The organism is Ruegeria sp. H6 (assembly GCF_056532975.1).
On record NZ_JBQFOA010000005.1, the window covers coordinates 55700 to 112662 of the forward strand.

Below are 56963 nucleotides of genomic sequence, written 5' to 3' on the forward strand. Positions count from 1 at the left end.
AATCCTTGAAAGTGAACCGTTCGGTTTATAGGCTTGGGCCACAGGCACTACCAGGAGATGACATGACCCAAGCCGCAACCATTCTGCGCACTGGCCGGAAATTCGATCAGGTTCTGCAAGGCGCACGAGAGGTGTTCATGGCGGATGGGTTCGAAGGCGCCAGTGTCGATGACATCGCACGGGCCGCCGGAGTGTCGAAAGCTACGCTCTATAGTTATTTCCCCGACAAGCGCCTTTTGTTCATGGAGGTCGCCCAGACCGAGTGCAGCCGAATGGCCGATCATGTCATCTCGATGATTGATGAGACCAAACCTGCGCGCGAGGTTCTGACCATCGCAACCACGCAATTGACAGCTTTTCTGGTATCCGACTTTGCGCAACAGGTCTTTCGCATCTGCGTGGCCGAGCGTGAAAGGTTCCCCGAACTGGGTCACGCCTTTTATCAGGCCGGGCCAAAGAACGGCCAGCAGCACATGGCGGACTATCTGGAAAAAGCCGTCAGCAAGGGTGAGCTGGCCATTGACGACGTACAACTGGCCGCGGCGCAGCTTTCTGAACTGTGCAAGGTCCGCATCTGGAACCGTGCGGCGTTTGGCATTCAGAACACGTTCACGCAAGATGAAATAGACGATGTGGCCCGTCAGGCTGTGGACATGTTTCTGGCCCGATATGGGACATCGCAAAGCCACGCAGCCTCATCCGAGCTTTGACATTTTGCCCAAAAGGCGATGCTATCGGCCAAGCGGTCTAAACTGTCTTGAAGGGTAATTTTCAGTGACCAATCGTAAAGGTATCATTCTTGCCGGCGGATCAGGGACCCGTCTTTTTCCGATTACCGAGGGCGTGTCAAAACAGCTTCTGCCGATTTATGACAAGCCGATGATATATTATCCGCTGAGCGTTCTGATGCTTGGCGGCATTCGCGATATCTGCATCATCACAACGCCGCAGGATCAAGCACAGTTTCAACGCACGCTAGGCGATGGCAGCCAGTGGGGCCTTTCCCTGACCTATCTGGTTCAGCCCAGCCCGGACGGTTTGGCACAGGCCTATATCATTGCCGAAGACTATCTGAATGGATCACCCAGCGCGATGGTGTTGGGAGACAACATCTTTTTCGGGCATGGCCTTCCCGAACTTTTGGATGCCGCGGACCAATCAAGCCAGGCCGCCACCGTTTTTGGCTATCACGTCAAAGACCCACAACGTTATGGGGTTGTGGATTTCGATGAGAAAGATCGCGTCCGTGCGATCATCGAAAAACCGCAGAACCCGCCGTCGAATTACGCTGTCACCGGCCTCTATTATCTGGATGGAACGGCGCCCGAACGGGCCCGGTCCGTCCGGCCTTCGGCCCGGGGTGAGCTTGAGATCACTAGCCTGCTGGAGCTTTACTTGGCCGAGGACCAATTGAACCTGATGCGGATGGGCAGGGGCTATGCATGGCTGGACACGGGCACCCACGGAAGCCTGCTTGATGCGGGCAACTTTGTGCGCACCCTGCAAGACCGACAGGGTCTGCAAACCGGATGCCTGGAAGAGATCGGATTTCAGAACGGCTGGATCTCGCGCGAGGATCTAAATGACCGCGCCCGGGCATTGTCCAAAAACGGGTACGGGGAATATTTGTCGAATCTTACCCGTCAATAAGGCGCAAAATCGGTTCGAATTTCCACGCTGTGTGACACAGATCACTGCTTTGGTCGGCCTGATTCACCACTATTAATCAGGCCAATGCTGCAATTTCGGGCAGCGTTGAACTAGTATTGGAAACAATTCATCGGGCAACTTCAATTTTGTCCAAAATGTGACCAAAAACGTTCGGTCTTGTGGAACTGCTGTTTGTCGTAAGGGTTAAAATAGTGTAAACGTGAATCGAGAAAGAGGGGGGCCGACTTAGTCGGAAGATGGAATCTCTTTCCTGTTGTACCTATGTAAAGATATCGCCATTCAGGCGGTGTTTAGAAGTGAGTTAACGGTTAGGCCAATTGTTGGCTTTGGTTTGAAAGTAAAACAATGACGATTCAAGATACGAGTATCCCCGGTAAGGGAAGTCGGAGCGAAGTCGTTCCCAGAGTAGACAATTTCAAGTCAAAACCCGCCTGGATTTATCCCAAGCTGTTCAAACGTGTGACCGACATCGTTTTTGTCACATTGGCCCTGCCGATCGTGTTGCCCGTAGTGCTGATACTGGCTGCCGTGGTAGCAATGGACGGTTCTAACCCGTTCTATGGCCAGCGGCGGATCGGCAAAGGTGGCCGGGTGTTCACCATGTGGAAATTGCGCACGATGGTGCCCAATGCACACGATTTGCTGCAAGAGCATCTCAACCACAACATGTTGGCGCGACTGGAATGGGAAGCAACCCAGAAACTCAAGGATGATCCGCGTATCACCCCCTTTGGTCATTTTCTGCGCAAGACATCGCTGGATGAACTGCCGCAGCTGTGGAACGTCCTGATCGGAGAGATGAGCCTGGTTGGCCCTCGTCCGATGATGCCGGAACAACGTGACATGTACCCTGGAAACGCATGCTTTTCGCTGCGCCCGGGCATCACGGGATCCTGGCAGGTTTCCGAACGAAATGCCTCGACATTTGCAAGCCGGGCTGACTTTGACAACGCCTATGCCAAAGACCTGACCTTCCGCAACGATCTGGGCATCTTGTTTGCAACCGTTGGTGTCGTCGTAAAGGCCACCGGTTACTGAGCAATTCCTGACATCGGCGCCTTGCGCCGCAAAGGAACGCCATCACCAAATGAAACCGGCCCAGAGAAGCTCTGAGCCGGTTTGTTTTTCCATATGCTCTGCGAATGCAGAGCGTATCTTCAACCTTCTTTGTGGATTTCCACGGAGTGTGGGTACGGGATCGAGATACACTTGGCATCAAAGGCTTCTTTGATCGTTTTGGTTAGCTCGAATTTGACGTCCCAATAATCCGCCGCCGCGCACCACAGGCGTGCTGTCAGATCGACCGAGCTGTCACCCAGGTTTGTGACGCGCACCCAGGGTTCCGGGTCGCCGTGAATACGCGCATCGGCCTTGGCCACGTCCAGGATGACATTCATCGCGTCATCTGCACTGTCGCCATAATCGATGCCAAACACCAGATCGACACGGCGCGTGTCATGCGCGGAAAAGTTGGTGATCACAGACCCCCAAGCCTGACCGTTGGGCACGATGATCTGGACGTTGTCCGGGGTAACCAGCTCGGTCGTGAACAGGTTCAGGTCCTTCACGGTTCCAGCCGTTCCGCCGATATCCACATATTGACCCAGCTTGTAGGGGCGGAACACTACTAGCATCACACCGGCTGCCAAGTCGCTGAGCGTCCCCTGCAAAGCCAGACCGATCGCCAGAGACGCGGCACCCAGGATTGCAACGATGCTGGTCGCCTCGATCCCGAATATGCCCAGAACCGCCACAAAAACGATCGCCAAAAGCACCCATTTGACGAGGCTGGCAACGAAATTTCCCAATGTGGGATCGATATGTGGCGTGGCATTGATGCGGCGTCTGACCAGACCACTGATGGCCCCGGCAACAATCCACCCCAAAACCAGCACGATCAAGGCTTTGATCGCACTCATGATCAGCGGGGCAAATGCACCCACCTGCGTTGCAACTTCGTCCACGGGATTCTCCTTTACAGCAATGATACACCCACGGCCGTGGCGCGGGAATTGACCAAAGTGTGAGGCAAATCCGTGTTTCGGTCTAGGGGATTGATTCGCAGAGGTTTCCCCGCACCTGTTCCCAGGTAAACACCGGCTGACCGATCACGCACAGAATGAGACCTGACATCCGCGGATCAAATCGCCAAATTACACACAGATATCCGAAAACGGAGCTTACGATGCTGGACACGAACTCTTTCCCGATCATGGCCAAGTGGCCGCCACAGTCGCCTGATCTGCTGCAACTGTATTCTTTTCCCACACCAAATGGTGTCAAAGTTTCGATCATGCTGGAAGAAACCGGCCTGCCCTATGAGGCGCACAAAGTCACTCTGGCAGATGCCGATGTCAAAAGCCCCGAATTTCTTACCTTGAACCCGAACAACAAAATTCCCGCGATCATCGATCCGGATGGCCCCGGCGGACAACCGCTCACACTGTTCGAAAGCGGCGCGATCCTTCTTTATCTGGGTGAAAAGACCGGACAGTTCATTGGTCAGTCGCAGGCTGACAAATACCGCATCCTACAATGGGTGATGTTCCAGATGGGAGGCCTTGGACCGATGCTGGGGCAGCTGGGGTTCTTCCACAAATTCGCAGGCCGTGAGATCGAAGACCCCCGTCCGCGCCAGCGCTATGTCGACGAGGCCAAACGCCTGTTGAATGTGATCAACACGCAGCTCGATGGCCAGGATTGGATCGCAGGCGAGTATTCGATTGCCGACATGGCCATCGCACCCTGGCTGAACGCGCTGGATTTTTACGAAACCCGGGACGTTGTCGACTGGCACGAATTCTCGAACCTGGTCGCCTATCTCGACCGGTTCATGGATCGCCCGGCCGTGCAGCGCGGCAAACTCATCCCGCCACGCGACTGACGTACACTCAGCCCGGCAACGCGCTGGTCAGAACATAGCGCAGGATGTCCACAACCTGCGCCGGTTCTTCCGCCACGGCCAGCGCCGCGGCATCAACCTCTTTCAGCGCATGCTGGTGATCGGGGCCGTGCAACACGATGATGGATTTGCCCAAAGCCGCCGCATAACCCGCGTCAAAAGCCGCGTTCCACTGCTTGTATTTGTCGCCAAAGCGCACAACGACAACGTCGGCATCCGAGATGCCTTTCCGCGTTCGGATCGCATTGACCATCGCACCCTTGTGGTCGTGCCAGTATTTGTTCGGCTCGGCGCCCAAAATGGCCACACCACAATCATCGCTGGCGCCGTGATCGGTTACAGGGCTGTCGAATGTCACATTCAATCCTTGCGCGCCCTCGATGATCTGCTCGCGCCAATCCGTGTGAATCTCACCAGACAGATAAACTTTCAGCATGCCTATTGCTCCCATATGTAAAAGGGGCGCACTCGCCCCCTTCATCTTTTCCCAAATACTCCCGCCGGAGGCGGATGCAATCTTAGCCCCGCAGTGTGCCACCCGTGGCCTTGGCGACCTTCTCGACAATCTTGGCGCTGACTGCCTCGATGTCTTTCTCTTTCAGGGTCGCATCTGTGGGCTGCAAACGCACGGTGATGGCCAAAGATTTCTTGCCCTCTCCCACGCTGCCGCCGATGAATTCATCAAAAACACGCACACCTTCGATCAACGCTTTGTCGGCACCAGCTGCCGCGTTCACCAGCGTCAGAGCCTCGACGCTTTCGTCCACGACAAAGGCAAAATCCCGTTCGACCGCCTGCAGATCGCGCAACTCCAGCGCCGAACGGGTCGCGCCCGATTTACGTGGCATCGGAACTTCTTCCGGCCAGATCGTGAATGCCATCGCCGGTCCCTTGATATCCAAGGCCTGCAAGACACGCGGATGCAGCTCCCCAAACACGCCCAGCACCTTTTTGGGGCCCAAACAGATTTTGCCGTGACGGCCCGGATGCCACCAGGCCTCCCCATCGCGCATAATCTGAACCTTGGCAGGCGCGCCGATTGCGGCCAGCACCGCCTCGGCATCGGCCTTCGCATCGAACACGTCTACGGCACGGGACGCACCGTGGACGTCCTTTGGACCGCTCCGACCCACCAGCAGGCCGGTGATTTGAGTTTTCTGATCTCCGGGCTCTCCGTCATGGAACACCGGGCCAACCTCGAACAGGGCGACATCGGCAAATCCGCGCGCCTGATTGCGCGCGGCCGCTTGCAGCAAGCCGGGCAACAGATCGGGGCGCATATGGCTCATCTCGGACGAGATCGGATTTTCCAGTTGGGTCGCCTCATCCCCTCCCCCAAACAGAGCGGCCGAGGCCTGATCGATGAAGGTATAAGATACGCATTCATTGTATCCCAGCGCCGCACAGGTCCGGCGCGCCATCGACTGACGACGCTGCGCCGCGGTCATCACCGGTTTCGGGATACCAACCGTCACGCGTGGCAGAGGCTTACCCTGGAGTTTGGTCAGTGACGCGATCCGAGCCACCTCTTCCACCAGATCAGCCTCGCCCATGATATCGGGGCGCCAGCTGGGGACGTGGGCCATCTCCCCTTCCAGACGGAAACCAAGGCGCGTCAGGGTCTGGCGCTGCTCGCTTTCCGGGATGTCCATTCCAACCAACGACTGAACGCGCTCAGCATCCAGCTTATAGGCCCGCGCATGTTTCGGCGCTTTGCCGGCCTCAACCACAGTCGAGGCTTCGCCGCCGCAAATATCCAGGATCATTTGCGTCGCGTGTTCCAGTCCTTCCAGCGTGTATTCCGGGTCAACGCCCCGCTCGAACCGGTACCGCGCATCCGAGTTGATCTTGAGCGCGCGCCCGGTCAGAGCGATCTGAACATGATCCCAGAACGCGCTTTCGAGAAAGACGTTCACTGTCTCTTCGGTGCAGCCCGTTTCTTCGCCCCCCATGATCCCGGCGATCGACTCAGGGCCATTGTCGTCCGAGATCACCATCATGCCGGGCTGCAGCGTGTATTCTTTTTCGTCCAGCGCCACCAGCTTTTCGCCACCTTCGGCACGATGCACCCGCAGATTGCCCTGCATCTTGTCGGCATCGAACACGTGCAGCGGACGGTTGTGGTCAAAGGTCATGTAGTTGGTGATATCCACGAGGGCCGAGATCGGGCGCAGGCCGATGGCCTTCAATTGATCCTGCAACCATTGCGGACTGGGGCCATTCTTGACGCCCCGGATCAAACGCCCGGTAAAATGCGGCGCACCGTCCAGCGTGTCTTCGTCAATCGTCACCTTGATCGGGCTGTCGAAATCACCCGGCACAGGCACATAGTCCCGAACCTTCAGCTTGCCCAAGCCCCGCGCCGCCAGATCGCGCGCGATACCCGCCACGCCCAGCGCATCGGGGCGGTTTGGCGTGATGGCTATCTCGATCATCGGATCAACCTTCGAGGGGTCATTCTCTGCCAGCCAGTCCACGAACTGATCGCCCACAGCACCTGAAGGCAGTTCGATAATGCCGTCATGCTCGTCCGACAGCTCAAGCTCGCGCTCGGACGCCATCATGCCAAAGCTTTCGACACCCCGGATCTTGCCCACATTAATGGTGATATCCAGGCCGGGAATGTACATGCCCGGCTTGCAGACCACGACGGTGATGCCTTCGCGCGCGTTCGGTGCGCCGCAGATGATCTGCAAGTCGCCCTCATCGGTTTCCACCGTGCAAACCCGCAGCTTGTCGGCGTCAGGATGCTTTTCCGCGTGTTTCACATGGCCCAGCGTAAAGCCCGCCAACCGGTCCGCAGGGTTTACGATCTCTTCGACCTCAAGCCCAAGATCGGTCAGCGCCTCGGCGATCTCATCAACCGACGCATCCGTATCGAGGTGGTCTTTCAGCCAGGACAGAGTGAATTTCATTGCTCGGGGCCTTTTTTGGCAAATATCCGTTGGGCACAGGCAATGGCAAAGATTGCGCCAAGGTGCAAGCGCCGCGCGTCACGGATAGGTGGGGGTGCGGCCCAAAAGCTCGTCCAACTGCCGCCCGATCCATCCATGGGGGATGAAATGCCCACCCGGATGGGTGTCCAGCACCACCTGCCCCTGCGCGCAATCGGTCCATTCCACGCGGCTGAGGGTCAGGAACGGCTCAACGCTCCACTCCCCGCGCGGGGTCGCGCCGTTGCAGCGGTACTTCTGACGCCACAGCGACACCGGATACGTAGTGTCGCCGCCGGGACCAAAGGGAAAGTCCATCACCGTATCGTCCAGCCCATGCACATGGCGCACCTCGCGTGGGGCCTCGGGGCAGTCCTCGGTCTGGCGAATGCTGCCCGCGACGGCCAGCAACGCGGCGACATCATTGCCCGACTGGCAGACATAGCGCCACGCCATCGCACCGCCGAAGGAATAGCCCGAGACATAAATGCGTTCCGAGTCAACCGGATAGCGCTTGGCCACGTCTTCCAGCACCGTATCGGCAAAGGGCACGTCCCGCGTATCCGCGCGCCAAAAATCCCAACTTTTGCCCAACCCGTTTGGCGCCACCAGCAGCACTCCGCGCAGCTTGGTCGCCCCGGCAATACGCGGATGGTTCACCACCACAGTCCCCTGCCGCGCCCAGCCGTGGAAATGCAGCAGCACCGGCAGAGGCGTTTCGCCATCCCAGCCCTCGGGCTCCAACACATGGTACGAGCGGTCGCCGACCTCACAGGCCGTATCGCCATGGCAGTCGGATTTCCAAGGCCCCATGGCCAAGGCCGGGGTTGCAGTCAGCAGCAAAAGAAGCAGTCGATATATCATGCGCCCGACCGTAGCGAGACTTTCCGCGCTGTCACATAACATATCAGTGTAGGATGGGGTTCCACGCCACCTTTCTTCACCACACAAACGTAGGCCGGGCTTCAGCCCGGCAACCGAGGCATGGTGGGGTGAAACCCCACCCTACATCAGATCAATGCGCAAAGCCGCGCTATCGGCCTTTGCTCCGCACATTCTATTTCCGGAAATCTTTTAACAACCTTTTGGTTCTTTGCACCTGTTCCATTTGATTTTGGCGAAGTGCTGTTTGCTTCACCCATACTCTTCCAGCAATGCACACAAAGTGGAACGCAGGAAGAAACACAAATGCAACAAAGACAAGAACAACCAATTCAGAACCTGTAGACGCGGCCAGAAAAAAACCCGCAACAGACCCAAGGAAAATCCCAAAGATTTGCCATAGTCGAACGTTTTTGCAGCGCGTTTCACACCACTCAACATATTGATTCAAGTTGGCGATCACACCGAACACCTACCGGCTCAAACCACCATGCAGGTTCGGCATATCCAGCGCCGCAAACCCGTAGTGCCGCAGCCAGCGCAGGTCGGAATCAAAGAACGCCCGCAAATCCGGGATGCCGTATTTCAACATCGCCAGACGGTCGATGCCGATCCCGAACGCAAAGCCCTGATAGACCTCTGGATCAATACCACCAGCGGCGATCACCTTGGGGTGGACCATGCCGGACCCCAGAATCTCCATCCAGTCGTCGCCCTCGCCGATCTTCAGCTGACCGTTGTCCCAGGAACAGCGGATATCGACCTCGGCGGACGGTTCAGTGAAGGGGAAGTGCGAGGCGCGGAAGCGCAGTTCGACGTCGTCGACCTCGAAAAACGCCTTCACGAATTCTTCCAGAACCCATTTCAGGTTCGCCATCGAGATGTTCTTGTCGATGGCCAGCCCCTCGACCTGATGGAACATCGGCGTGTGGGTCTGGTCATAATCGGCACGGTACACACCGCCCGGACAGATCACGCGGATCGGAGCGCCCTGTTTCTCCATCGACCGGATTTGCACCGGAGAGGTATGGGTCCGCAGCACATGGGGCGGACGGTTATCGCCCTCGGCGCGGTGCATGTAGAACGTATCCATCTCTGCCCGCGCGGGGTGGTGGCCGGGGATGTTCAGGGCGTCAAAGTTATACCAGTCGGTCTCGACCCGCGGCCCTTCGGCCACGGAAAAGCCCAGTTCGGCAAAGATCGCCGTCAATTCCTCAGTCGCCTGGCTGACGGGGTGGATCGAGCCTTGGCGGCGCGGGCGGGTCGGCAAGGTAACATCCAGCCATTCGGTGCGCAGACGCTCATCCAGCGCGGCATTGGCCAGCGCGGATTTCTTGGCGGCCAGCGCCACGTTGATCTCGTCCTTCAGGGCATTCAGCGCAGGGCCAGCGACCTGGCGTTCCTCGGGCGTCATCTTGCCCAGCTCGCGCATCTTCAGCGCGACCTCGCCTTTTTTGCCCACAGCCGCAACACGGATCGCCTCAAGCGCGTTCTCGTCACCGGCCTCGGCGATTTGGCCCAGATATTTTGCCTTAAGATCGTCCATGACGCCCTCTGAATTTGGTCGCCAACCTGCTATCGGCCCCGCCCCGCGAATGCAAGCGGGACGGCTGCGATCAATAGCTGTATTCGGGGAAAACCCGCGTCAGGTCACCATTCCAGTCGCCATTGTAGTGTTCCAGCAACTCATCCGCCGGAACCGCGCCCGTTTCGATACTGTCCTTGAGCGCGTTCAGGAAGTGCGTCTCATCCTGTACCAGACCACCTGCGCCCGGACGCGCGCGTGCGGCAAGACCGGCCTCGGCAATGGACACCACCTCGCGCGCCAGATCGTGCATGTTGATGTGACCCACCTGCGCTTGCAGACCATCTTTGGCGGCTTCAACCCGCAGCGCCTCGCGCGTTTCGGCATCCCAGCCTTTGACCAGATCCCATGCCGCATCCAGCGCGGTCTGATCATAGGTCAGGCCCACCCAGAACGCAGGCAGAGCGCACAGACGCCGCCACGGGCCGCCATCGGCGCCGCGCATCTCCATGAACTTCTTGATGCGAGCTTCGGGGAAGGCGGTGGTCAGGTGGTCGGCCCAATCGGACAGGGTGGGCGTTTCACCGGGCAGCGCGGGCAGCTTGCCCTGCAGGAAATCGCGGAAGGACATGCCCAAAGCGTTGATATATTGGCCGTCGCGATAGACGAAATACATCGGCACATCGAGCGCGTATTGCACGTAACGCTCAAAACCAAAGCCGTCTTCGAACACAAAGGGCAGCATGCCCGTTCGCGCGTCGTCCAGATGCCGCCAGATATAGCTGCGCCAGCTTTTCTGGCCATTGGGCTTACCCTCAAAGAACGGAGAGTTCGCGAACAGGGCCGTCGCCACCGGCTGCAAAGCCAGCGCCACGCGCAGTTTCTGCACCATGTCGGCCTCGGACCCGAAGTCGATGTTGACCTGAACGGTACATGTGCGCCGCATCATGGCGCGGCCCATGGTGCCGACTTCTTCCATGTAGTCGTTCATCAGCCGGTAGCGCCCTTTGGGCATCAACGGCATCTCGTCATGGGTCCAGATCGGGGCCGCGCCCAGTCCGATGAAACCCACGCCGATCTCATCGGCGATGTCCTTCACCTCGCGCAGATGGGTGTTCACCTCGTCGCAGGTCTCATGGATCGTCTCAAGCGGAGCGCCCGACAGTTCCAGCGCGCCGCCGGGTTCAAGACTGACATTTGCACCGTCTTTCTCAAGCCCGATCAGGTGACCCGCTTCGCGCACCTCGGCCCAGCCGTGGCGATCGCGCAGGCCTTCGAGCACAGCGACGATCGAGCGTTTGCCTTCAAACGGCAACGGCTTGAGCGTGTCCTTGCAATAGCCGAACTTTTCATGCTCGGTCCCGATACGCCAATCATCCTTGGGCTTGCAGCCCGATTCCAGATACTCGGCAAGTTGTTCGTGGCGTTCGATCGGTCCGCCGCCGGACTGGGGGATGGACATGTGACCCGTGCTCCGATCCTGATGTGTCTCTCGATTGGCCAGTGGTGGTCGCAAATGCGCCCGGTGTCAATGCAGCCTGAGATTGGCAGGCCGCGAGGGGTGACGCTCCCAAATGACAACCGGAAGGACCGCGCCACCGTTTAATTCCGTCAACATTTGCTCGGTTTTCAGGCCGGGCAGGCTGGAGAACACGTCAAACAGCGCCTCGGCCCCTTCTGCGTTCACCGGAATGTGAAGCGTCGGCTGCCCTGGCTGGTCCAACACCCAGTGCGCCGGGTTCGATGTCGGGTCCAGCGCCAGACGTTCGATTTCGCGCGTCGCAACAATTCCACCATCCAACGGCCCCAGATAGGTGATCTGGCCTTCGTCCACGGTCACGACGCCGGGACCACCCGCGCCCAGACGAAACCGGGCGCGCTGAACGCCAACCACCGCCAGGGCCATCGCAATCGCGACCAGCACATATCCCAACCAACCCAGCAATCCGCCCGGCCCGCTGATCCAGCTGAGCCCCAAAAGCAGAACAAAGCCCGCCGCCAGCACCTCGCGCCAGCGCCAAAGCGCCAGTTTGGCTTCGGGTCGAATGAAACTCATGCCGGATCCTCCGGGTTCTTGAACAGTATCAACGAGAACTGACCCGCAGGTCGGAACCCGATTCCGATATAGGCACGCGCTGCCGCATCAGAAGCGGCAAAGAGAACAGATTGTGAAACCCCAGCCGCTTTGGCCTGCATCAGGTGCATGGCAACCGCCAGCCTTCCATAGCCGCGTCCGCGCAATTCCGGCAGAGTATAGACGCCGCCAACCTGCACGATCCCGGGCAGGCGCGCGTTGAAGCCGGTCATGGCCACGGGCTGACCGTTCAGCACCAGCGCCCGGTGCGAGTCGCGCTTGATATAAGCCACAATGTCATCGGCGGCCTGCCCGCGGGCCCGGTCGGGATCAAAATCCATGGCCTCAACCAGATACCGCTGCCGCCACTCTTCAGAGATTTTCCGGTCAAGATCACACAGTGGCACAAGCGTGGCCCCGGTTGTGTCTGTAACAATTAGGTCGTCAAGGTTCAGCTTGAAACCGGGCTCATCACTGTTGAGCGTTGCGGGTCGATCCTCCCACCCGGCCAGATGCATGATGCGGCGGGCTTGCCCGGCCTCGGCCGCGATACCAAACAGCTTGTGCCCGCGGATCAGGTCGATGACGGCGGTCAGCTCGGCATCCATACAATCCGGGCATTGCGGCAAAACCATACCTTCGTTGGTCATGGCGAACACCGCCCGCAGGTCATCGCCCAGGACCCAGACGTTCAGAGATCGGTGATGCGGGCCGTGCAAGCCAAAATCGCGCAGGTTGGCGAGCGGGAACATCGAACTCTGCACGTGCCGGTACAGGAACGCTTCAATCTGCGGTACGTCACTTTCACAGGCGAAACGCCACATCAGACCCAATCCCCAAGCGCCTGCTGCCACAGCGTCATGGCCGCCACCGCAGCTGTGTCGGCCCGCAGAATGCGAGGGCCAAGACTGACCACATGGGCATAGGGCAACGCGCTGAGCCGTGCGCGTTCGCGGTCAGAAAATCCGCCTTCCGGGCCGATCAGAATAGCCCATGGCTGACCTTTTTCAGTCGCGGCAAGGCGCAAGGCCGATCCAACCTCGGCCTCATCACAAAACATCAACTGGCGACCGTCGGGCCAGTCATCCAGTATCCGATCCAACCGTTGAAGATCGGCGACCTCGGGCACATAGGTGCCGCCGCATTGTTCCGCCGCATCTACCGCATGCGCCTGCAGACGGTCCTGCCGGATACGTTCGGAATTGGTGAATTCGGTCTGAACCGGCAGGATACGGGCCGCGCCCATTTCTGTCGCCTTTTCAACGATGAAATCCGTGCGCGCCTTTTTGATCGGCGCAAAAAGCAGCCAAAGATCAGGCGGCAGCTGCAACACTTTGGTCTGCGCGACGCAAGCCAGCGTGCCGCCCCGCTTGGAAGCCGCCACAACCTCGGCTAGCCATTCGCCGTCCTGCCCGTTGAACAGGGCAACATGCCCACCCGTGCTCAGCCGCATGACGCCGAACAGGTAATGGGCCTGATCGCGCGTCAATTCTACCGATTGCCCCGGACCCAAAGGGTGCTCTACATACAGTCTGATCTTTGCACTCATGAGACCTTACATATGCAAGGCAATGCCCCAACACCAGACGGTCAGGTCGCCGATGCGGTCACCGGAAACTGGGTCGACACATACGCCCCGGCCTTTGCCCGCCCTTATCTGAGGCTCAGCCGGGCCGACAGGCCCATCGGAACATGGCTTTTGCTGCTCCCCTGCTGGTGGGGGCTGGCGCTAGCGATCTTCAGCGGGGGCGATCCGCGCTGGGGCGATCTGTGGATTGCCGTCGGCTGCGCCATTGGCGCGTTTCTGATGCGTGGCGCAGGGTGTACGTGGAATGACATCACCGACCGTGACTATGACGGAAAGGTCGAGCGCACGCGATCCCGCCCGATTCCATCTGGCCAGGTCAGCGTGCGTCAGGCTGCGATCTGGATGATCCTGCAATGTCTGCTGGCGCTTGCGATTCTCTTGACATTCAATCGCGCGGCAATCGCGATGGGTGTCCTGTCATTGTTGCCGGTAACCATCTATCCCTATGCCAAGCGCTTTACCTGGTGGCCGCAGGCGTTTCTGGGTTTGGCGTTTAACTGGGGTGCATTGCTGGCCTGGGCCGCGCATAGCGGCACGGTTGGATGGCCCGCAATCACGCTCTACCTGTCGGGCATCGCCTGGACCCTGTTCTATGACACGATCTATGCCCATCAAGACGCCGAGGATGACGAGCTGATCGGCGTCAAATCCACCGCGCGCCTCTTTGGCAAGGACACCGCCCGGTGGCTTAAATACTTCCTTGTGGGCACGGTTGCCCTGATGGGGCTGGCCATCATTGACGCCGGCATACCCAATGCCTCGTTCCTGGCCTTGCCCGTGGCGCTTGTGGGGCCGTGGGCGATGGGGTGGCACATGGCCTGGCAATTGCGCGGGCTAGACACGGAAGATAACGCCAAGCTGTTGCAACTGTTCCGGGCGAACCGGGACACCGGCCTTATTCCGCTCATCTTCCTCTGCGTCGCGCTGCTGCTCTGATTGCACCCGCGCGCGCGGCGCTATATGCATTCGGCTCAACCGCCTGAGGAGACTCGGTTCAACCCATGCGACTGCCTTACTCCATCGCTGTCATCGTGATCTTTGCAGTGTCGATTGCCCTGTCACTGGTCGGGGCCGGATTCGCAGTCACCAAGATCGAGGAAGCCTCGGAAACGGCAGTGCGCCGGGCGCTGAACCTGGCAGGCCATGACTGGGCCGAGGTTCAATCCGACGGATTGCGCGTGGTTCTGACCGGGACAGCCCCGGATGAAGCAACGCGCTTTAACGCCCTGACCGCCGCAGGCACCGAGGTCGACACATCCCGAGTGATCGACGAAATGCAGGTCGCGCCCTCGGAAATCCTGACCGCGCCCAAGTTTTCGGCCGAGATCTTGCGAAACGACAGCGGCATCTCGGTCATCGGGTTGATCCCCAGCAGCGCGGATCGCGACGCCTTGATGGCGCGCCTGCAACGGCTGGACTCGGATTCGCCGGTTTCCGACCTGATGGAAAGCTCGGACTATCCCAAACCGGAAGGATGGGATGAGGCGATGGATTATGCGATTACCGCACTGTCCGACCTGCCCCGCGCCAAGATCTCGGCCAGCCCGGGTTTGGTGCGGATCACTGCCATCGCGGACAGCCAGCAGGAAAAGGACCGGCTGGAACAGAACCTGACGCGTGCAGCCCCACCGAATCTGCGCATCGGATTGGCCATCTCGGCACCGCGCCCGGTGATCACGCCCTTTACCCTACGGTTTTTGATTGAGGACGGCGTTGGCACCTTCGACGCCTGTTCGGCACAGGATGAAGAGGCGCGCGATGCCATCGTCGCCGCCGCGCAAACGGCCGGGCTGACCGGTCCTTACACCTGCACCATCGGCTTAGGCGTGCCCTCGCCGCGATGGGCCGCGGCCGCAGAGGAAAGCATCGCTGCCCTGGCTGAACTGGGGCAAGGCTCTATCACGTTGTCAGACGCGGATATCACGCTGGTCGCCGGACAAGGCACCAACCCGACCCTGTTTGACCGGGTTGTGGGTGAGTTGGAGAACGCCCTGCCCGACGTCTTCGCCCTACACGCTGTGCTGCCGGAACCCGAAGCCGAAGATCCAAGCGGCCCGATTGAGTTCACTGCAACGCTCAGCCCCGAAGGCCTGGCGCAATTGCGCGGTCGCGTGGGCGATGAAACCCTGCGCGAAATGTCCGACAGCTTTGCCCGCGCCGCCTTTGGCTCGGACCGGGTCTATACGGCCACGCGCATTGCGCCGGACCTGCCCGCGGATTGGCCCATCCGTGTTCTTGCGGGGCTTGAGGCGCTGTCGGTGCTGCACAATGGCGTGCTGACCGTTACGCCCGACACGGTCGAGCTGTCGGGTATAAGCCATGATGAACGGGCCCGCCCGTTTATCGCAGGGCTGCTATCGGAAAAACTGGGCGATGCGCAGGACTTTACCTTGTCGATCACCTATCAGGAGCCACCCGAACCCGAAGACGCCCTGCCCGACCCGGAACAATGCGAAGCACAGATCGCCGAAATTCAGGCCCGCAGCAAAATCGCGTTCGAGCCGGGCTCGGCCACGATTGCGGCGGATTCGCGGGACATAGTGAACCAGATAGCCGATATCTTGCGCGACTGCGGCCCAATCCGCCTTGAGATTCAGGGCCACACCGACAGCCAGGGCCGCGAAGAGATGAACCAACAGCTGAGCCAGGCGCGGGCGCAATCGATTCTGAACGAACTGCGCGGTCGGCGCATTCCGACCTCTAGCTATGCCGCGGTCGGGTACGGAGAAACGCAACCCATCGCCGACAACGATACCGAGGAAGGCCGTGAGGCGAACCGTCGGATCGAGTTTCGCCTGATCAGGCCAGAACCGATTGAGGCCACCGAAACAGCGCTTGAAGCGCTAGAGGCTTCGTCTGAAGGCGAAGAGGCCGAACCAACGGACGAGGCCGCGCCGGACGCGGAAGCAGAGGACCAGTGAGTTGAACAGAACAGAATTCATCATCGCGACAGCCGTCATCCTGTTCGGGGCCTTCTGCATGGGCTGGTTCGCCAACTGGCTGGCCCATCGCCTGTCCCGCGTCCGCCAAAGCGACGTGGCCGATCTGGACCGCATGAGCCAGGAGTTGCACGAAGCCGAGGAAACCCGCGATCAGGCGATCACCTATCTGCAACAGCGCGAAGCGGAACTGACCAACCAACTGACGCAGACCGAGGCTGAACTGAACGCTGCCATGGACGGTTTGCGCGCAGCCCGGCAAGAGGCCGAAGAACTGCGCGGTCGGATCAACAACGCGGACTAAACCCGTTACCAACGGGTCAGCGCGTCTTCGTCTTCATCCTTGGCCGCGACCCATTCCGCACCGGAATGCGTGATCTCTTTTTTCCAAAACGGCGCGCGGGATTTCAGGTAATCCATCAGGTATTCCGCCGCCTCGAACGCATCCTTGCGATGTGGGGCAGCGGTGGCAACCATCATGATCCGGTCCCCCGGCGCAAGACGCCCGTGGCGGTGGATCACCAATACATCACCTAGCGACCAACGTTCCTGCGCCTCTTGCGCGATCTTGGTCAGCGCGCGTTCGGTCATGCCCGGGTAATGCTCGATCTCCATCACGTCCAGATCGCCCGAGGCCAGATCGCGCACGACGCCGGTGAAGGTCACAATCGCCCCATTGGCCTCATCCCCGGCGGCAAAGGCATTGGCCTCGGCCCCCAGATCAAAGGCATCTTCCTGAACGACAATGCGCATCTTAGCCGCCTGTCATGGGCGGGAAAAAGGCCACCTCGCGCACGCCCGTCAGCGGGGCGTCGAAATCCGAAAGCTCTTGATCAAGCGCCACGCGCAGTGCCGACAAATCGGCAAACGCCGCGGCATAGCGATCTTCGCGCGCGCTGAGCTCGGCCACCAGATCATTGACTGTGGCGGCCTGGGTTTCGACCTTTTCTTTCGGCAGGCCGATCCGTTCGCGCACCCAGGCGAAATACAGGACATCCATCGCTCAGCTCTCCTTCAGGTGGGGCATGGCTTTACGTAGGTAGTCGTAGCCCGTGATCAATGTCAGCGTGGCCGCAATCCACAGCAACCACAAGCCAATGTGACCGGCCCAATACATACCCCGCAAATGCCAGAGCAGATGGTTCACATCCTCGACCTCTCCGGTGATGACCTGTTGGACCAAAGCCTCATCCATTCCGAATGTGGACATCACCGCGTAATGTTCGAAAATCCCCTGCGAGAAAAGGACCGCAATCGCAACCATCTGCGCGGTCGTTTTCCACTTGGCCAGCTTGGTAACCTTCAACGTCCCCGCCGTGTCGCCCAGATACTCGCGCAGGCCCGAGACAAAAACCTCACGGAACAGGATAACCGTCGCCGGCAGCACCAGCCAGGGCGTCCAACTGTCCTGTGAGTAACCCACAAGGATCATCAGCGCGATCACCACCATCGCCTTGTCGGCGATCGGGTCCAGCATGGCGCCGATTTTGGTTTCCTGCTTCCAGGCGCGCGCCAGGTAGCCGTCAAACCAATCGGTAATCGCGGCAGAGAGGAACAGGATCAGGGCGAACCAGTCCGCATAGGGCCGGGTGAAATACAGGAACATCACGGCCAGACCGGGGGCGGCCAGCAAGCGCAATACAGTCAGGATATTGGGCAAGTTCCACTTCATTGTCTGGACATTACAGCGACGGTTCCGGACATAAAAGATGGCGCGGCAATTTTCTGGCCCGATCACAGATGCTTGCACCGAGGAACGTCAAAGCGTCGCAAGCAACGGTATCTGTGCGATACCCCCTTGGCGGCCAGGGTCTTTGCGGTCAGATTGCCGCCAGATTTCCAAACCGGCGAAACCATGACAGCCCATATTCAAACCGATCCCCGGTCAAACCTGATCGGCAGTGCCTGGATGATTTCGGCCATGGCGCTGTTCGCGCTTGAAGATGCGCTGTTGAAAGGGGCATCCGCGACCCTGCCGATCTGGCAGATACTGCTGCTGTTTGGCACCGGCGGATCGGTGGTCTTTGCAGCAGTCGCAATGATACGCGGCACGCCCTTGTTCCAACCGGACGTCCTGTCCCGCCCGATGAAAATACGGGTCCTGTTCGAAATCCTCGGGCGGCTGTTCTATGTACTGGCGATCACGCTGACGCCTCTATCCGCAGCCACCGTGATTTTGCAGGCCACCCCGTTGGTCGTTGTGGCCGGTGCGGCGTTGGTATTCGGAGAAACCGTGGGCTGGCGGCGTTGGAGCGCCATTCTGATCGGCCTCATCGGCGTTGTGATCATCATCCAACCGACCGGAGACAACTTCTCGGTCCTCTCACTGCTGGCTGTGTTGGGAATGCTGGGATTCGCTGGCCGCGATCTGGCCAGCCGCGCCGCGCCTGCGACGCTGGGAACCGAAGTGCTGGGATTTTATGGCTTTGTTTGCATCATCGTCGCCGCCCTCGCCTACCGGTTCTGGGAGGGAGTGCCCCTTGCCCCCGTTGATCCCTACGCAGCGCTGCACGTGACAGGGGCGATCCTGATGGGTACCGCCGCCTACGCATCGCTGATGAAAGCCATGCGCACGGGCCAAGTGTCTGCCGTCACGCCGTTTCGGTATTCCCGCCTGCTGTTTGGCATCGGCTTGGGCGTCGTCTTTTTCGGTGAACAGCTTGACCGGACCATGTGGATCGGCAGCGCGCTGATTGTGGCTTCGGGTCTCTATATCCTGTGGCGCGGGCGAAAGGCCTAGCCCTTGTCGTGAAAGAAATCATAAACCTTCTGCGCCAGCCCGGCCGAGATCCCCTCTACCGCTTTCAAATCCGCCAGATTGGCCCGGCTGACTGCTTTGGCTGACCCGAAATGCGCCAGAAGAGCGCGTTTGCGCGCCGCCCCGACGCCTGGGATCTCGTCGAGCGGTGTCGCCCCCACAGCCTTGGCGCGTTTGGCTCGGTGCGTGCCGATGGCGAACCTGTGCGCCTCATCCCGCAGGCGCTGAATGAAATACAGCACCGGGTCATTGCGTTTCAGCGCAAAGGCGCGCTGGCCCATGCGGTGGAACTCTTCCTTGCCGTGGTCGCGATCAACACCTTTGGCGACGCCCACCATGGGAATATCTTCCACACCGTGCTGGGCCATGATCTCGTGCACCGCACTGACCTGCCCCGCACCGCCATCGATCAGCAACAGGTCAGGCCAGAGGCCCTTGTCGCGGTCGGGGTCCTCTTTCTGGAGGCGGGTGAAACGGCGGTTCAGCACCTCTTTCATCATCCCGAAATCGTCGCCGGGCGTCAGGTCGTCGCCGCGAATGTTGAACTTGCGATAGGCGTTTTTCATATACCCTTCGGGGCCCGCCACGATCATGCCACCCACCGCATTGGTGCCCTGGATGTGCGAGTTGTCGTAGACCTCGATCCGCTGGGGCGGGCCATCGAGATCAAATGCCTCGGCCACCCCACGCAACAGCTTGGCCTGTGTTGCGCTTTCCGACATCCGCCGCGCCAGCGACTCGCGGGCATTGCGCAGGGCACCGGCCACAAGCTCTTGCTTTTCGCCACGCTGCGGCACGAGAAGCTCTACCTTGCGGCCCGCCTTTTCGCTCAGCGCCTGTTCCATCAGATCGGCGTTTTCGATCCCATCAGACAGGATCAATTGCCGGGGCGGTTCCTTGTTGTCGTAGAACTGGCCAAGAAACGCCTCCATCACTTCGGCGGGCGACACATCAGGACCGACCCGAGGGTAGAAGTCCTTGTTCCCCCAATTCTGGTTGGCGCGGATAAAGAACACCTGAACACAGGCCTGACCGCTGTCCATATAAAGGCCGATCACATCCGCCTCGGCCACGCCGCGCGGGTTGATACCTTGGGACGTCTGCACTTGCGTCAGCGCCCGGATACGGTCGCGCAGTCCGGCGGCCCGTTCGAACTCCATCGCCTTAGACGCGGCCATCATCTGTTCGGCCAGATCCTCTTGCACCTTGGTCGAGCGGCCCGACAGGAACCGTTCGGCGTCGCGCACGCTTTCGCTGTAGGCCTCTTCGGAAATCAGCCCAACGCAGGGTCCCGAACAGCGCTTGATCTGATAGAGCAGACAGGGTCGCGTCCGGCTGTCGAACATGGAATCCGAGCAGTTGCGCAGCAGGAAAGCCTTTTGCAACTGGTTCAGGGTCCGGTTCACCGCACCCGCACTGGCGAAGGGGCCAAAATAAGCGCCCTTTTCCTTCTTGGCCCCGCGGTGCTTTTTGATCTGCGGAAAGGCATGATCCTTGGCCACCAGAATATTCGGAAAGCTTTTGTCGTCGCGCAGCAGCACGTTGTACTTGGGCTTGAGCTGCTTGATCAGGTTCTGCTCCAGCAGCAGCGCTTCGGTCTCGGTCCGCGTGGTCAGGAACATCATCGACGCGGTCAGGGCGATCATCTTTTCGATCCGGCCGGAATGACCCGGCCTGGTGTAGTTCGAGACCCGCGCCTTGAGATTTCGCGCCTTGCCTACGTAAAGAACACGGCTGTCCGCATCCAGCATTCGGTACACGCCGGGCGAACTGTCCAGCGTTTTGACATATCGCTGAATACACGCGTAACCGGTGTTTTCAGATCGAGGGGCAGATTCGGTGTCCGAGGTCATGAACCAGAGATATGATTCTCTGGCGTCGGCTGCAATCTTGTGCGTCCCAGATCAAGAGGAAACAAATCCACGGAAACTGTGGATAACTATGCAGATAAGTTTTGGGGACTTTGAAATTTCCTTTGAATCCTTGCCCATTCGCTGATTTGCACAAAAAATAGGCAGTTTTTTAAGGTGTTGTTATTATTAAGTAAATTTTTATCACACAACCAAGTGCATGAAAAATAAGACATTTTTGTAACGTATTGGTAACGGAAATGCGAGCGGTGCAAAACTTGCGGCAAAGATACTTATTCTACCCCGATGACATCCGGTGTTTGCCACCCCAAATGCTGGCCCCCGTCAACGCATAGCAATTGGCCTGTCACCGCATGCGCGTCCAGAAAATACCCCAGCGCGGCAGTGATATCAGACGGGTTTGCACCGCGTTCCAGAACCGTGTTTTCGCGCTGCGCCTTGAAGTGACTCTCGCTTTGGCGATGCCCCTGCAGGGTTGGGCCCGGTCCGATTGCGTTGACGCGAATGGCTGGGGTCAAAGCCTGCGCCGCTGTCCGGGTCAGCGCCCACAATCCCATCTTTGCAATCGTGTAGGTCATGAATTCGGGTGTCAGTTTTCGCACCCGCATGTCGACCATGTTGACGATCAGGCCTGTTGCGACCGGTTCGCCCTGTGCGTCGGTTTCAGGTTCCAAACCCTGCGCCGCCATGGCTTGCGTCAGCACGAACGGGGCACGCAAATTGCTGTCGAAATGGCGATCCCAACTTTGCCGTGTGGCCGTCTGGATGTTGTCGTATTCGAAAATGGAAGCGTTGTTCACAAGACAGGTGATCGGCCCGCCCAATGCCTCGGCCGCGCGGGGCAACAGGGTGTTGACCTGGCTTTCATCCAACAAGTCCGCCTGCAAAATGGCCGCTGCGCGGCCCTTTGCCTGAACCTCGGCCGCGGTCCGCTGCGCCGGTTCTTCGGATGTTGCATAGTGAATGGCCACGTCCATGCCGCGCTGCGCCAGATACAAGGCCATTTCCCGACCCAGCCGGATTCCTGCACCAGTGACCAGAGCTCGGGCCATGTGGCTTTTCCTTTCGAGAGATTATGTCAGCAGGCTTATGATATATACGCCATAAAGCACGGTCAGGATCATCCCCCAAACCCGCGTGATATCCTTTTTGAAGAACACAAACGGGATCAGCAAAAGCGACGCGCCCAGCATGACCCACAGATCGAAGCGCAGGAACTCGGGATCCACCGGAATGCGTCCGAACAGGGTGGCGATGCCGACAATGGCCAGCAGGTTGAACATGTTCGACCCGATCACATTGCCCAGCGCCACATCCGCCTGCCGACGCAGGGCGGCCATCACGGTCGTGGCCAGCTCGGGTAGCGATGTTCCGACTGCAATCAGCGTCAGGCCGATCACCGTTTCGCTGACGCCATAGGTGATGGCAATTTCGGTGGCGTTTTCCACCAGCAGATGCGCCCCCATCGGCAGACCGATCAGACCCAGGATCAGATAACCGGACACTTTCCAATAGGGCATATCGGGATCGGCCTCTTCCAGACCCTCCAGATCATCGTCGACGCAGGCTTCGCCACAGGCTTTGCGATGGGCTTTGGCCTCGCGAAAAGCGTTCCAAAGCATCAAGGCCAACCCGGTCAAAAGGATTGCACCGCTCAGCAGGGTAAAGACACCGCAGAAAGCCAAAGCGATGAACAATACCGAGGCCAGTAACATGAAAACATAGTTCTTGCGGCTGTCACATTCACTTGTATGCAGCGTTGCCAGAAGGGCAGGCAGGCCCAGAACCAGCAGGATGTTGGCCGTGTTTGATCCAACAACATTGCCCAGCGCGATGCCTGGTGCATGTTCCTTGACCGCACTGATCGCAATCAGCAATTCCGGCGCCGAGGTCCCAAAGGCCACAATCGTCAGGCTGACAATCAGCGCCGGCACGCCCAACCGCAGGCTGAGGTTCACCGCCCCGCGCACAAGCGCATCGCCGGCCAGCAACAGGATCACCAATCCCAGGGCGGAAAGCAGCCACGCCGTCATCCGCGGCCCCCCTTTTCACACGGGCACGGGCCCTTGCCAATTCGAAACCGCCCGCATTGTGCGCATTTGGCCGCGCTCAGCCTGCGCTGGCCCGGAAAGCGCAGCTTGCCGAACATGGCAAGCACGCACATACCGATCAGGAATAGGGTGACGGCCTTGATGATCACGTCACAACCCGAAACGCGCAAAGGCTGCACGCTCCTCCACTCCGGCGATTGCGTCTTCAGCCAAAGTGGCGCCAAAGCGGGACCAGATTGGTTTCTTCAGGCCATAGCGGCGGAACTTGACCTTGTCGCCAAAGCGTTCCTGCATCTTGGGCTTCAGATGGCCAATCCCGTCGATCAGCCCCAATTCCTGTGCGCGCCGCGCCAGCCAGACCTCGCCGGTGAACAGGTCCGCCTTGCTATCCAGCTTGCCTTCTCGACGCGCCTTTACATGGGTAATGAAATTCTCATGGATGTCTTCCAACAGCCCTTTCAGGCGCGCGACGTCCTCTTTCTTTTCCGGCGCAAACGGATCGAGCATCGATTTGGATTGACCCGCCGTGTGCACACGCCGCTCGAACCCTTGGCGTGCCAGAAAGACATGCGCTCCAAACCCTGCAGAGATCACACCGATCGACCCCAGGACCGAACTGTCATCGGCCCATATCTCATCCGCGGCCGCCGCCAGCCAATAGCCGCCCGATGCGGCGACGTCTTCGACAAATGCATAGACGGGGACATCCAGCTCTTGCGCCAGTCGCCTGATCCGCGCCCCGATCAATGAGCTTTGCACGGGCGAGCCGCCGGGAGAGTTGACCTCTAGCGCGACAGCCGCCGGTTTTCCTTTGCGAAATGCCCGTTCGATCACAGGCGCCAGCGAGGTATCATTCAACGATCCGCGCCCGGCCATTCCAATGGCACCGGACAGGCGAATGACGGCAACAACGGGTGGTTTGTTGACAAACGGCAGGCTGAACTTCATGGGTGCCGATGTAGAGTGCGCCCAACCCTTAAACAAGGGAACCTTCGGGCCATAAACGTGACGTGAACCAAAATAACACCCCCGGTCGGCAAAAATGCAACGCCTCAACTGCGGATGCGCCAGCCAGTTTTGAAGATCCAGCCAATGATCCCAAGGCATATTCCGGTGAAGGCAACGATGGCCAAAAGGCTTAACCCGATGGGCACATCCGCCAATCCATAGAACGACCAGCGAAACCCTGAAATCAGATATACTACCGGGTTAAACAGCGTGATCGTCTGCCACACCGGCGGCAACATCGAGATCGAATAGAAGGTTCCGCCCAGAAAGATCAAAGGCGTCACCACCAGCTGAGGCACCAGCGACATCTGTTCGAAATTGCTGGCCCAAATACCGATTATGAAGCCCAGCAAAGAAAAGCTGAGGCAGGACAGGATCAGAAAGGCCGCCATGGCGATCGGATGCTCGATCCGGATATCGACAAAGAAGGTTGCCGTGATCAGGATGACGACCCCCACGAACAGGGATTTCGTGGCCGCGGCCCCGACATATCCGATCACAATTTCGATGAAATTGACCGGGGCGGACAAAAGCTCGTAAATCGTGCCCAGAAACTTGGGGAAATATATCCCGAACGATGCGTTCGAAATGGCCAGCATCACCACCGACAACATGATCAGGCCGGGCACGATGAAGGCCCCGTAAGACACGCCCTCGACCTCTTGAATGCGGCTGCCGATGGCGGTGCCGAACACCACAAAGTAAAGCGAAGTCGACAGCACGGGCGAGATGAAACTCTGCGCCAGGGTGCGAAAGAACCGGGCCATTTCGAAACGGTAGATTGCTGCAATCGCGGACCAGTTCATGCGGGCTCTCCCGACACCAGATTGACAAAAATCTCTTCAAGGCTCGATTGCCGGGTCTGAACGTCCCGCAGCACCAGCCCGGCCTGCGCCACGTCGTTGAGCAAAGTGGTGATTCCCGTGCGTTCCGCATTGGTGTCATAGGTATAGATCAGCGCATCCCCGGCACCGTTCAACGCAAGCCCGTGTTCCGACAGGCTGTCAGGTATGGATGAGATCGCTTCGGCCAACGACACCTCAATCTGTTTCTTGCCCATCTGCGCCATCAACGTGTCCTTGTCCTGCACCAGCAGCAATTCACCCTTGTCGATGACGCCGACACGGTCGGCTATGGCCTCGGCCTCTTCGATGTAATGGGTGGTCAGAATGATCGTGACACCGGCCTGCTTCAGCTCGGCCACAATCTCCCACATGTCTTTGCGCAGTTCGACATCCACGCCCGCCGTAGGCTCATCCAGAAACAGAACCCGAGGCTCATGGGCCAAGGCCTTGGCGATCAGAACGCGCCGCTTCATGCCGCCCGAAAGCTCTTTGATCGCGCTGGCGCGTTTTTCCCATAAGGACAGCTTGCGCAGAATTTCTTCGATATACGCCTTGTCGGGGCCAAATCCAAAAAGGCCGCGTGAAAACCGCACCGTGTTCCAGACCTTCTCAAAAGGCTCCAGCGCGATTTCCTGCGGCACCAAACCGATCAGCTTGCGCGCGGCTCGAAAGTCGTCCTGAATGTCGTGCCCGCCTACAGTGACGGAACCAGAGGTTGGCGTAACGATGCCGCAAACCGTGGAGATCAGTGTGGTCTTTCCCGCACCGTTCGGGCCGAGCAGAGCCAGAATCTCACCTTCTTCAATGTCCAAAGACACGCCTTTCAGCGCCTCGAACCCGCCCGCGTAACTTTTCCGCAGGTCTTTTATCGACAAAATCGGTGTCATGACGTCCCTCGTTTCCCGGCAGACATTATCGCGCCGACGGAAAAGCGAACAGTTCAAAATCGCACAGGGCGCTGTGCGCTTGCATTTTACACAAGACACAGAAACCTTGTCGTTTGGGGGGGCTTCAAATGTTGAACGGAATGCGCGTCATTGAAATCGAAGGTCTGGGGCCTGGCCCCTTTGCAGCGATGATGCTGGCTGACCTTGGTGCCGATGTCATCACCATCCATCGCAAGGGCGGCGGTGTCACCCCGGGGATGCCAGAACGATCGCTGCTGGATCGTGGCAAAAGATCCATCGCTCTGGATCTGAAAGATGCCGATGATCTGAGCACCGCACGCGCCCTGATTTCAACCGCGGACGCATTGATCGAAGGGTTCCGACCGGGTGTGATGGAAAAGCTGGGGCTGGGACCCGCGGATTGCCATCAGGAAAACCCCAAACTGGTCTATGGCCGCATGACCGGTTGGGGTCAGACCAGCCCCAATGCCCAACAGGCCGGGCATGACCTGAACTATATCGCGCTGTCCGGTGCGCTCTGGTACGCCTCGACCCCGGGTCAGATTCCGCAAACCCCCGCCACGCTGGTCGGCGATATTGGTGGCGGGGCGATGTATCTGGTTGCGGGTCTTCTGGCCGGACTGATCAACGCGCAAAGAACCGGGCAAGGCACAATCGTGGATGCAGCGATCTATGATGGCTCAGCCCATATGATGAACCTGCTAATGAGCCTTGGGCAAACCGGCAACCTGTCAGAAACGCGTGGTCAAAGCCTGCTTGACGGTCCGCATTGGAGCCGCTGCTACCGCTGCGCCGATGGCGGGTTCCTTTCGGTGCAATGTCTCGAACCCAAATTCTACGCCACGTTCCTGAAACACCTTGGCCTGTCGGACGACCCCGCGTTTCAGCAGCAGTTCGACCGAACCTTGTGGTCTGGCCTGACAGAGCGTCTGTCGCAGATCTTTGCGCAATATCCGCGTGATCACTGGGCGGACGTGTTTGCAGGTTCCGATGCCTGTGTCACCCCCGTCCTCAGCCCGGTCGAGGCCCAGCAGCATCCGATCAACGCATCGCGCGAAACGTGGTACGATGTGGATGGCGTGCGACAAGCCGCACCTGCCCCGCGCTTTTCAACCTTTGCGCAATCACCCGGCCCCAGCCCAGCGCGTGGGGAGCATACCGCAGAAATCCTCGCCGAGATTGCAGCCCGACGATGATCCCCTTGCTCATCCGGCCAAGGGGTTGGCCTCTGCTCAACTTACCGCGCGCGCACCGTATCAATCATAATTTGGACGTTGTCAGGATCCGCATCCGGCGTGATCCCATGTCCAAGGTTAAAGATATGTGGGCCTTTCGAGAACGCACTGACAATGGCGCGTGTCTCGTCAACCAATGCCTGCCCACCAGTCACCATATGCGATGACGCCAGATTGCCCTGCACACAGCCATCCACCTGAACATGAGCGGCCGCCCATTCCGGTGACACCGAGTTGTCCAGCGCGACGCAATCCACCCCTGTCGTTTTGGCAAACCCGACATAGCCCTCGCCCGCTTCGCGTGGGAAGCCGATCACCGGGATACCCGGATGGCGGGCCTTGATTGCCTGCGTGATCACGCGGCACGGCTCTACCGCATATTTCTGGAACGCCTTTCCTTTCAGAGATCCGGCCCAGCTGTCGAAGATTTTGACCACCTCCGCTCCGGCCTCGATCTGGGCCGAGAGATATTCGATGGTTGCCAGCGTGATCCGATCCAAAAGCGCCTCGAACACCTCCACGTTTTCTTGCCGCAGCGCATGCGCGGGGCCCTGATCCGGAGTTCCGCGGCCCGCGATCATATAGGTCGCCACCGTCCACGGGGCGCCGGCAAACCCGATCAGCGTTGTTTCCGCCGGCAAAGCGCGCGACAGGATGCGCACGGTCTCATAGATTGGAGACAGGGTTTCATGAATGTCGTCAACAGGGCCCAGTTTGTCGAAATCCTGTTGCCCCGTGACTGTGGACAGCCTTGGCCCTTCGCCCGTGACAAACCACAGATCCGCCCCCAAAGCCTGAGGCACCAGCAGAATATCCGCAAACAGAATTGCCGCATCGAACCCATAGCGTCGGATCGGCTGCAGCGTGACCTCGGCCGCCAGCTCGGGGTTATAGCACAGCGACAAAAAGTCCCCGGCCTGAGCGCGGGTGGCGCGGTACTCGGGCAAATACCGTCCCGCCTGACGCATCATCCAGATGGGTGGAACGTCCTGTACCTCACCCGCCAGAGCCCGCAGCAACTTTTTCGTTTCGGCCATACCTGTCCCCGATCCTCACACGTCGGGCCACGGGTCGGGCCTCAGTGGCAATTTGTCAAGCACCCGCCCCATTGTCAGGGCAATGTGACGCGACTAAAGCTGTGCGCATGACACTGATCTTGCCCACCCCCACGTCGCCGCTTCGAATTGGAACCCGCGGATCGCCACTGGCTCTTGCGCAGGCGCATGAGACGCGCCAAAGGCTGGCCGACGCGTTCGACCTTGGGCTGGATGCGTTTGAGATTGTGGTGATCAAGACCACCGGGGACAACCGCGCCATGATCGAGGCTGACAGGCCGCTCAAGGAGATTGGCAACAAGGGCCTGTTCACCAAAGAAATCGAAGAAGCGATGTTGCGGAGCGATATCGACATCGCCGTCCATTCAACCAAGGATATGCCGGTGGCGCAGCCGCAGGGTTTGGTTCTGGACACGTTTCTGCCCCGCGAAGATGTCCGCGACGCCTTCATCTCACCCCGGCTGAAATCCATCCACGATTTGCCGGAAGGCGCGGTTGTGGGCACCTCGTCGCTGCGGCGTCGGGCACAGCTGCTCAATCGTCGGCCCGACCTGAATGTCGTTGAGTTTCGCGGAAATGTGCAAACCCGATTGAAGAAACTGGCCGATGGCGTCGCGGATTGCACTTTTCTTGCCATGGCGGGGCTGCGGCGGTTGCAGATGGATGATGTGCCAGCCACGGCCATCTCGCCCCACGACATGCTGCCCGCCATCGCGCAGGGCGCGATCAGCATCGAACGGCGCGCAGAGGACACCCGCGCAGCCGAGATGCTTTCGGAGATTCACTGCCTTGAAACCGCAAGCCGCATTCGCGCAGAACGCAGTCTTTTGGCAGGTTTAGACGGATCATGCGAGACCCCGATTGCCGGATTGGCCGAATTGGAAGGCGGCACCCTGACCCTGCGTGGCGAAGTCCTCAGACCCGATGGATCCGAGGTCATTGCACAGCACATCACAGGCCACGTTGAAGACGGCTCAGCCCTGGGAAAAGGCCTTGCGGAAACACTGTTAAAACAGGCTGGGAAAGGATTTTTTGACTGGCTTAGTTAAAAAAATTATTAAATGTGAACTGCTTCACTGTTATGGCCCGCGAAAGCGGTCATATTGAAGTTGTTCTGGTGAGGATGTTAGATCAGTCTCGAATATATCGAAGTTTTAGCCCGTTTTGTTTTAGATAGTATTCGAGGGGGCGAGACTGATCCACCTTACCGAATGAGCGGGTCGCTGTCATTTTTCGGCAGCGGCCCGCTTCTTTTTTCAGGTATCTCATTCATGATGCGGCCCGTCCGGCCTTTGCCTGATGGCTGAACAGGATTGGATCCGTTTGTCTGTCAGCCCGGAAATCCGCAGCGCGGGCGACAATGGAATGATAAAATCCGGTCAAACCCGGCTCGACCTTCACCGCAAGGACAGCGCAGGTGTCGCAAAGCTCTGAAATGTCCGCTTGCGGTTCACGCGCCCTGATGGCCGCTATCAACGCGGTGTGGGCGTCCTGCAAGGCCAGAAATTGCGCGCTTTGGGCCAGATCCTGATTGCCCACAAGGGTAAATATCCGTTCGGGTTCGCTTTTGCCTTTCAGATCAACAAACCCGGCCTCAAGCGTCGCCAGCTCTGCACCGCCCACGCCACGCACCGAATCGGAAATCAGGATGTCGTAGCTGACATGCCTGCAGGCCTGTTCGATGCGGGCTGCCACATTCACCACATCGCCGATGACAGTATAGTTAAAGCGCCGCCGGGACCCGATATTGCCCACACAGGCGGTCCCGGTTGCACAACCGGTTGCCAAGGCAATCTTGGGTCTGCCCCGCATGATATCAGATGCATTGAACGCCGCCAGCGCCGCGCGCATCTGCAGGGCCGCCCGCGCCGCGCGAACCGGATGATCCTCAACCGGAACGGGGGCATTCCAGAACGCCATGATGGCATCGCCGATGAATTTGTCGATCGTGCCGTGCTCGCTCAGAATCTGATCTCCGATGTCCGAGAAAAGGGCGTTCAGCAGGGCAACCAGATCCGTTGCCGAAACGGTTTCGGACAGTGGCGTGAAATCACGAATATCCGAGAACATGACCGTGATGTCCTGCATTTCGCCACCCAACTGCAATTGGTGACCACTAGCCTCCATCTCATCAAGGATGGCCGGGGCAACATAGTGTGAGAAGGTCTGCCGGATCACCCGTTTCTCGCGTTCGGTCGAAATGAACAGATATCCGGCCAAAAGCCCGAAATTCGCCATCCCACCCAGCAATGGAAAGGTGGCATCAAACAATACCGACTGGTTCTGGAAGGCCATCCAACTCAGCGCCATCACCACGGCAGCGGAAACGCCACCAGCGACAAAAGACGCCACAGCGCCATAGCTGGACATGACAGCAACGACCACGATGCCAAGAATGATAAAGGCCAACAGCTCCAACGCTGCGGTGACATCTGAACGGCGCAACATGTCGCCTAGAATGATCTGTTCGATAATCTGTGCGTGAATGGAAACTCCTGGCACGGATTCGCCCAGCGTTGTCTCGCGCATGTCAAACAACCCGGCGGCCGAGGTACCGACCAGGATGATCCGGCCCTCGATCTGCTGCCGCAGGTCCGGGTTCTCTGTGCTCTGCATGATATCTTCGGCGGACAGATACAGACGCGGATCGTCGCGCCGGTATCGCACCCACACTTCACCGTTCTCGGTGGTCGGGATCACGAAATCTCCGATCCCGACGGCCAGCATGATGCCAGCCTCATCCTGCGACCCTTCCGCAAAGTAGACGGGTTGATCCATCGCCACACGCAACGCCTCGACCCCCAATCCGGGCATCGCACCAGACGGTCCGGACCAGAGGATCGGCACCCGGCGCACAACCCCCAAGCCGCCCGCGGGCGAGATATTGACACCGCCGATACCCGTCGCGTCCTGCCCAAGGGGCGGGGCCAGAGAGGTCCAGTGCGCGACCTCGACCAACCCGCTGGCGGGCGCGTCGCCAATTTCAACCAATCCCGCTTTTGGGGCTACATTCGACCCCCCATCCGACAGCCGTGTTGCCACGCCCAAAACAACCGGAAGCTGGGCTATTTTCGCCCCGAACGTGACATCATTGTCCAGATGAACAGCGTCCTTTTCCACCCGAAGCGTTCCGGCAAGCGCTGGATCCGACAACAGGCGCGCGGGCGAGTATCGATCGGGTTCCGCAAACAGCATGTCGAACGCTATTGCGGCAGCGCCATAGTCATCCAACCGCTGAACCATCTCGACCAGTTGGGTACGCGGCCATGGCCATTGGCCACGGGACGCCAAAGATCGTTCATCAATATCAACCACCCGCACGGGCAGGTCGGGATCGAAAACCCTGGGCGAGGCCCGCTGCAGCGCGTCGAAATAGATCAACCGCGACATTTCCACGGGATAGGGATCGAGAACGCGAACAATGCAGCCAACAAGGATCAGGCCCAGCCCCACCAGACGAAACACCAACCGTCGGGCAAATCTCTCGCTTATCCTGTGTGCCACTTCGGTCCCTCCGGGGCGTGCGTTTCCCCGCCTAAGACGCCTTGCGCATCAATCGGTTCCCGCAAATACGGAAATACCGCCCGCCGAGGCGCTGGCAGAAGTCCCTGATCGCCTGCCGTTCCCTCCCGAAACATCAACCGATACGCTCACGCTGCCCGCCCGGGCCTCAGCCCGAGTGGTACCACCGGCACTTGCCGAGGCGCTGGCCGATGGGCGTTCGGCCCTTTGCGGGCTGGTCGCACGCGATTGTGTTCTGGACGCTGTTCTTGATTTCGCTTTCCGACTTTTTTCGGCTGGCGCTTCCTGCGATCTGACCTCTCGGACATCGCGGCGTTCTGGCGCATCGGATTTGATTGGCGGAATCGCAGCGATTTCACGCGCGCAACCTTCGCCCCCGGCCTGAAACGGAGGCAACAGGTTTTGTTCGGAATGAACAAAAGGAAACCCGGAATTGAGTGCTTTTTGATACTGATCTTGATCCAAAGGCCGTCCGACCTGGCCACCCTGACTGGTGGCAAACAGGCTACATTGACGGTTCGCGATCTTGCACAGGCCGCGCTCACCACACATGCGAACCGCGCCTTCCAGGACAAGCATCGCGCTTTGCTGACCCGGCGCGACCCAGACATCAAAAGTCGTTCCCCTTACGGCCATGGTCGCCGTAGGTGTCTTGACGGAATAGGCCTTTTTTCGGCTGTTGCCCGAGATAAACCGAAAACTGCCGCCCAAAGCCTGCACAGCAAAGTTTTTGGCCCGGCTTTTTCCACGCAACATGGTAACATCCAGGCTCATCCGCGCGTTAGGGCCGACCGCGATTTTGGTTTCATCGACAAATATCAGCTGCACAAGGCCCGACCCATTGGTAGAGATCATATCGCCCGAGGCGACCTCCATCCCAACCGTTACTCTGGTCGTCTTGCCGGATCGGGTGATCTCGGCCCCTTGTTTGACGCCCGCCACTTTTCCAATCACCGCATGTGCCGAACTGGGCAGAACAAGAACACAGCACACAACAACAAAAATCTTCAACCAGGCCAAAACCAAGTCCCTTCCCCCAAAGGTTCCCAGATGGGTGAAACCACCCCGCGCCCGAACTTAATGACCTCGCAAAATCACGTTTATTATGATTATGACAATTCCAAAATATGAATGAATATGCCTCAAAACCTGGGCAGATTGCAAGTTTGCGGACATTTGCGCGCTGTTGCCCCTATACTGCGCACCTGCACACCGCCTGTCTGTGCGGATAAATCAACCCGGATCAAAAAATATCCCAACCCCGGGAAAATCGCCTTGTATCCGGGCGACATGCAAGGATATACCGGCCAGCGGAGACGTGGCCGAGTGGTCGAAGGCGCTCCCCTGCTAAGGGAGTAGGCGGGAAACCGTCTCGAGGGTTCGAATCCCTTCGTCTCCGCCACACATCATTGAATTGATATCTTTCTTTTTTGGCTGATACCGCCAAGAAAACCGGCGGCCCAAATGGCCCTGGCTGCCAGTCGATACATTCGTCGCACCTGTTCCTTCGGCCACAAGCCGCACCACAATGGTCGCCACAGTCTGGGAGACATGCGGATCGGATGATGATGCCGTTAAGGGAATGTCACAGGTTCTCGGGCAGCAGGTCGGACGGGATGGATTGATAACAAACGGGGCGCAGAAAACGCCGGATGGACAACGTGCCAACAGATGTTGCCCCAAAATTGGTCGAGGCCGGATAGGGGCCGCCATGCACCATGCTGTCGCAGACCTCGACACCTGTCGGGAAGCTGTTGGCCAGCAGGCGCCCTGCTTTGCGTTCCAGCAGCGGCAGCAAGGCCTGGGCGGCGGGTTTGTCGCCATCGTCCAAGTGCAGCGTGCAGGTCAGCTGCCCCTCGATGGCGCGGGCGATCTGCTGCATCTGCGCCAAATCGCGCACCCGAACAATGATGCCCGAGGGGCCAAAGACCTCCTCCTGCAAGGTGCGATTGGTCAGCCAGTCCTCACCCGACACGCAGAAGAGATAGGGGGCCGCTTCGCGTGTGTCACAGCTTGTGCCCAGGGTTTGCGAAACACCGGTTCCGGCGGCGACCTTGGCAATACCGTCACGATATGCAGCTGCGATGCCGTCCGTCAGCATGGTCTGGCGACCGACAGCTGATAGGCCCGCTTCGGCGGCGGCTTGAAACGCATCAGCATCGGGACCTTCAATAATCACGACAATGCCCGGATTGGTGCAGAACTGGCCAGCCCCCATGGTCAGCGATCCGCTCCAGCCGGTGCCGATCTCGGCCCCGCGGGTGGCTGCGGCCTGTGGCAAGATGAACATCGGGTTGACCGAGCCCAGCTCACCAAAGAACGGAATGGGCTCGTCACGTTGGGCACACAGATCAAACAGGGCACGACCCGCGCGCAGCGATCCGGTAAACCCGACGGCGCGGATCAGGGGGTGCGTGGCCAGGGCCGTTCCAACCTCGATCCCGTTGCTCTGGATCAGCGAGAAAACACCGGGGTGCATGTTGACGGACTTGATCGCGGCGTCGATGGCCTGCGCGACAATCTCGCCCGTGCCGGGATGCGCCGGATGGCCCTTGGCCACAACCGGGCACCCTGCGGCAAGGGCCGCTGCGGTGTCACCGCCCGCGACCGAGAAGGCCAGGGGAAAGTTGGAAGCGCCGAAGACGGCAACAGGGCCCAGCGGACGCTGTAGCATTTGCAGATCCGGGCGTGGCAAAGGGGCCCGATCCGGCAGTGCCGTGTCGTGCCGGTGGTCCAGGTAATCTCCGGTCTCGATATGGTCCGCAAACAGGCGCAATTGCCCGACGGTACGGCCGCGTTCACCCGTCAGTCGCACCTCGGGCAATCCGGTTTCCTGTGTTCCGATTTCGGTGATTGCGTCCCCTCGGGCGTCGATCTCATCAGCGATCCTGCGCAACAAGGCCGCTCGTTCGGCCCTTGTGGACCAACCGAAATGGCCAAAGGCCTCTTCGGCGGCCTTAACGGCGGTATCAACATGCTCGGGCGTGCCCACCGCAAAGTCGTGGCTTGGGCCATGGGCCGGATCCGAGGCAAAGGTCTGCGCCGCCCCAACCCATTCGCCTGCAATCAAGTGCTTTCCGGTCAACATGTCCTAACCCACCTCAAATCAAGTCGCGATGGGCAAGGTTTCGCATCAGATGGGACGCGGCACAACCGGGATTAGCTTTGCAATCAGGACCGAAATCTAGACCCTGGCTTTTTCGAAGGCCGCCCAAGCCTCTGCGAAAGCCTCAAAGTCAAAGTTCGGATCGCGGGCAGCATCCAGAACGATATGCTCTGTCGACATAAGCTGTTGGATCGCGGCGTCCAGATCGTCGACGGCGTCTGCCGGGATCACCAGCGCGCCGTGGCGATCGGCATGGATCAGATCGCCCGGGTTGACCGTCAGACCAAAGACGGAAACCGGCGTATCAATCTCGCGGACATGAACGAAACCGTGACTCGGGCCGATGGACCCGGCGACAACGGGGAACCCCTCGGGGACATCCCCAAGGTCGCGCATAACCCCGTTGGTCAAAGCGCCCGACATGCCGAACCCTTTGTGAACCGACGTATTGATCTCGCCCCAATAGGCACCGATGCAATCGGGATAATCCAGATCCTCGATCACTGCGACCGAGGGGGCGGGCGCGTCAGCCATGTATTTGTAATACGCCATGCGGCGGGCCTTGATGACATCTGCAGGCTCAGTCGGCGGATGCACTGCTGCGATTTTGGCGGTGCGCGCGTACCCTACAATTGCGGGCTCGTCAGGGGCTGAACACAGCATGGTTCCGCGGGTGAACTGATCAAAGCCGCGTTTGCCTTGAACCACCTCGATCGCGTTGCAAACCGTTGGGGTGTCGACTTTTTGCAGCAAAGCCAAAAGGGAAGGTGTCATGTGTCCTCCAACCAGCGCACAAGCGCTGCTGTTGTTTCAATAGGTTGTTCCAGCGTCGGCAGATGACCTGCGCCTTCGATCACTTCCAGCGTGCTGTTTGGCAAAAGCTCATGCATCAACTGATGACGTTCGACCGGGCAAAGCCCATCGTGCCGCCCGCATAGGACCAGAGACTTGCCCTGATAGCCCGACAGGGTCGCGCATTGATCAGGACGGTCCATCAGCGCCTGCGATTGGCGTAGAAACACCTCGGGGCCCAGATCGGTGGCCATTGCCATGCACAGGTCCAGAATGGCCCCCTGCCGGGGGCCGTCGGCCAAATAATTCGGTTTCATCTCATCCCGCATTACCTGCCACAGGCGGCCTTCACGCACCGCCGCCATCTGAGGGGCGCGACGGGCTTTGACCTCGGGCGCCTCGGCCAGCGGATTGGTATCCAACAGGGCAAGGCGCGCCACGCGATCCGGGGCCTGGCACAGGACCTCCATGGCGACGATGCCGCCCATCGACAGCCCGGCCAGCGCAAACCGTGGCGGCGCGTTGTCCAGCAGATCCGCCGCCATCGCCTGAACGCTGTCATGCTCGGACAGCGGAAAGGTCATGAGGGGCAGCCTGCACGACAAAACCTCGACCTGGGGGCCAAAGAGACGCGCATCGCACATCATGCCAGGCAGAAAGATCAATGGGGTCATCAGGATGCCAGTTTTGCGCCTTCGGACAATGCCCCAAGCTTGGCATAGGCGATCTGAGGATCAACTGCGCCAAACCCTGCAAAGGTGCCAAAGCCGCAATCGCTGCCGGCGATCACGCGATCTGCGCCCACGATCGCGGTAAACCGTTCGATCCGTTGGGCCACCAGCTCGGGATGTTCAACAAAATTGGTGGTCGAGTCGACCACACCGGGCACCAGAACCTTGTCATCCGGAATCTCGGCCTTGCGGTCCCGGAACACAGTCCATTCATGGGCATGGCGGGGGTTTGACGTCTCAAACAGCACATAACGCGATCTGGTCGCCATCAGAGTGCCGAACACCTTGTCCATGGCGATGTCGCAGCAATGAGGGCCCTCATAATTGCCCCAGCAAATATGAACCCGAACCCGGTCCTGCGGGACATTCTGCAACGCGTGGTTCAAAGCCTCGACATGCATGTCGGCGATCTTGACAAACTCTTCATCAGAAAGATCGGTGAACAGCATGTGGCGTGACAGGGCCAGATCGGGGCAATCCAGTTGGATATCCAGACCTGCCGCCACGATGGTTTCGTATTCCTCTTTCATGACATCGGCCAGCGCAGCCAGATAGGCCTCGCGCGTGGGATAGAAATCGTTTTGCAGAAACAGAGAGATCACGCCGGGAGAGGCTGCATTCATAAAACCCTGTTCAACCCCGTGCTGCTCCATCGCGGCCTTGAGGTTGGCAATGTCTTTTTGCAGCTCACCCTGCCCTTTTGAGCGCACCTCGCCAGTGCACATCGGCCGCGCATATTGGGGCGTGCCGCCATCGTCGGCCAGCCTTTGCAGAAAGCTTGGAAACATCTTCAAATCTGCAGGTGCGTTGCGCGGGCTGTCGCCCGAGAATCCGGTATACCGATCCTTTACATAGGTCGCGTATGAGATCTTTGACGTCTCACCGTCGCTGACGATATCAACCCCAGCCTCAACCTGTTTGCGCACCGTCTCGGACACTGCCTCGGTCATGCGGGTGTCAAAGACCTGAGCGTCATAGGGTTGATCGTTTTCGCGCGCGAAGATCAGATCAACAACGTCCTGCGTGCGGGGTAGCGACCCGACATGTGTGGTTTTGATAGACATCAGGTCTTCCTCAGTTCTTTCGTGCCATCAGGACCGTGTGGCTTTGGGTTTCGGGGTCTTCTGCCAGAAACCCGGTCAGTTGCAGCCCGTTCTCTTCAAGACAAACGGCATATCCGGCGGGGGAAAGCGAGGCATGATACACCGGCTCTGCCCCGACAGTTCCACTCACCTCTCCTGCCCGCGGTCCAACGGTCAGCATCAGCATACCACCTTTCCGCAAATGGTGCGCCATGCGGGCAATGCAGCTTTGCTGTTCCTCTGCCCTCAGATGAAAAAAGCTGTTCCACGCGATGATACCATCGAATTGCTGATCAAGCTCAAAGTCGCGCATATCGGCATGTCGCCAATCGCCATCCGGCCAACGGTCGCGAGCGATGGCCAGCATCGCCTGCGAAAAATCGACACCCGTGACGGCAAATCCTTCCGCCATGAACCAACGGGCGATGGGATCGCCCGTGCCGCACCCAAGATCCAAAACATGGTCCCCGGGTTTGAGGCTGGCGGTGAAGCGCGCCAGCCAGCGCGCCTCGAACAGGGCTTTGGACCGGCGCTTGTCGTATTCCGTCGCCTGCCGTTCATAGACACCATGGGTATCGTTGGGATCCGCGTTCATCCTGTCCAGGTCGCTCCTGCCGGGTCATCGGTTGCGGTAATGCGATAGAGACCTGCCTGCCCGGTCATCGACGGTTGGACACTGTAGGACTCGCCAGGCAGTACAACAGCCGTATCGCCATTCGACAGGGTGGTTTCGTACCCGTCGATCGATACCAGCCAATGGCCGCTGGCAGGCATCAGAACCACGGGCTTTTCGGCTTTGAGCGCCTCGGTCACGCTGGACCCGCGTCCAAGGAAATCAACTTCGAACCCGGGTTTGTCCTTGATCAGCCCCTGTTCGCCGATCACTACAGCCGGTTTATTGGCCGAAAGCGCCATCAGGTCCCAATACCGCGCAACGTATTTGCCGACCACATCTTCAACCGGCACTTCGGGATAGTCCTTCAACTGCCCTTCAGTCAGCAAAGGCATCGGGTGCACGTTATGCGGCAGCTCCTGCCCTTTTTTCGAGTCGTAAAGTACGCCATTGTCGCCCAGCATCAGGCCATGCGCCTGCGCGTCTTCGATCACCTGCGGGGCCCAGGTGACGCCACCACCGGCATCGTCACCCCCCAGGATGGACATGATCATCCCATAATCCTGGCCCACATTTTCGAACCCCCGGAAGATGCCGGTCGGGATGTTGAAAATATCGCCTTCTTCGGCAATGAACTCGCCAGCCGTGCCATAGCGGCCCCAGAAAAACCGCCAGCGGCCCTTGGCAACAAAAAACACCTCGGCCGTGGTGTGACTGTGCAGAGAGTTTCGGCATTTCGGCGGCTGACCCGCCGCGCCGATGTTAAAGCCGATCTTGTCGGTGATATGGACATGCTGATCGGGGGATTCCGACACGCCGCCGCCGACGATGGTGAAGTTTTCCTTCTGGTCGCTGCCCGGGGTGTGGGCGTCGATAAACGCGGTTTTGCAGGGCTTCAGCTCGCCATAGCGGACGATGCGTTGTTGGATGGTGCTCATGGTCTTGTCTCCTTGGAATTGGGGGGATTGAAGGGGTCAATCCCTGCCCCCGGAGGCCGGTTGTTCAGTCGCCGCGCCCGCAGCGAGGCGCGATGCGAATGAAACCGTCGCGCCGCCTGACTGGCGTTCAGAGCCAAGACCGTTGTGGTCACTTAACCTTCTCCACCTTGCAACAGGATCTGTTTCCAGACCGAAGTTTCGTCAAACAGCGTGTATTCGCGGCGCAATTGCGGCTGACCGCCGATCAATTCGCCAAACTCACCATGGCTGATGCCCAACACATACACCTGCGCACCTGTCGGTGCACCAAAGACGCCCCAGCCGTCATGCTTGCCCCAAAGGCTCCATCGGATGGCGGCACGAGGCGGCATGTTCGGATCATCGCGACCGATTTGGTGGTCGATTTTGAACTGGGCATTCGGGAAACTGGCCCGCAGCCCCATCCAGAACCGGTCCACCGCATCCCAACCGTGACCTGTGACGCCCCCAACGTATTCAGACTGCACCGCCCGATCATACGCAGCGCCGATCGCGCCCATATCGGCATTCATGATCCGGGTCAGGATATCGGCATAGCGCTGGCCCCATTCATTGTCGTTGCCCGTGCCTGTGTAAGGGCCGGGCTGGTCGTTTTCGGGGGTCAGAGGTTTGATGCAGGCCTTTGCACCACCTTCACGCGCAATCAGGTCCGCGGCGTAGTCTTTGGGGTCCCACCCCATTTGCCGCACGATGGCCCCCTGATCCCGGATCAGCCATTCATCGTTGATCTGATTGTCGATCGCGTGGCAATCGGCCAGAATCCGGTAACGCAGCTTGGTGCCGGTTGGTTTGCCATAAACACCTTCGGCCAGATGTGTCGCGGTTGAAAGGATACGGTGCGAGCTGAGCATCCCGTCTTCCGGCGTGCCCGACCAGATCACATCCTCGCCCAGCAATTGCCGATCCGGGAACTCGGCCAGCGTGGCCATGGTGGCCCCGATGACATTCTGGTTTCCCAGCACAATCGATCCCGGCGACCGCACGACAATATCCTCGCTGTAATAGTCGTGCAGCGTGGCAATGCCCCGGTCTTCCCAAATCTCTTTGGTGATGCCGATGATATAGTCGGGAAAATCCCGGAACTTAGGATCAAAGCCCTTCATGTATTCGTCCTTTGCGGTGTCCAACCCTTTGGCAAACGCGCCGAGGTACGCACGATCAGCGGGCCGTCAATGGCCACCTTACGCGGCCCGGCCGTTTCCGGGGTATCGATATGTTCAAAAAGCGCCGCAACGGTTTCGGCCACCATCATATTGGCCCGTTGCCGGATCGTCGTCAGGTTATAGGCCGGCCATGCGGCGGGCGGGACATCATCATATCCCACGACCGAGATATCTTCGGGGATGCGCAGACCCAGTTCAAACCGGATGACGTCCATGACCGCCAGCGCCATGTGGTCGTTGGCAACAAAAACCGCATCGGGCCGATCATCGGGTGCAACATCGAACATGCGACGGGCGGCGGCACGGGCGTTTTCGGTATGAAACTCTCCGGTATCCATCTTGAAAACTGTCTTTCCGGCCTCACCCAATGCAGCGCGAAATCCCGCCTCGCGGTCGCGCTGTGTCGAGGCCCCTTGCCAGCCCGCGATATAGGCGATCTTCTCATGCCCACCCGCCACCAGAAATTCAGCGACCTTGCGCCCCCCGGCATAGTTGTCCGAGGTCACGGTGGTGATGCCTTCGATATCCTGGCTGCGGTTGAACAACACGACGGGCACACCGGCCTGCTGGCAGCGCATGGCGATATCCGAGGACATCGGGACCGAGGCCAGAATGACCCCATCCACCTGGTAATCCAGGATCTCGTCCATCACGTCATCGATATTCCCCGCCGAACGCGAAGCCATGAAAATCAGAACATGATAGCCCTGTTCCTGCAGCGCATTCGACAGTTTCTCGAGCGCTTCGGGATAGAAGTAGTTGTCCAGATATCCGACCACCAATCCGATGATACGGCTTTTGCCCGACACCATCGCACGGGCCAGAACATTCGGGCGATAGCCCAGTTCGGCGGCGGCTTTGCGCACTTTCTCTTCGGTTTTCTTGCTGACCGAAGCGCCCGGCGTGAACACGCGGCTGACCGCCGACTGGCTGACCCCGGCCAGTTCTGCAACCTGCAAGGATGTGACCTTTTCAGACATCAGTCCGCCGTCCACCCTCCGTCAATCAGCATCGATGTGCCAGTCACCAGCGCCGAGGCGTCTGACGCGAGATAGCGCACCGCGCCCATGATGTCTTCGACCTCGCCCACACGGTCCAGCTTGATCTTGTCCATGATCCATGCAGCGCGTTCTGGATTGTCGAAGGTGACCTGTGTCAGCGGCGTGCGGATAAAGGTCGGGCAGACCGTATTGATCCGAATGCCCTGCTTGCCCCACTCGATGGCCATGGCTTTGACCATACCTTCAAGCCCGTGCTTGGTGGCGCAATAAACGGCGCGGTCGATACCACCGACATGGCCCATCTGGCTTGAGATATGGATGATCGAGCCTCGCTTGCCCGCCGCCATCAGCGCCTGCGCCGCATAGGCTGACAGAAAATAGGCCGATCGCAGGTTGATGTTCGTGACCGCGTCGAAATCCTCGGGCGTTGTCTCGACAGACGGGCTGTGGCGCGCCAAACCTGCCGAGTTCACCACCACCTCGAAGCAATGGCCGTCGAACAAGGCGCGCGTGGCCTCCAAATCCCCCTGATCCAGCACCCGGGCCTCAGCCGACCAGCCTTGCGCCTGCAACGCGGCAACGGTGTCGTTCAACCGGTCCGCCCCGCGCGCGGCGCACACCACATGCGCACCTGCCTCGGCCAATGCCACGGCACAACCCTGCCCGATGCCCGAGGACGCGCCGGTCACAAGGGCGGATTTGCCAGCCAGAGAAAACGAAGGGGTGCGAGGCAGGTCAGTCATCAACTCAGTCCATCCGGGATATCAATACGGCCCATATTGCGGGCCTTGTTGAATTCCCGCAGACGGGCAAAGACGTCAACACCCAGCTGTCGGTATGCATCCAGTAAATCGACCAGAACCCAGTTCTCGCGAATCCTGCCATTTTCCAAACGCCAGAAATCCAGACTGCGCATGGTGATCTTCTTGCCCGAGGGCGCAATGCCCATCCACCCATCATGGGTCACCGTCTGGATCATGTTGGGCCAACCGGTCACAGCGGCATATTCCCCATCGCCGAAAAAGTGATAGGTGATGTCATCCACATATTGCCCACGATCCGGCATTCCATTCAGAAACGGGATCTGATGCCAGTTGCGGAACCCAGCAATACCTCGGCCAGTGCCGATCCCCGAAGGGCCATACCAATTCATGCGCGGGTGCCAGAACCGCTCCATCTCCATCACCTCAGGCCCACCTTGCGAGGGATGTTTCTTGAGATACTCCAGCATATCGATGATGTGCTGGCAGGTCGCCTTGCCCTTGGCGTCGTCATATGGCCCCGGGACAAATCCATCCTGGGTGGCAGGCCCCGGTACGTGCCATTCGCGGCCAAGGCTGGGCGCCATCGGCCAGGCACCCGCTTGCATCATCACTTCGGGGATATCCCACAGCGCCTGCATCTCAACGATCTTGCCCTCTTCCAACCGAAAGAACTCGTGAAACCGCATGGTGACTTGATGGCCTGTCGGCGGGATATCCAGCCAAGGCCCGGTGAACGTGCCGGTATAATACCCGCCACAGCCGACCCAATCTGCGCCGAACTCATCCGGTCCGGCCATGACGATATAGTCCCGACGTTCCAGATCCGGCCAGGCCGTCAAAAGATCACGGTAGGCGCAGTCAAAAAACGCGTCGCTGCCAATGCTGTCGCCGAACGGATGGCACAAACGAAAAACCGCGTCAGTTGCGGTCACCTCGGCCAGCGCCCCGCGCACGCCAGCCGCTGAGAAATCATACATCGCGGCCCTAAGCGGTGCGATGAGGGATTTATTGCGGGTGTGGACGTCCAACTTCATCTTTTCCCAAATACTCTGGGGGAGGCTGCAAGCCGGGGGCAAAGCCCCCTATTCTGCAGCATCCCGATAAGGCGCAGCCGCGCCATAAGGCACATTGATCCCGCCGTAACGGCGCACACGGACATTGCACTGCTCGGCATGACCCACAAAACCTTCGAGCATACACAAGCGCGAGCCGTATTCGCCGATCAGGGTCGCGGCCTCATCCGTCAGAACTTTCTGATAACTGTGCGTTTTCAGGTATTTGCCAACCCACAGCCCGCCAGTATAGCGACCGGCCTTCTTGGTCGGCAGCGTGTGGTTGGTGCCGATAACCTTGTCGCCGTTCGACACATTGGTGCGCGGCCCAAGAAACAGAGCGCCATAGCAGGTCATGTTCTCAAGGAACCAGTCATCGCGATCAGTCATCACCTGCACATGTTCCGAGGCTATGTCATCGGCCACCTGCAACATCTCATCATATGTGTCGCAGACGATCACCTCGCCATATTCCGCCCACGACACCTTGGCCGTATCCGCGGTGGGCAATATGCCCAGCAAGCGATCGACCTCGGTCAGCGTTTCCTCGGCCAGTTTGCGTGAATTCGTCAGCAGAACGCAGGGGCTGTTATAGCCATGCTCTGCCTGCCCCAGCAGATCGGTCGCGCAGAGTTCGGCATCGGCGGCGGTTTCATCCGCGATCACCATGGTCTCGGTCGGACCTGCAAACAGGTCAATGCCCACACGGCCAAACAGCTGACGCTTGGCTTCGGCAACAAAGGCGTTGCCGGGACCGACCAGCATATGCACGGGATCGATGGTTTCGGTTCCCAACGCCATCGCGCCGATGGCCTGAATGCCACCCATGACGTAAACTTCATGCGCACCGCCCAGATGCATCGCCGCGATCACTGCCGCGTTGGGCTTGCCCTGAAACGGTGGCGTACAGGCGATGATGCGCGGCACACCTGCCACGCTGGCCGTGGCCACCGACATATGGGCCGAGGCGACCATCGGGAATTTTCCACCGGGTACATAGCAGCCAACCGATTGCACGGGGATGTTCTTGTGGCCCAGAATGACGCCCGGCATGGTTTCCACTTCGATATCCAGCATCGAATCCCGCTGCGCCTGGGCAAAATTGCGCACCTGTTCCTGTGCGAACTTGATGTCATCCAGTTCCCGATCGGTCAGCTGGCCGATCAGGTCTTCGATCTCTTGCTGGCTCAGGCGGAAAGAGGCCGGCGAATAGGCGTCGAACTTTTCGCTCAACTCACGAACGGCGGCGTCCCCGCGCGTTTCGATGTCTTTCAACGTCGCTTCAACGACAGCGCGTGTTTTGGCGTCATCTTCAGCCCGGTCAGCATCAGACTTACCGCGTTTAAGATACTCGATTGCCATTTTTTAATCCTCAGTTTTCGGGCCGGGGCGGAGATTTCTCACCCCGGTCAAATGCTTCCCAGCCTTCTCCCTGGAACAGGTCGACGCCCAATTGCGCCGCGACATGCGCGAAATCCACATTCACCCAATTGTCGACGATCTTGCCGTCAACGACTTTCCAGAAATCCATGTACCGGATCTCGACCCGCTTGCCGGTGGGCGCGATGCCCAGAAACTCACCCGAGTGGGTGGCTTCCTGTCGGCCAAAAGCCGCGGCCCATTCCCCCATGTAAAGACGCGCTTCGTCGATGCAGGTCTTGTCGGAAAACGCCGCCTGAAAGGGGCGCTGCCAATTGTCCTGAAACTCTTTCAGGCCGGTTTTGGTGCCACATCCCTGATTGCCCATCCAGCGAAAGCTTTGCGAGAAGAACTCGCCAATGTCGTCAATCCGGTGGTCATTCAGGCCGTCGACCATGGTCTCGATCACACGGCGGGTGTCTTCGGTTTTGCTGAGGTCCGTGTCGCGGGTCAGAACCGCTTGTTCCGGGCGGGAACCTTTCATGTCTGTATCCTTTCAGGGCGCAAGAGAGTGAGATTGGGGGAAGCGCCCCCCAAGCTCAGAAAATCCCTCGGCATCCTGTTCAGCGCCGGGTGGCGTGACATGGCGTTATGGCGGGCGTGATTGCTCATCAGCCTTTGACCGCCCCGGCAGTCAATCCGCTGACAATCTGGCGCTGGAAGATCATGACCAGGAAGAACAGCGGTGCAATGATCGACACCGCCGCCGCCACCGCAACCACCTGATCGGTTGTCGTGGTTTCACGGTTGAACATGCCTGCGATGGCCGGAACCATGGTCTGGTTCGTGGCATCCAGCAGCAATGAGGTCACGAGAAAGTCGTTATAGGCCAGCAGGAAGCTGAACAGCCCCGTGGTGATCACACCCGGCCACATCACCGGCATGATAACCCGGCGGAAGGCCTGGAAATGGTTGCAACCATCCACCCGCGCGGCCTCATCCAGTTCGGCGGGAATGTTCTGAAAGAAGGACCGCAGCATCCAGATCGTGAACGGCTGGTTGATGGCTACCAGAACCGCGATCACTGCGAAGGGTTTGCCATACAGCGTTGGTGCGTTCTCGCCCAGGATCGGGGCAAGCCATTCGGCCGAGTTGATAAAGACCGGCAAGTAGCCTGCCACCAGAACCGAATGCGGCAGCGCGCGGAAAATCAGAGCGATGATCAGGATCCAGAAAGCCAGCGTCGACCCCGAGCGGGCCAGCCCATAGCCCGCCAGCGTTCCCACGGTCAGCGAGACCGTCACAACCCCGGTGGTCACAATCAGCGAATTCTTGAAGTTGTTCGAAAAGCCCCGGTCGACCCAGACCGTCTTATAGTGCTCGGTCGTCAACCCGATGACGTCACGACCCAGGGGGCCAAAGAGCGGGTTCAGGATGTTCAGAACCGCCGGCAGGATGACCACAAAGACCAAGAGCACGACAACCAAAAGGACCAGCACGCCAACCAGCCATCCGAACCATTCCTGCCCCGGACGCGTATAGGATTTGACCATCGGCGGCAGCTTTTTGGTTGTCAGCCGAAACAGAACCCAGATTGTTGCGATGGCCAGAATAACGTCCAGGATCGAAATCCCGTGTCCTGTGGCCAGCGTTGCGGGTCCAAAGATCACATTCAAGGCGTTGCTGTCATAGGCATCAACCGGTGACTTCACGCTCATGACCGCGATCCATACGATCGGGAAGGCCGCGATCAGGCACCAGATCGCCATGAATATGTTCGAGGTCAGCCGCAGGCTGAACGGTTGGCGAAGCGCGCGCGAGGACATATCAGTGACCTCCTTTGTGATCGCGCCATGTCCGGCGCAGCGGAAGGATGAGAAGGATGACGATACCGATCATCGTCAGCATGGCGCTGGCCGAGGCCCGGCTGATTGACCGGTTGCCCGCCTGATCAGGGACCAGGAAGTCAAAGGTCAGCCACTGCAACGAGATGACATAGCCCTGGCTTGAGAAACCGACGATCTCTTCGAACACGCGATAGCTGTCCATCAGATGGATCATCGAAATGAAGATGATCAGCGGCATGAGATGCGGAATGACGATGTATTTCATGCGCTGCCAACGGGTCGCCCCATCGATCACGGCGCTTTCCAGACTGTCCTGATTGACGGTCTGCAGACCGGCATAAAAGACGATGGCGGCAAACGGGGCCACGTGCCAGACACGGTAGAACATCATCAGGACCTCAATCGTCCAGGCCTGCGCAAACAGGGCGATATCCCGGTTCAGCCACCATTCCAGCAATGCCGTCATGATGCCATCGCCCCGGAACAGCCAGTTGATCGACAAGGCTCCGATGACCGGTGTGATGATAAAGGGCAGCAACGAGATGAATATGACCGGCCCTCGGATCGAGTTGGCGGCATTGTTGATCAGCACCGCAATGCCAAGCCCGCAGACAATCACAAGCGGTAGTGTGATCAGGGTAAAGGTCAGCGTAAACCGCAACGCCTTCCAGAAGTTGATCGTAGACAAAACGCTCCAGTTTCCTTCGGTCACCGCGCGCCAGGCCCGTTCCGGTTCCAGCACGTTGCGATAGCTTTGCAAGCCGACATATTCGGTCCGGGTTACAATCTCGCCATGTTCATCCAGCACTGGCTGTGTCACCTCTTCGGTCACACAGGTCTGTGTCAGAAACCCGGGTGTGCAGGTCTCTTTCTCCACCGTCTCATAGACTGGCTGGGTCAGATAAAAGCTCTGCTTGAACACGCTGACCAGCGGGAACGCAATAAAGAGAAGCATCATAAAGACAGAGGGGCCTACAAAGGCGGCAAATGTCCTGAAATTCATGGCTCTGCCTTTCTCATGGTTCTCGGAAAAATGCGGGAGGGGCCGTGCCCTCCCGCAGGAAGATCAGTTGCTGATCAGGCCAGCTTCTTTCGCGGCGGTGATGTAGTCCGCCTCGATATCAGCCAGCGTGGTTTGCGCATCTTTCGCACCGGTCATGAAATCGGCCAGACCGTTGCCCAGAGAGGTGTGCATGATGCCCATCGGGCCCGAGGCCGGATAGGCTTTGGCACCGTTTTGCGCGGATGCCGCCGCACCAGCTGCCAGGTCGCCCGGTGTATAGGCTGTGCTGAGCCAGACAGCGGTGTCGTTATTTGCGCCAACCATATCGCCGTCGATACCTTCCATCGCAACCTGGAAGGCAGCCGCTGCATCTTCGTCGCTGATGTTGGTTGCAAGAACGATACCGTCCCACCAGATGGTGGTGGCAGGTACGGCAGATCCCATCGGCGCTGCCGCCATGGTCACTTTGCCCACAACCTGGCTTTCGGCCTCGTCATTCATCGCCGCGGCGCGACTGGCCCACAGGTTCGCCATCGCGATCTTGCCCTGCTGGAACTGTTGCTGAACGTAGGTGGAATCCGAGACCAGATATTCAGGGTCCATGTACTCGGTCATCGCTTTCAGCGTTTCCAAGGCTTTCACGCCCTGTTCATTGTTGATTGCGGGCATGTTGCCGTCACCGAAGAACGCACCGCCCTCGCCCAGGTACATGTTGACGAACTCCTGACCAAGGTTCCAACCGGTCTTGAAGGTTCCACCGATCGGATAATCCATGACGCCCGCGTCTTTGATCTTGGCGGCTGCAGCCAGAACGTCGTCATAGGTCTTGGGTTCTTCGATGCCCAGATCGGCCAGAACGTCGCTGCGATACATCAGATGCTGGGCGTTCACCATGAAGGCAATCGCCATGACCTTGCCATCAACCTTGATCAGCTGGTTCGGCAACAAATCCTGGCCGTATTTCTCGACCAGATCATCCAGCGGACGGATGGTGCCCGCGTTCAGCAGCGGCACCAGAGTGGCGTTCGAAACGCCGCCAATCTGATAGAGCGACGGGTTCGCGGCAAAGGCCTCGGGCTGCTTTTCGCGGAACTCGTTATCCAGCGAGGGGCTGAAATTGCCGCATTCCGCCATCGCATCGGTGACGGCTTTCCAGGCCTCGAAGCTTGCGGTCAGCGATTTGATTTCGGTTGTGTTTTCATAATCGCAGGCTGCCCATGCACCGCTTGCCGCCAGTGACATGGCCCCTGCCATCAGGATTGCCTTGAGTTTCATATGTGTCTCCCTGTCAGGATCGGTCCGTCGTCGACGTCCGGACCGGTGTTTTGCCCGGTTGGGCCTTTTTTGGGGTTAGTCCCCGATCCGCGCACCGCTTCCAGCTTCGAAGAGATGACAGATTTCTGTTGGCACCGAGAACGAGACCATCTCGCCAATCTCGGCGCGGAATGCTTTGTCCGCTTTGACAGATACCAGCGCGCCGCCGACGCGGACCGAGATCATGGTCGCGTCGCCCAGCAGTTCCAGCGTGTAAATCGGGGCGGTGATCTGCCCCTGCCCTTGGGCGATTGAGGCGTCTTCCGCACGGAAACCCAGCGTCATCGGACCATCAGGCGCACTCACGGGGATTTCCACATGCTCGGTTCGGAACATGCCACCCGAAACCTCACCTTCCATCAGGTTCATTGCCGGTGAACCGATAAAACTGGCGACAAAAGTGTTGGCTGGGCGATCATAAATTTCCGTGGGGCTGCCCACCTGCTGCACCACACCCTGCTTCATGACAACAACGCGATCGGCCAGCGTCATCGCTTCGATCTGGTCATGGGTCACATAGATCGTGGTCACCGCAAGCTCGTGGCTGAGGTTCTTGATCTGCGCCCGGGTCGATACCCGCAGCTTGGCATCGAGGTTCGACAGCGGCTCATCCATCAGGAACACATTCGGTTCGCGCACGATTGCACGCGCCAAAGCCACGCGCTGACGCTGACCACCGGACAATTCGGCGGGTTTGCGATGCAGGAAATCATCCAGCTCAACCATGGCGCTGGCGCGACGTACTTTTTCGTCATGGGTCGCGGGGTCGATCCCGCGCACTTTCAAAGGAAAGCGGATGTTCTCGTAGACGTTCATGTTTGGGTAAAGCGCATAGCTTTGGAACACCATCGCCACGTCACGATCCTTGGGCTCCAGATCGTTTACGACGTTGCCATCCACCAGGATCTCGCCCTCGGTCACATCCTCAAGCCCCGCGATCATCCGCATGGTCGTGGTTTTCCCGCAACCCGACGGGCCCAACAGGACGAGAAACTCACGATCCGCGATGGTCAGGTCAAAGTTATGTACCCCAACAAACGAACCCCAGCGTTTACCGACGTTACGCAATTGAATTTCCGCCATGGTGCCCCCTGCAAGGATTCGCGTTGCATACGTATGCAAAAATGTAAGTCACAAATATCAAATCAGGCAAGACTTTTTTGCATACGTATGCAAAGGTACGTTTGGCAATCGAGTCACGTCGGATGCACCAACCCCGTAACCACCTGTTAATATTGGAAATACTGTGAACTTTCACGCAGAAAAGAACCTTGTCGCCGCGTTTCACTCTGCCCTGGACTCGGCGTCAGATCAGGAAATTTCAGATGTCCTGACCCGCTTTTGCGCGCCCGAAATGCTTTGGCGGGGCTTTCATCCGTTCAATGAAATCAATGGCGCAGAACAGGTTGCCCGGGCATTTTGGCAACCACTGAAAAACAGCCTGACGCGCATTCAGAACCGAGTGGATATCCTGTTTGCCGGGCGGAACTCGATGGATGACAGCGCTGATACCTGGGTGGTTTCGATGGGGCATCTGATGGGGCTATTCGATCGGGCATGGCTGGGCATACGCCCGACCGGAAAGCTGGCGTTTCTGCGCTATTGCGCGTTTTACAGGATTGTCGGTGAACAGATTGTCGAAACTGCGATGTATTTCGATATCCCTCACCTGATGGTGCAGGCGGGGCAAAACCCGTTTCCGCCGCAGACAGCCGAACATCTGGTACAACCCGGGCCGCGGACGCATGATGGCCTTCTGTTTGACGAACAGCCCGTGGAAGAGGGCGAAAAGACGCTGGCCGTGATCAATTCGATGATCGCGGATCTGGGGCAATGGAACAGCGGATTGACCCTTGAGGACGAACTGGCCCGCAGTTGGCATGACGACATGCTGTGGTGGGGGCCCGAAGGGATCGGCGCGACCTACACGATTGATCGCTACGCCAAACAACACGCAGGGCCATTCCGCGCCAGTTTCGCCGAGCGGTCAAAAACCAAACATATCTGCCGCCTGGCCGAGGGGCATTACGGCGGGTTCTTTGGCTGGCCGAACTTCACAGCTGTTCCGTCCGGCGGTTTCATGGGAATGCCGGCCACCGGAAAACCCGCAGAATTTCGGGTGATCGATATCTATCGCCGTGCCGGTGACAAACTGGCCGAAAACTGGATTTTCATCGACCTGCTGCATTTCTGGAAAATGCAAGGGGTCGACATTCTGGCCAGAACCACAGGGATCGAAACCCCATGAGGATCGACGCGCACCACCATCTTTGGGATCTGTCCGCCGTGACCTACCCGTGGCTGATGGAAAAAGGCGTTGCCCGTTTTTTTGGCGACCCGACACCAATCCAGCGCAACTATCTGCTGCCCGAGTTTCGTGCTGAGGCCAGCGCTCTGGGCTTTGGCGCTTCGGTACATATTCAGGTTGGCGCGGCCGATCCGTGGGCTGAGGCGCAATGGGTCCAATCCGTAGCTGACCAGTTCCCGGATTGGCCAGTGCTGCAGGTGGCGTTCTGTGACCTGGCCGCTGACGATCTGGATGCGCAGCTGGACCGACTTCAAACGCTGCCTTCTCTGCGCGGTGTTCGTCAGATCATTGGCCGCGCACCGGGCGAGGATGCAAAGACCGGTACGAATACGTTGCTGCAGGATCCAAAGTTTCTGGAAGGTTTGAAAAAACTAGCGGACCGTGATCTTTCCTTTGATCTGCAATTGCTGCCCGAGCTTATGGCCGAAACCGCAGCCGTGCTTGAACAAGCCCCTGCGACGCAGGTCGCGCTGTGTCATGCAGGGTCGCCGCATGATCGCACTGAGCTCGGGTTGCGAGCTTGGGCCGATGCGCTGGGCGCCTTGTCAGATTTGCCGCAGGTCTATTGCAAGCTCTCGGGCCTTGGGATGTTTGATCATGGCTGGAGCGCTGAGGCCGTTGCGCCAATCGTTTCAACCTGCCTGTCCCGGTTCGGGGCCAGCCGCTGCATGTTCGGATCAAACTTTCCGGTCGACTGCCTGAGTGCCAGTTACCATGACACCGCGTCCAGACATCTTGCGCTGGTCCCTGCGTCAGACCACGACCAGGTGTTTTGCGAAACCGCAAAGCGCTTTTATCGGTTTGAGGCCTAAGCTATCCGACGGTGCATTATTGCACGGTAAAGACCGCGTGGCTTGCGGCCAAAACCACCCGGTCATCGCCCGCCTGAATGCAATCCGCCGGGCTTGTGCCGTCCAGATAAAGGTTGGGTGAGGTCATCCAGAACGCCTGTTGCCACGGGTTCGCACCCGTGGGCAGCACCCGCAAGACTTGCTCCACCAACGCCAGCGGCGTTCCATCCGCACCAAACTGAAAGGCAGGATATGCGTTTGTGCCTTCATACGGCACCGAAAATATCTTGCCGGTCCGCTTCCAAATCTCGCCAATGCGCGAAACCTGCCAGGAGCCCCGCTTCCACTGAGCATGCACCGCTGCGTTGGACAACAAGGGGTGTTCCCTGGCGTAGTCCTCCATTCGGATCTCATCGACTGCGCGACTGTGCCCTTCGAACCTTGCTAGATACATTTGGTTACCTGAATCATTAACTTACAACACGTTAAAGATAGTGGCACATCGGCGTCGTTGCCAAAGTTAAGCAGTTCACATCAGGTCAAATATTTTGTGTGCGCGAAGTTACCGCATGATAACCAATTGAAAAGCATCATTTTTTCTTTCGGCGCTCGTTGCATCAAAGCCACGAAAACGCGCGAGCCACCCGCAACACGCGGGCAGACTCCGTCGATAATGATTGAGATCGGCAAGGATTGATTACACGGCGATCCATCTGATTTCCCACGCAAACACGCGGTTTCGCAGGCAAAAACAGGCCAGCGGGGCTTCACGCCTGGGCGATCATTGTGCCCCAGCTGGAATAGCCGCCTTCCCCTTCACAGATTATCGTCTCCATTCCCGTCGTCGGATCGATACCGAAATGGCAATTGGCAAGGGCCGGGCCGCTTAGAATTCCAAGGTTCAGGGCCACAAGGCTAAAAACGGCGGTCATCTTCATTTTGCTCACTCCTATCTGGTGAGCATCAGGTGGGGACGGCCCATGAACAGTTGACCTTAGGTCAAGTTAAATTTCCTTAACACTTGAGCAAGCTGGAATAGAGGATCTGACCGCTCAATCTGCTCCAACGTCTTGGGGTACAGTGCTCAATGTGTTTGAGATCATGATAAATAGTCTTTAACGATTTGAGATATCATATCACCCAAACATCGCATCGCCCCTCATGTCGCGCCAATCGACCCCAAAAGACCTCAGCCTGAAATGGCTGGAACTGTTTCAGATCTGCGCCCAGAAAGGATCGCTGCAGGCCGCCGCGAAAGAGACGGGGCTGACCATCAGCACCGTTTCGCACCATTTGCGCAACCTGGAAGACCATCTGGGCGTCGAGCTGTTCAACCATGCCCGCAAACCCATGGTCCTGACCCCCAAAGGTCATGTGTTTCTGCGCAATATCGACGAGGCGCTCTATGCCATTCGCAAGGCCAAGGCCGAGGCCTCGGCCGGAAATATCGCGCAGGCCAGTTATCTGCGGATCGGAACGATCGAGGATTTCGACAGCGACATCATCCCCGAGTTAGCGGTTTTTCTGTCCAGACATATGCCCGCGTGTGACTTCATGTATCAGACCGATTCAAGCCACGCGATCATCGAGATGCTGCGGGATCGCCATCTGGATTTGGGGATCACCACGACTCCGGAGGACAGGATGCGCGACCTGCAGGACCGGCCTTTGCTGCGCGACCCGTTTGTAATCGTCCTGCCACGCCTGAGCGAGCAGTCGTTGGCCGAGGTGCTGAACAGTCAAACCAAATTGCCGTTCCTGCGGTTCTCGGCCAATCTGATCATTGCACGTCAGATCGAATCCCAACTGCGCCGGATGGGTATTTCGGCCCCGCATAATTTCGAATGCTCAAACAACCAAACGCTGATGGCCATGGTCGCAGCGGGCGCTGGGTGGACAATCACAACTCCGATCCTGTTCGCACGGGCACGGCGGTTTCAAAGCAAATTGCGGATGCATCCCTTTCCCGGAAAAGGGTTCGCCCGAACGCTGGCGATTGTCTCGACACCCGATTGCTCGCGATCAGTGCTGGATCTGGTGGATAACAAGATCCGCGGGTTGATCCGAAAGACTGCCATCACATCCATCTGCGAGACGGCCCCCTGGCTGGCGGACAGTTTTACGCTGATCGAATAAAGGCTCAGGGATAGAGAATGTTGAACCTGGCGCGGATTTCCCTGTCCTGATCAGGGGTCAGGTAACCAGGGCTGGGCGCATCAAGGATGTCGCGCACCCGGGCGCGGGCGCGATCCCAGGCGGTTTGACCTCCGTTTTCGGCCCAGCTTCGCGGGTCGTCGCGGTCGGCCAGGGACGGATAGAAGTAATCACGCTCCATCGCCTCATAGGTCTGCTGGCCGCCCAAAAAGTGCCCCTCGCCCAGAACCGCATCGCAAATCGCCTGATAGCCTAGGTTTTCATCGCTCACCTCGATCCCACGCAACGCGCGATAGGTGTTGGCGTGCATTTCATCGTCCAGAACGAACCCCTCGAAACTGGCCCCCAGCAGGGATGCGGTCATGCCAGAGCTTTCATAGATCAGGTTGCCGCCGGCCAAGGCGGCAGCCAGCGATGTCAGGCCCTTTTCCGCGCCATATTGCGCGTCGATCGGTTTGGCATCGGTCATCGAGCAGGCCACGCCCGACGGCAAGCCAAGCCAGTTTGACAATTGCGCCGAGGCCGCGTTCAGAACGGCGGTTTCACCGCTGCCCCCGGCAAACGCTCCGGTGCGCAGGTCGATCACCAACGGCCAGTTGGAGAACACCATGGGAAAGCCGGGTTGAATGGCGTGCACCATCAACAGGCTGGCCAGCGTTTCCGCCATCGATTGCGCCAGAAACCCGGCAAGTGTTGCGGGCGCGGTTGCACCAGCCTGAGCCGCGGTGATGCAGGACATGGGAATGTTGTGCCGAATGCATTCGTAAACCACATCCACCGCATCCTCACCAAACCGCATCGGAGAGATGATGGGACTGATATGGGCCTTCAGAAACGGCCTGCGAGAAAAGGCTCCATCCCCGCCAGCCACAATATCCAGCATCTCGACAATCGGGGCCACATGCTCGGCCAGTGTGAATGAGGTCGCCACGGGTTTTGTCGTGTTGTGGATCAGTGCGAAAACCGTGTTCACATCCAGATCGAAACTGTCCGCCACATCCGTGGCCACGCAACAGCGCGTGAACCAGCTGATATTGGTCAGCTTGTCCTGCAGGTGCGTGAAATCGTGCAGGTCCGCCAGTGTCGACGGCCTGTATAAAGCAGTCTCGGGATCCAGGGTCTGAACCGCCGCCCCACCGGTGCCGAAATACACTTTGTTGCCACCCACATGGATCGAACGGCTTTCGTCACGACCGTGCAGCACAAAGGTTTTGGCCGCCTGATCAATCGCGTCGCGCACCAAAGACGGCGGGAACACGACGCGCCCTGCCCCGTTGTCTTTTGCCCCAGCAGCCAGCAAATCGCGATGCAGCCGATCCGGCACTTCGCCGAGGCCAAGGTGTTCAAGCAGATTAAGCGCGTTGTCGAAAATCTGCGAAAGGTCGCTTTCGCTGAGCGGCTTATAGCTGCCTCCGATCTGACCGGGCGGGCAAGGGTTTTGCGTTGGCGGCGCCGCGCGCTGCGCCAGACGCGCCCGCCGTCCGCCGCGCTTGCCCTGTCCTTCCGTCATTGCACATCCCCGCATTTGGAGCACCTGCCGGATTCAACGACACACATCGGGGGTCCGCAAACTCGACGCAGTAAATATGATAAAGTCGTATATTAGTCGTGATTTTATTTGATTAACGCCGGTAAGCTTGCCCGCCAGACATTCCCGCTCGCAAATCAGCACGTATTGCGTTGGAGGCCATCGTCATGAAATCACGAACCAAAGTTGTTGTCATCGGCGGTGGAATTGCCGGATGTTCTACGCTCTATCACCTGACGCAAGAGGGCTGGTCAGACGTGGTGCTGGTCGAGCGGAACGAGCTGACCAGCGGAACCACATGGCACTCTGCCGCGCAGGTGACGAATTTTGGTATGAACCAGACGATGGTGGGGCTGAAATCGCATTCGATCCGGCTGTATAAAGACCTGGCTGAAAACCCGGATTATCCGATCAACTATCACCACGGGGATGGCGGTATCCGGTTGGCCAATACCGAGCAGCAAATGCAGGGTTATCGCCACTTTGCTTCCATGGCGCGCGGTATGAATGTGCATTTCGAAGTGATCGATGCAGAAGAATGCGCGAAGCGGCACCCGTTGATTTCAACAACAAACCTGCTGGGTGGCTTATGGGACCCGCTGGATGGCGACATCGATCCCGCACAACTGTGCCAGGCGCTGGCCTATCATGCGCGCAAAGCGGGGGCCGAGGTCTATCGCAACACGCCGGTGACGGCCCTGACGCAACACAAGGACGACACCTGGACGGTGCACACTACAGCGGGGGATATCGACTGCGATATAGTGGTGAATGCCTGCGGCTATCGGGTGAACGAGGTTGGCGCGATGATGGGTGTGCATCACCCGGTCGCCTCGATGGAGCATCAGTATTTCCTGACCGAAGACATCCCCGGAATTGCGCAGGCCGGTCATCGTATGCCTCTGCTGCGCTGCCCGATCTCGGATTATTATTGCCGGCAGGAAAAGAACGGGCTTCTGGTCGGGTTCTATGAACAGGACTGCAAGACATGGGGCATGGACGGGATCGACCCGAACTTTGTGAACGCGCTCTGCCCGGACGATCTTGAACGCGTCATGGACGTGCTGGAAGGCGCGTTTGAACGTATGCCGGCGCTGCGCGAGACGGGCATCAGGTCCATCGTCAACGGCCCGATCACCTATACGATTGATGGCGCGCCGCTGGTCGGGCCAATCCCCGGGAAACAGAATGCCTTTTGCATCATCGGCCTGCGCGCGGGGCTTGGCGAAGGCGGCGGTCACGGCTGGCTGCTAGCGCAACAGATCGTTAATGGCGAGGCGCAGTATGACACCTGGTGTCTGGACCCAAGACGCTTTACCGGCCACGCCAATGTGGAGCTGACGGCGCTCAAAGCCATCGAGGATTATCAGAACGAGTTCCGGTTCCACTTTCCTCATGAACACCGCCCTGCCGGTCGCCTGGCCAAGACAACGCCTTTGACGCCCGTCATGGCCGCCGAAGGCGCCGAGTTCACGGTGGTCAATGGGTGGGAGAGGGTCAACTACATCAGACCCGATCCGGATTTTCATCCGTCCCTGAGTTTCAATTTCGACGAGGCCTTTGACATCGTTGCCGCCGAGGTCGCAAACGTGCAAACCAATGTGGGGTTAT

General features: G+C 58.9%; 55 protein-coding genes and 1 tRNA gene (1 of these 56 cut by a window edge). 15 read left to right on the forward strand and 41 right to left on the reverse strand.

Translation table 11 applies throughout. The features are described from left to right. Positions 1–62: 62 nt before the first annotated feature. The 3 genes from ACR0AG_RS11085 to ACR0AG_RS11095 all read left to right on the forward strand — a co-directional run bounded on the left by ACR0AG_RS11085 (position 63) and on the right by ACR0AG_RS11095 (position 2709). Positions 63–710, forward strand: a complete 648-nt coding sequence (locus tag ACR0AG_RS11085; RefSeq protein ID WP_480838759.1) for a TetR/AcrR family transcriptional regulator — start codon at positions 63–65, stop codon at positions 708–710. Between the two features lie 64 nt (positions 711–774). Further along, positions 775–1650, forward strand: a complete 876-nt coding sequence (gene rfbA / locus ACR0AG_RS11090) for a glucose-1-phosphate thymidylyltransferase RfbA (RefSeq protein ID WP_480838761.1) — start codon at positions 775–777, stop codon at positions 1648–1650. Between the two features lie 366 nt (positions 1651–2016). Then, positions 2017–2709, forward strand: a complete 693-nt coding sequence (locus ACR0AG_RS11095) for a sugar transferase (RefSeq protein WP_480838763.1) — start codon at positions 2017–2019, stop codon at positions 2707–2709. 119 nt (positions 2710–2828) lie between these two features. Here the strand turns inward: ACR0AG_RS11095 and ACR0AG_RS11100 are convergent, their stop codons facing one another. Beyond that, the gene (locus ACR0AG_RS11100; RefSeq protein ID WP_480838765.1) at positions 2829–3635 is read right to left on the reverse strand and encodes a mechanosensitive ion channel family protein; all 807 of its coding nucleotides are present in this window, start codon (positions 3633–3635) and stop codon (positions 2829–2831) included. A gap of 221 nt (positions 3636–3856) precedes the next feature. On the opposite strand from ACR0AG_RS11100, the gene ACR0AG_RS11105 reads away from it, so the two are divergent. Next, entirely contained in the window at positions 3857–4555 is a 699-nt protein-coding gene (locus ACR0AG_RS11105) for a glutathione S-transferase family protein (RefSeq protein WP_480838767.1), read from the forward strand. A 7-nt stretch (positions 4556–4562) separates the two neighbouring features. On the opposite strand, the gene ACR0AG_RS11110 is transcribed toward ACR0AG_RS11105, so the two are convergent. The 9 genes from ACR0AG_RS11110 to ACR0AG_RS11150 form a co-directional block, all read right to left on the reverse strand. Next, complete coding sequence (locus ACR0AG_RS11110; RefSeq protein ID WP_480838769.1) at positions 4563–5009, reverse strand: YtoQ family protein; 447 nt, start codon at positions 5007–5009, stop codon at positions 4563–4565. An 82-nt stretch (positions 5010–5091) separates the two neighbouring features. Beyond that, positions 5092–7488 (reverse strand): phenylalanine--tRNA ligase subunit beta, encoded by a 2397-nt coding sequence (gene pheT / locus ACR0AG_RS11115; protein ID WP_480838771.1) that lies wholly within the window; start codon positions 7486–7488, stop codon positions 5092–5094. Between the two features lie 78 nt (positions 7489–7566). Further along, positions 7567–8370: a CE1 family esterase gene (locus ACR0AG_RS11120; protein WP_480838773.1), complete on the reverse strand. Its 804-nt coding sequence runs from the start codon at positions 8368–8370 to the stop codon at positions 7567–7569. 193 nt (positions 8371–8563) lie between these two features. Beyond that, the gene (locus tag ACR0AG_RS11125; protein WP_480838775.1) at positions 8564–8860 is read right to left on the reverse strand and encodes a hypothetical protein; all 297 of its coding nucleotides are present in this window, start codon (positions 8858–8860) and stop codon (positions 8564–8566) included. After that, positions 8861–9934 carry a phenylalanine--tRNA ligase subunit alpha gene (gene pheS, locus ACR0AG_RS11130; RefSeq protein WP_480838777.1) on the reverse strand — a complete coding sequence of 358 codons (1074 nt, stop codon included), beginning with the start codon at positions 9932–9934 and terminating at the stop codon, positions 8861–8863. Positions 9935–10004: 70 nt separating this feature from the next. Beyond that, positions 10005–11375, reverse strand: coding sequence for a glutamate--cysteine ligase (locus ACR0AG_RS11135; RefSeq protein ID WP_480838779.1), 1371 nt, complete (start codon positions 11373–11375; stop codon positions 10005–10007). Positions 11376–11441: 66 nt separating this feature from the next. Continuing rightward, positions 11442–11969 (reverse strand): hypothetical protein, encoded by a 528-nt coding sequence (locus tag ACR0AG_RS11140; protein WP_480838781.1) that lies wholly within the window; start codon positions 11967–11969, stop codon positions 11442–11444. Continuing rightward, the gene (locus ACR0AG_RS11145) at positions 11966–12739 is read right to left on the reverse strand and encodes a GNAT family N-acetyltransferase (RefSeq protein ID WP_480838783.1); all 774 of its coding nucleotides are present in this window, start codon (positions 12737–12739) and stop codon (positions 11966–11968) included. The genes ACR0AG_RS11140 and ACR0AG_RS11145 overlap by 4 nt, the downstream gene beginning before the upstream one ends. A gap of 71 nt (positions 12740–12810) precedes the next feature. Further along, positions 12811–13536: a 16S rRNA (uracil(1498)-N(3))-methyltransferase gene (locus ACR0AG_RS11150; RefSeq protein ID WP_480838785.1), complete on the reverse strand. Its 726-nt coding sequence runs from the start codon at positions 13534–13536 to the stop codon at positions 12811–12813. Positions 13537–13548: 12 nt separating this feature from the next. Here ACR0AG_RS11150 and ubiA point away from each other — a divergent pair, with 12 nt between their 5' ends. The 3 genes from ubiA (at position 13549) to ACR0AG_RS11165 (ending at position 16818) form a co-directional block, all read left to right on the forward strand. Then, positions 13549–14511, forward strand: coding sequence for a 4-hydroxybenzoate octaprenyltransferase (ubiA, locus tag ACR0AG_RS11155; RefSeq protein ID WP_480838787.1), 963 nt, complete (start codon positions 13549–13551; stop codon positions 14509–14511). A gap of 65 nt (positions 14512–14576) precedes the next feature. Continuing rightward, positions 14577–16496 (forward strand): OmpA family protein, encoded by a 1920-nt coding sequence (locus ACR0AG_RS11160; RefSeq protein ID WP_480838789.1) that lies wholly within the window; start codon positions 14577–14579, stop codon positions 16494–16496. Between the two features lies 1 nt (position 16497). Further along, positions 16498–16818 (forward strand): hypothetical protein, encoded by a 321-nt coding sequence (locus tag ACR0AG_RS11165; RefSeq protein ID WP_480838791.1) that lies wholly within the window; start codon positions 16498–16500, stop codon positions 16816–16818. 5 nt (positions 16819–16823) lie between these two features. Here ACR0AG_RS11165 and ACR0AG_RS11170 read toward each other — a convergent pair whose 3' ends face one another. Genes ACR0AG_RS11170 through pgsA form a run of 3 tightly spaced genes read right to left on the reverse strand, consistent with a single transcriptional unit; the run spans position 16824 to position 18186 of the window. Next, entirely contained in the window at positions 16824–17267 is a 444-nt protein-coding gene (locus tag ACR0AG_RS11170; protein WP_480838793.1) for a molybdenum cofactor biosynthesis protein MoaE, read from the reverse strand. A gap of 1 nt (position 17268) precedes the next feature. Beyond that, complete coding sequence (gene moaD / locus ACR0AG_RS11175; RefSeq protein WP_480518107.1) at positions 17269–17514, reverse strand: molybdopterin converting factor subunit 1; 246 nt, start codon at positions 17512–17514, stop codon at positions 17269–17271. A gap of 3 nt (positions 17515–17517) precedes the next feature. Beyond that, the gene (gene pgsA / locus ACR0AG_RS11180) at positions 17518–18186 is read right to left on the reverse strand and encodes a CDP-diacylglycerol--glycerol-3-phosphate 3-phosphatidyltransferase (RefSeq protein ID WP_480838795.1); all 669 of its coding nucleotides are present in this window, start codon (positions 18184–18186) and stop codon (positions 17518–17520) included. A 183-nt stretch (positions 18187–18369) separates the two neighbouring features. Between pgsA and ACR0AG_RS11185 the strand changes: the two genes are divergently transcribed. Next, the gene (locus ACR0AG_RS11185; RefSeq protein WP_480838797.1) at positions 18370–19254 is read left to right on the forward strand and encodes a DMT family transporter; all 885 of its coding nucleotides are present in this window, start codon (positions 18370–18372) and stop codon (positions 19252–19254) included. Here ACR0AG_RS11185 and uvrC read toward each other — a convergent pair. The 6 genes from uvrC to ACR0AG_RS11215 all read right to left on the reverse strand — a co-directional run bounded on the left by uvrC (position 19251) and on the right by ACR0AG_RS11215 (position 25934). Continuing rightward, a complete protein-coding gene (gene uvrC / locus ACR0AG_RS11190) occupies positions 19251–21125 on the reverse strand; it encodes an excinuclease ABC subunit UvrC (protein ID WP_480838799.1) in 1875 nt (624 codons plus the stop codon). The two genes, ACR0AG_RS11185 and uvrC, sit on opposite strands and share 4 nt — an antisense overlap. Before the next feature lie 290 nt (positions 21126–21415). After that, positions 21416–22195, reverse strand: coding sequence for an SDR family oxidoreductase (locus ACR0AG_RS11195; RefSeq protein ID WP_480838801.1), 780 nt, complete (start codon positions 22193–22195; stop codon positions 21416–21418). A gap of 21 nt (positions 22196–22216) precedes the next feature. Continuing rightward, the gene (locus ACR0AG_RS11200; RefSeq protein ID WP_480838803.1) at positions 22217–23176 is read right to left on the reverse strand and encodes a calcium/sodium antiporter; all 960 of its coding nucleotides are present in this window, start codon (positions 23174–23176) and stop codon (positions 22217–22219) included. 168 nt (positions 23177–23344) lie between these two features. Continuing rightward, positions 23345–24142, reverse strand: a complete 798-nt coding sequence (locus tag ACR0AG_RS11205) for a S49 family peptidase (protein WP_480838805.1) — start codon at positions 24140–24142, stop codon at positions 23345–23347. 104 nt (positions 24143–24246) lie between these two features. After that, positions 24247–25008 carry an ABC transporter permease gene (locus ACR0AG_RS11210; protein WP_480838807.1) on the reverse strand — a complete coding sequence of 254 codons (762 nt, stop codon included), beginning with the start codon at positions 25006–25008 and terminating at the stop codon, positions 24247–24249. Beyond that, positions 25005–25934: an ABC transporter ATP-binding protein gene (locus tag ACR0AG_RS11215; RefSeq protein ID WP_480838809.1), complete on the reverse strand. Its 930-nt coding sequence runs from the start codon at positions 25932–25934 to the stop codon at positions 25005–25007. Before ACR0AG_RS11215 ends, ACR0AG_RS11210 begins: the two co-directional genes overlap by 4 nt. Positions 25935–26062: 128 nt before the next feature. Here ACR0AG_RS11215 and ACR0AG_RS11220 point away from each other — a divergent pair, with 128 nt between their 5' ends. Then, on the forward strand, positions 26063–27151 hold the full coding sequence (locus tag ACR0AG_RS11220; protein ID WP_480838811.1) for a CaiB/BaiF CoA transferase family protein: 1089 nt from the start codon (positions 26063–26065) through the stop codon (positions 27149–27151). A gap of 41 nt (positions 27152–27192) precedes the next feature. Here the strand turns inward: ACR0AG_RS11220 and hemE are convergent, their stop codons facing one another. Further along, the gene (hemE, locus tag ACR0AG_RS11225; protein WP_480838813.1) at positions 27193–28227 is read right to left on the reverse strand and encodes a uroporphyrinogen decarboxylase; all 1035 of its coding nucleotides are present in this window, start codon (positions 28225–28227) and stop codon (positions 27193–27195) included. Between the two features lie 107 nt (positions 28228–28334). Between hemE and hemC the strand changes: the two genes are divergently transcribed. Then, positions 28335–29294, forward strand: a complete 960-nt coding sequence (gene hemC, locus ACR0AG_RS11230; RefSeq protein ID WP_480838815.1) for a hydroxymethylbilane synthase — start codon at positions 28335–28337, stop codon at positions 29292–29294. A 220-nt stretch (positions 29295–29514) separates the two neighbouring features. Here the strand turns inward: hemC and ACR0AG_RS11235 are convergent, their stop codons facing one another. Then, a complete protein-coding gene (locus ACR0AG_RS11235; protein WP_480838817.1) occupies positions 29515–31749 on the reverse strand; it encodes a CHASE2 domain-containing protein in 2235 nt (744 codons plus the stop codon). A 48-nt stretch (positions 31750–31797) separates the two neighbouring features. After that, positions 31798–32760: a FecR family protein gene (locus tag ACR0AG_RS11240; protein WP_480838819.1), complete on the reverse strand. Its 963-nt coding sequence runs from the start codon at positions 32758–32760 to the stop codon at positions 31798–31800. Positions 32761–33079: 319 nt separating this feature from the next. Between ACR0AG_RS11240 and ACR0AG_RS11245 the strand changes: the two genes are divergently transcribed. Continuing rightward, positions 33080–33169: transfer RNA gene (locus ACR0AG_RS11245), tRNA-Ser, on the forward strand. 183 nt (positions 33170–33352) lie between these two features. On the opposite strand, the gene ACR0AG_RS11250 is transcribed toward ACR0AG_RS11245, so the two are convergent. The 16 genes from ACR0AG_RS11250 to ACR0AG_RS11325 form a co-directional block, all read right to left on the reverse strand. Continuing rightward, complete coding sequence (locus ACR0AG_RS11250) at positions 33353–34855, reverse strand: aldehyde dehydrogenase (NADP(+)) (protein WP_480838821.1); 1503 nt, start codon at positions 34853–34855, stop codon at positions 33353–33355. A gap of 96 nt (positions 34856–34951) precedes the next feature. After that, complete coding sequence (locus tag ACR0AG_RS11255; RefSeq protein WP_480838823.1) at positions 34952–35647, reverse strand: RraA family protein; 696 nt, start codon at positions 35645–35647, stop codon at positions 34952–34954. Then, positions 35644–36339 carry an alpha/beta fold hydrolase gene (locus tag ACR0AG_RS11260; protein WP_480838825.1) on the reverse strand — a complete coding sequence of 232 codons (696 nt, stop codon included), beginning with the start codon at positions 36337–36339 and terminating at the stop codon, positions 35644–35646. The genes ACR0AG_RS11255 and ACR0AG_RS11260 overlap by 4 nt, the downstream gene beginning before the upstream one ends. Then, complete coding sequence (locus ACR0AG_RS11265; RefSeq protein WP_480838827.1) at positions 36339–37460, reverse strand: cobalamin-independent methionine synthase II family protein; 1122 nt, start codon at positions 37458–37460, stop codon at positions 36339–36341. The genes ACR0AG_RS11260 and ACR0AG_RS11265 overlap by 1 nt, the downstream gene beginning before the upstream one ends. Positions 37461–37470: 10 nt before the next feature. Next, entirely contained in the window at positions 37471–38073 is a 603-nt protein-coding gene (locus tag ACR0AG_RS11270; protein ID WP_480838829.1) for a class I SAM-dependent methyltransferase, read from the reverse strand. Further along, positions 38070–39029, reverse strand: coding sequence for a cupin domain-containing protein (locus ACR0AG_RS11275; RefSeq protein WP_480838831.1), 960 nt, complete (start codon positions 39027–39029; stop codon positions 38070–38072). The genes ACR0AG_RS11270 and ACR0AG_RS11275 overlap by 4 nt, the downstream gene beginning before the upstream one ends. Before the next feature lie 152 nt (positions 39030–39181). Next, positions 39182–40171: a nuclear transport factor 2 family protein gene (locus ACR0AG_RS11280; protein ID WP_480838833.1), complete on the reverse strand. Its 990-nt coding sequence runs from the start codon at positions 40169–40171 to the stop codon at positions 39182–39184. Then, complete coding sequence (locus tag ACR0AG_RS11285; RefSeq protein WP_480838835.1) at positions 40168–41211, reverse strand: LacI family DNA-binding transcriptional regulator; 1044 nt, start codon at positions 41209–41211, stop codon at positions 40168–40170. The genes ACR0AG_RS11280 and ACR0AG_RS11285 overlap by 4 nt, the downstream gene beginning before the upstream one ends. Beyond that, the gene (locus tag ACR0AG_RS11290; RefSeq protein WP_480838837.1) at positions 41211–41975 is read right to left on the reverse strand and encodes an SDR family NAD(P)-dependent oxidoreductase; all 765 of its coding nucleotides are present in this window, start codon (positions 41973–41975) and stop codon (positions 41211–41213) included. The genes ACR0AG_RS11285 and ACR0AG_RS11290 overlap by 1 nt, the downstream gene beginning before the upstream one ends. Next, positions 41975–43030, reverse strand: a complete 1056-nt coding sequence (locus ACR0AG_RS11295) for an ester cyclase (protein ID WP_480838839.1) — start codon at positions 43028–43030, stop codon at positions 41975–41977. Before ACR0AG_RS11295 ends, ACR0AG_RS11290 begins: the two co-directional genes overlap by 1 nt. Positions 43031–43078: 48 nt before the next feature. Further along, entirely contained in the window at positions 43079–44410 is a 1332-nt protein-coding gene (gene hisD, locus ACR0AG_RS11300) for a histidinol dehydrogenase (RefSeq protein ID WP_480838841.1), read from the reverse strand. 10 nt (positions 44411–44420) lie between these two features. Beyond that, positions 44421–44951, reverse strand: coding sequence for an ester cyclase (locus ACR0AG_RS11305; protein WP_480838843.1), 531 nt, complete (start codon positions 44949–44951; stop codon positions 44421–44423). A gap of 127 nt (positions 44952–45078) precedes the next feature. After that, positions 45079–46233 carry a carbohydrate ABC transporter permease gene (locus ACR0AG_RS11310; RefSeq protein ID WP_480838845.1) on the reverse strand — a complete coding sequence of 385 codons (1155 nt, stop codon included), beginning with the start codon at positions 46231–46233 and terminating at the stop codon, positions 45079–45081. 1 nt (position 46234) lies between these two features. Further along, positions 46235–47257, reverse strand: coding sequence for a carbohydrate ABC transporter permease (locus ACR0AG_RS11315; protein WP_480838847.1), 1023 nt, complete (start codon positions 47255–47257; stop codon positions 46235–46237). 63 nt (positions 47258–47320) lie between these two features. After that, entirely contained in the window at positions 47321–48532 is a 1212-nt protein-coding gene (locus tag ACR0AG_RS11320; protein ID WP_480838849.1) for an ABC transporter substrate-binding protein, read from the reverse strand. Positions 48533–48607: 75 nt separating this feature from the next. Continuing rightward, complete coding sequence (locus ACR0AG_RS11325; RefSeq protein ID WP_480838851.1) at positions 48608–49654, reverse strand: ABC transporter ATP-binding protein; 1047 nt, start codon at positions 49652–49654, stop codon at positions 48608–48610. Between the two features lie 163 nt (positions 49655–49817). Here ACR0AG_RS11325 and ACR0AG_RS11330 point away from each other — a divergent pair, with 163 nt between their 5' ends. Together ACR0AG_RS11330 and ACR0AG_RS11335 are read left to right on the forward strand one after the other, a co-directional pair. Further along, complete coding sequence (locus ACR0AG_RS11330; protein ID WP_480838853.1) at positions 49818–50819, forward strand: ester cyclase; 1002 nt, start codon at positions 49818–49820, stop codon at positions 50817–50819. Then, positions 50816–51691, forward strand: coding sequence for an amidohydrolase family protein (locus ACR0AG_RS11335; protein WP_480838855.1), 876 nt, complete (start codon positions 50816–50818; stop codon positions 51689–51691). The genes ACR0AG_RS11330 and ACR0AG_RS11335 overlap by 4 nt, the downstream gene beginning before the upstream one ends. Positions 51692–51707: 16 nt before the next feature. On the opposite strand, the gene ACR0AG_RS11340 is transcribed toward ACR0AG_RS11335, so the two are convergent. Next, complete coding sequence (locus ACR0AG_RS11340) at positions 51708–52073, reverse strand: hypothetical protein (protein WP_480838857.1); 366 nt, start codon at positions 52071–52073, stop codon at positions 51708–51710. A 364-nt stretch (positions 52074–52437) separates the two neighbouring features. After that, positions 52438–52608, reverse strand: a complete 171-nt coding sequence (locus ACR0AG_RS11345; RefSeq protein WP_480838859.1) for a hypothetical protein — start codon at positions 52606–52608, stop codon at positions 52438–52440. A gap of 223 nt (positions 52609–52831) precedes the next feature. Here ACR0AG_RS11345 and ACR0AG_RS11350 point away from each other — a divergent pair, with 223 nt between their 5' ends. Then, the gene (locus ACR0AG_RS11350) at positions 52832–53806 is read left to right on the forward strand and encodes a LysR family transcriptional regulator (RefSeq protein ID WP_480838861.1); all 975 of its coding nucleotides are present in this window, start codon (positions 52832–52834) and stop codon (positions 53804–53806) included. A gap of 4 nt (positions 53807–53810) precedes the next feature. Here ACR0AG_RS11350 and ACR0AG_RS11355 read toward each other — a convergent pair whose 3' ends face one another. Then, complete coding sequence (locus tag ACR0AG_RS11355; RefSeq protein WP_480838863.1) at positions 53811–55334, reverse strand: trimethylamine methyltransferase family protein; 1524 nt, start codon at positions 55332–55334, stop codon at positions 53811–53813. Positions 55335–55519: 185 nt separating this feature from the next. Between ACR0AG_RS11355 and ACR0AG_RS11360 the strand changes: the two genes are divergently transcribed. Beyond that, a protein-coding gene (locus ACR0AG_RS11360) for a GcvT family protein (RefSeq protein ID WP_480838865.1) crosses the window boundary here: on the forward strand, positions 55520–56963 show its 5' portion. The gene runs 989 nt beyond the window's last position; the window shows 1444 of its 2433 coding nt (coding positions 1–1444); it begins with the start codon at positions 55520–55522; the stop codon falls past the right edge of the window.

What these genes read in the sequence shown, in the direction of transcription:
- ACR0AG_RS11185 (WP_480838797.1), top strand. Translation starts at nt 18,370, where the DNA reads ATGACAGCCCATATTCAAACCGATCCCCGGTCAAACCTGATCGGCAGT.
- ACR0AG_RS11220 (WP_480838811.1), top strand. Translation starts at nt 26,063, where the DNA reads ATGTTGAACGGAATGCGCGTCATTGAAATCGAAGGTCTGGGGCCTGGC.
- ACR0AG_RS11205 (WP_480838805.1), bottom strand. Translation starts at nt 24,142, where the DNA reads ATGAAGTTCAGCCTGCCGTTTGTCAACAAACCACCCGTTGTTGCCGTC.
- ACR0AG_RS11200 (WP_480838803.1), bottom strand. Translation starts at nt 23,176, where the DNA reads ATGACGGCGTGGCTGCTTTCCGCCCTGGGATTGGTGATCCTGTTGCTG.
- pheT (WP_480838771.1), bottom strand. Translation starts at nt 7,488, where the DNA reads ATGAAATTCACTCTGTCCTGGCTGAAAGACCACCTCGATACGGATGCG.
- ACR0AG_RS11290 (WP_480838837.1), bottom strand. Translation starts at nt 41,975, where the DNA reads ATGACTGACCTGCCTCGCACCCCTTCGTTTTCTCTGGCTGGCAAATCC.
- hisD (WP_480838841.1), bottom strand. Translation starts at nt 44,410, where the DNA reads ATGGCAATCGAGTATCTTAAACGCGGTAAGTCTGATGCTGACCGGGCT.
- ACR0AG_RS11215 (WP_480838809.1), bottom strand. Translation starts at nt 25,934, where the DNA reads ATGACACCGATTTTGTCGATAAAAGACCTGCGGAAAAGTTACGCGGGC.
- ACR0AG_RS11250 (WP_480838821.1), bottom strand. Translation starts at nt 34,855, where the DNA reads ATGTTGACCGGAAAGCACTTGATTGCAGGCGAATGGGTTGGGGCGGCG.
- ACR0AG_RS11285 (WP_480838835.1), bottom strand. Translation starts at nt 41,211, where the DNA reads ATGTCTGAAAAGGTCACATCCTTGCAGGTTGCAGAACTGGCCGGGGTC.
- ACR0AG_RS11095 (WP_480838763.1), top strand. Translation starts at nt 2,017, where the DNA reads ATGACGATTCAAGATACGAGTATCCCCGGTAAGGGAAGTCGGAGCGAA.
- ACR0AG_RS11135 (WP_480838779.1), bottom strand. Translation starts at nt 11,375, where the DNA reads ATGTCCATCCCCCAGTCCGGCGGCGGACCGATCGAACGCCACGAACAA.
- ACR0AG_RS11145 (WP_480838783.1), bottom strand. Translation starts at nt 12,739, where the DNA reads ATGTTCCCGCTCGCCAACCTGCGCGATTTTGGCTTGCACGGCCCGCAT.
- ACR0AG_RS11110 (WP_480838769.1), bottom strand. Translation starts at nt 5,009, where the DNA reads ATGCTGAAAGTTTATCTGTCTGGTGAGATTCACACGGATTGGCGCGAG.
- ACR0AG_RS11195 (WP_480838801.1), bottom strand. Translation starts at nt 22,195, where the DNA reads ATGGCCCGAGCTCTGGTCACTGGTGCAGGAATCCGGCTGGGTCGGGAA.
- hemC (WP_480838815.1), top strand. Translation starts at nt 28,335, where the DNA reads ATGACACTGATCTTGCCCACCCCCACGTCGCCGCTTCGAATTGGAACC.
- ACR0AG_RS11325 (WP_480838851.1), bottom strand. Translation starts at nt 49,654, where the DNA reads ATGGCGGAAATTCAATTGCGTAACGTCGGTAAACGCTGGGGTTCGTTT.
- ACR0AG_RS11315 (WP_480838847.1), bottom strand. Translation starts at nt 47,257, where the DNA reads ATGAATTTCAGGACATTTGCCGCCTTTGTAGGCCCCTCTGTCTTTATG.
- ACR0AG_RS11355 (WP_480838863.1), bottom strand. Translation starts at nt 55,334, where the DNA reads ATGACGGAAGGACAGGGCAAGCGCGGCGGACGGCGGGCGCGTCTGGCG.
- ACR0AG_RS11350 (WP_480838861.1), top strand. Translation starts at nt 52,832, where the DNA reads ATGTCGCGCCAATCGACCCCAAAAGACCTCAGCCTGAAATGGCTGGAA.
- ACR0AG_RS11270 (WP_480838829.1), bottom strand. Translation starts at nt 38,073, where the DNA reads ATGAACGCGGATCCCAACGATACCCATGGTGTCTATGAACGGCAGGCG.
- ACR0AG_RS11335 (WP_480838855.1), top strand. Translation starts at nt 50,816, where the DNA reads ATGAGGATCGACGCGCACCACCATCTTTGGGATCTGTCCGCCGTGACC.
- ACR0AG_RS11260 (WP_480838825.1), bottom strand. Translation starts at nt 36,339, where the DNA reads ATGACCCCATTGATCTTTCTGCCTGGCATGATGTGCGATGCGCGTCTC.
- ACR0AG_RS11345 (WP_480838859.1), bottom strand. Translation starts at nt 52,608, where the DNA reads ATGAAGATGACCGCCGTTTTTAGCCTTGTGGCCCTGAACCTTGGAATT.
- ACR0AG_RS11170 (WP_480838793.1), bottom strand. Translation starts at nt 17,267, where the DNA reads ATGCGCATTGTCGTTCAGGAAGATGCCTTTGATCTGGGGGCCGAGGCC.
- ACR0AG_RS11160 (WP_480838789.1), top strand. Translation starts at nt 14,577, where the DNA reads ATGCGACTGCCTTACTCCATCGCTGTCATCGTGATCTTTGCAGTGTCG.
- ACR0AG_RS11105 (WP_480838767.1), top strand. Translation starts at nt 3,857, where the DNA reads ATGCTGGACACGAACTCTTTCCCGATCATGGCCAAGTGGCCGCCACAG.
- ACR0AG_RS11305 (WP_480838843.1), bottom strand. Translation starts at nt 44,951, where the DNA reads ATGAAAGGTTCCCGCCCGGAACAAGCGGTTCTGACCCGCGACACGGAC.
- ACR0AG_RS11120 (WP_480838773.1), bottom strand. Translation starts at nt 8,370, where the DNA reads ATGATATATCGACTGCTTCTTTTGCTGCTGACTGCAACCCCGGCCTTG.
- pheS (WP_480838777.1), bottom strand. Translation starts at nt 9,934, where the DNA reads ATGGACGATCTTAAGGCAAAATATCTGGGCCAAATCGCCGAGGCCGGT.
- ACR0AG_RS11150 (WP_480838785.1), bottom strand. Translation starts at nt 13,536, where the DNA reads ATGAGTGCAAAGATCAGACTGTATGTAGAGCACCCTTTGGGTCCGGGG.
- ACR0AG_RS11255 (WP_480838823.1), bottom strand. Translation starts at nt 35,647, where the DNA reads ATGACACCTTCCCTTTTGGCTTTGCTGCAAAAAGTCGACACCCCAACG.
- moaD (WP_480518107.1), bottom strand. Translation starts at nt 17,514, where the DNA reads ATGGATGTCCTGTATTTCGCCTGGGTGCGCGAACGGATCGGCCTGCCG.
- ACR0AG_RS11265 (WP_480838827.1), bottom strand. Translation starts at nt 37,460, where the DNA reads ATGTCTATCAAAACCACACATGTCGGGTCGCTACCCCGCACGCAGGAC.
- ACR0AG_RS11340 (WP_480838857.1), bottom strand. Translation starts at nt 52,073, where the DNA reads ATGGAGGACTACGCCAGGGAACACCCCTTGTTGTCCAACGCAGCGGTG.
- ACR0AG_RS11140 (WP_480838781.1), bottom strand. Translation starts at nt 11,969, where the DNA reads ATGAGTTTCATTCGACCCGAAGCCAAACTGGCGCTTTGGCGCTGGCGC.
- hemE (WP_480838813.1), bottom strand. Translation starts at nt 28,227, where the DNA reads ATGGCCGAAACGAAAAAGTTGCTGCGGGCTCTGGCGGGTGAGGTACAG.
- ACR0AG_RS11295 (WP_480838839.1), bottom strand. Translation starts at nt 43,030, where the DNA reads ATGAAGTTGGACGTCCACACCCGCAATAAATCCCTCATCGCACCGCTT.
- ubiA (WP_480838787.1), top strand. Translation starts at nt 13,549, where the DNA reads ATGCAAGGCAATGCCCCAACACCAGACGGTCAGGTCGCCGATGCGGTC.
- ACR0AG_RS11085 (WP_480838759.1), top strand. Translation starts at nt 63, where the DNA reads ATGACCCAAGCCGCAACCATTCTGCGCACTGGCCGGAAATTCGATCAG.
- ACR0AG_RS11275 (WP_480838831.1), bottom strand. Translation starts at nt 39,029, where the DNA reads ATGAGCACCATCCAACAACGCATCGTCCGCTATGGCGAGCTGAAGCCC.
- ACR0AG_RS11310 (WP_480838845.1), bottom strand. Translation starts at nt 46,233, where the DNA reads ATGTCCTCGCGCGCGCTTCGCCAACCGTTCAGCCTGCGGCTGACCTCG.
- ACR0AG_RS11280 (WP_480838833.1), bottom strand. Translation starts at nt 40,171, where the DNA reads ATGAAGGGCTTTGATCCTAAGTTCCGGGATTTTCCCGACTATATCATC.
- pgsA (WP_480838795.1), bottom strand. Translation starts at nt 18,186, where the DNA reads ATGAAGTGGAACTTGCCCAATATCCTGACTGTATTGCGCTTGCTGGCC.
- ACR0AG_RS11210 (WP_480838807.1), bottom strand. Translation starts at nt 25,008, where the DNA reads ATGAACTGGTCCGCGATTGCAGCAATCTACCGTTTCGAAATGGCCCGG.
- uvrC (WP_480838799.1), bottom strand. Translation starts at nt 21,125, where the DNA reads ATGACCTCGGACACCGAATCTGCCCCTCGATCTGAAAACACCGGTTAC.
- ACR0AG_RS11320 (WP_480838849.1), bottom strand. Translation starts at nt 48,532, where the DNA reads ATGAAACTCAAGGCAATCCTGATGGCAGGGGCCATGTCACTGGCGGCA.